Below are 55955 nucleotides of genomic sequence, written 5' to 3'. Positions count from 1 at the left end.
CGGACAAGACCGCGGAGTACCTGCGGGGGCTGCTCACCGAGGGCCGGGCGGGGGTGACCCGATGAGCGTCGCCACGTCCCCCGCCGACGCGACGACGGTGCTTCCCGCCGTCGTCGCCGAGTCCGGGCCGTCACCCGCCCTCGTGCGCAAGATCGCCTCGATGACGGGCGTCCAGAAGGTCGCCCTGGTCCTCATGCAGATGAGCCAGGAGCACGCCGCGACGATCATGTCGCTGTTCTCCGAGGACGAGGCCGGCGAGGTGGCGGCCGAGATCATGCGCACCCAGGTCGTCGACGACGTGCTCGCCGTCGCGGCGCTCGACGAGTTCTACGACATGGCGCTGTCCGGCAGCCCCCGCCCTCGCGGCGGCAAGGACTTCGCCGTCGGGCTGCTCGAGGCGTCCCTGGGTGCCGATCGGGCTGCCGAGATGGTCGACCGCCTGGTGACGAGCATGCAGGGCAAGGCCTTCGAGTACCTGGACGGGACCGACCCCGGTCAGATCGTCTCGCTGCTGGACGGCGAGCACCCGCAGACCGTCGCCCTCGTGCTCGCGCACCTGGGGCCGCACGCGGCGTCGGCCGTGCTCGCGAACCTGGCGGACGACTACCGCACCGACGTCGCCCAGGCGCTCGCCACGATGGGCACGGCGTCCCCCGACGCGGTGAAGCTCGTCTCCGAGCAGTTCCGCACCCGGATGGGCGCCAGCATCGCCCCGCGCCAGCCGGCCGAGACCGTCGGCGGCGTCCAGCCTCTGGTCGACATCATCAACCGCGCCGACGTGGCCACCGAGAAGGCGCTCCTGGACGGGCTGGAGGCCCGTGACCCGATGCTGGCCGAAGAGGTCCGCTCGCGCATGCTCACCTTCGAGGACATCGCGTCGTTCGACGCGCGCGACGTGCAGACGATCCTGCGCGGCGTCGAGATGGCCGTGCTCGCGCTCGCCATGAAGGGCACCAGCCGCCGGGTCGTCGACACGATCACGGCGAACATCTCCGAGCGCAACCGCGCCGTCCTCGAGGACGAGACCGCGGGCCTCGGCGGAGTGCGCATGAGCCAGGTGGAGGAGGCGCGCGCCGACATCGTGCGCATCGTCCGCGACCTGGAGTCCGAGGACAAGATCACCATCCACCGCACGGAGGAGGACGAGCTTGTCTACTGACTTCGTCGCCGCCCACCGGGCGGCGGACCACCAGACCACCGGCACCTTCGTGCCGCAGGTGGCGCCGGTGCTGCCCGGCACGCACCTCGCGCGGCTGGAGGCCTCGGCCTCCGCCCGCGGGTACGCGGCGGGTTACGCCGCGGGCGCCCGCGCCGCGCGGGAGGAGGCTGCCGCGCTCCGCGCCAGGCTCACCGCGCAGGACGAGCGGCGGGCGGCGGAGCACACGGAGCGCACCGCGCGCGCCCGGCAGCTGCTCGACGCGGCGGCCCGCTCCCTCACCGAGCGGACCGTGCCGGTCGTCACCGAGGCGCAGGACGCCGTGCTGGCGGGCGCCCTCGACCTGGCGGAAGCCATCGTCGGGGTCCACCTCGCCGACCCTCCCCACGCCGCGCACGCCGCCCTGGCCCGGGCGACCTCCGACCCGCAGGGCGCCGTCGTGGCGGTGCGCCTGCACCCGGACGACGTGCAGCTCCTGGCCGATACGGGCGTCGCGGACGTGCCGCTCGTGCCCGACCGGACGCTGCGGCCCGGCGACGCGGTGGCCGAGCTCGAGCAAGGATTCCTCGACGCCCGCGTGCGCACCGCCGTCGAGCGGGCCCGCGCGGCCCTGGACGACCGCGGCGACGCCGGAAGTGCCTCGTGACCGCCACGACGACGGCCACCGGGACCACCGCCCGCCCGAGCGCCGGGTGGGTGCCGTCACGGACCCGGCCGCGCGCGTTCGACGCGCTGCTCTCCGCCGCCCGCCCCGAGCGGGTAGGGGTCGTCACGTCGGCGGTCGGGCTGAGCATCGAGGTCGCCGGGCTGCGCTGCGCGATCGGTGACCTGGTGCAGGTGGGCTCCGCCCCGAACGCCGTCGACGCGGAGGTCGTGGCCACCGCCGAGGGGCGCGCGCGCTGCATGCCGCTCGGGCGGCTGTCCGGGATCGGCGCCGGCGACCCCGTGCGCACGAACGGCAGCGGCGTCGTCGTGCCGACCGGCCGCGGGCTGTTCGGACGGGTGATCGACGCCCTCGGGCGTCCGGTCGACGGCCTGGGGCCCCTCGACAGCGGCGCCCGGGTCCCGGTCGACAACGAGGCACCCTCGGCGATGGACCGCGCCCGCATCGACACCCCGCTGACCACGGGGGTGCGCGTCCTCGACACGCTCACCACGCTCGGCCGCGGCCAGCGCATCGGCCTGTTCGCCGGGTCCGGCGTCGGCAAGTCGTCGCTGCTGTCGATGGTCGCGCGCGGTACCGATGCCGAGGTCTCCGTCATCGCCCTCGTGGGCGAGCGCGGTCGCGAGGTGCGCGAGTTCCTCGAGGACGACCTCGGTCCCGAGGGCCTCGCGCGCTCCGTCGTGGTCGTCGCGACCTCCGACGAGCCGGCGATGATGCGCCGCCGGGCCGCGTTCACCGCGACCCGGATCGCGGAGTCGTTCCGGGACGCCGGCAAGCACGTCGTCCTCATGATGGACTCCCTGACCCGCGTGTCCATGGCTCAGCGCGAGATCGGGCTGTCGGTGGGCGAGCCGCCCGCGACGCGCGGCTACCCGCCGTCGACCTTCTCGCTCATGGCGAGCCTGCTCGAGCGTGCCGGCACCGGCCCGACCGGGTCCGTCACCGGGATCTACACGGTCCTGGTCGACGGCGACGACCACAACGAGCCGATCGCCGACCAGGCGCGCTCCGTCCTCGACGGGCACGTCGTGCTGGACCGTGCGATCGCGGTGACCGGTCACTACCCGGCCGTCGACCCGCTCGGGTCGATCTCGCGCGTCGCGTCGCGCGTCACGACGGCGGAGCAGCGCTCGGTCGCCCTGACGCTGCGCAAGGTGCTCGCCGCGCGGCGCAAGGCGCAGGACGTCCTCGACATCGGCGCCTACAAGACCGGCACGGACCGGCTCGTCGACGCCGCGCTGGAGCACGAGGCCGCGATCAACGGCTTCCTGCAGCAGGCGATGACGGACCAGACGCCGGCACCCGAGGCGTGGTCGCGGCTGACGCGGCTCGCCGAAGCATTGGCTGGGGAGGAGGCCTGATGGCGAACACGTTCCGGCTCGCAGGCGTGCTGCGTCTGCGCAAGCTCACCGAGGACCGGGCGAAGCTGCGGCTGGCGGGCGCCGGCGCGGAGCTCGACGGCGCCCTCGAGCGGGCGGGCGGTCTCGCCGCCTACGTCGAGAGCTCTCCGGAAGGGGCAGGCACCAGCGCCTCGCTCGCGGCCCTGGCCGCGTCGCGAGCCGCGGCCGGCGCCATGTACTCCGTGCTCGAGTCCGAGGTGCGCCTCAAGGCGCAGACCGTGGACGAGGCACGCGCCGCGCTGCAGCAGGCCCGCAGCGAGGCCATGGGGCTGGAAAAGCTCCAGGAACGGCACGACCGCGCCGCTGCCCTCGCCGAGGGCCGCACGGAGCAGGCCGCGCTCGACGAGGTCGCCTCGTCGGCGTGGCACCGGACATCGGGAAGGACCGCAGGACCGTGAGCATGACCGAAGCGCTGACCCGGGTCGGCGAGATCCGCACCCAGATCGCCACGCTGCAGGACGTCGCCGCGGGGCGCACCACCGCGACGGCGGGCACCGCCACGGCGACGTCGGCGGCGACCCAGCAGAACGCCACCCAGTTCGCGTCCGCGCTGGCCGCGGCCACCGGCACCGATCTCACGAACCTCACGGCCCAGCTTCCGGGCACCCCGGCGCCGGGCGTCACCACCACCCAGCCCCTGGGCGGGGTGGTGGGCGCCGCGACGACGACGGGCACCGGGACGGCCACGAGCGCCCCGGCGTCCACCGACGCCGGCGCCGCCAAGGGGCAGCAGATCGTGGAGACCGCGAAGGAGTACCTCGGCACCCCGTACGTGTGGGGCGGCGAGTCGCTCGCCGAGGGCGGCCTCGACTGCTCCGGCCTGGTGCACCTCACCTACTCGCGGCACGGCATCGACCTGCCACGCGTCGCCCGCGACCAGATGCGCGAGGGCACCACCATCGGGTCGCTCGCCGAGGCCCGCGCCGGCGACCTCATCATCCAGCGTGGCGGCAAGCACGTCGGCATCTACCTGGGTGACGGGCAGATGATCCACTCGCCGCGGCCGGGCAAGACCGTCGAGATCGCGAGCATCACCGACGATCGCGTCACCACCATCCGACGCATCCTCGACTGAGGCGCCGACCCATGACACTGACGACTCCCACCAGCGCGCCGTTCGCCGGCGTGCCCGCACCGGCCCGCAACCGTCCGGCAGCCGGCGGCGAGCACGCCGCCGCCCGGTCCGACGACTTCGGGCGCGCCCTGGCGAGCGCCGCCGGCCAGGACGACGCTCCGGACCCGGCCCCGGGCCAGGGCTCCGGCGCGGGCGCCCTCGGGGACGCCGACACCGGTGCGCGGGCGGCTGCCCTCGCAGGCCCGACCGAGGCCGGAGCCCTGCCGCTCCCGGTCTCGCCCCCGCCGACGGACGCCGCGTTCCCCGGAGCCGGCCGCCTCCTCGGCGCCGTGAGCGGCGCCGAGGGTGCGTCGCCCGAGGGCGCCGTGTCGGAGGGCACGGTGCCGCACGGTTCCGTGCCCGCGGGCGACGTGCCCGCGGGCGACGTGCCCGCGGGCGACACGCTCGCGGACGCCGTGCCGCCGTCGCTGTCATCGGCCGAGCCCGCCGGGCCGGCCCCCCAGGCCTCCGCGTCGTCCGCGTCGTCCGCGCCGGCCGGGCTCGGCTCGACGGCCGACCAGGCGCCCGGCCAGGCGCCCGGCCAGGCGCCCGGCCAGGCGCCCGGCCAGGCGCCCGGCCAGGCGCCCGGCCAGGCGCCCGGGCAGGCGACCGGCCAGGCGACCGAGACGGCCCCGGCGGCTCAACCGCCGGCCGGTCCGGCCGGTCCGGCCGGTCCGGCCAGGCCGGGCCAGACGGCGGCCGTGTCCCCGGGCGCGCCCGACGGGTCGGCCGCCCGGGCCTCAGTGGCCCAGCAGTCGGTCGAGTCGGTCGCACCGGTCGAGGCGGGCCGGTCCTCGGCGGCGCTCCCGACGGCCGGCTCCGTCGGCCCGGACCCCCAGGCCCCGGCGTCGCCGGCGGTGGGACCTGCCGCGGCGGCCCGCCCGACCGACGCGCCGCCGTCGACCCCAACCTTCACCACCTTGTCCGGCCCGGCCCCCGTCGCGAGCGCGCCGGCGGTCGCGGGTGCCCGCGGCGCGGGGGGGACCGAGGCGCTGCCCGGCACCCCGGGCGCTGCCGCGCCGACCGCCGGGGTGGACCAGGCCGCCGCAGCACCGGTCCAGGCCCCTGCCGTCCCGGCGTCGTCGGCCGCCGCCACACCTGCCGCCCCCGCGCCGGTCCCGACGCCGCCGCAGCCGCCCGTGCCGCTGCGCACCCAGGTGAGCGGACCGACGTTCCAGCTCCTCGCGGCGGGCGACGGCGACCACGTGCTCACGCTGTCGGTCACGCCCGAGAACCTCGGACCGGTGACCGTGCGCGCCCACATCACCGGGGCCGACGTGCGCATCGAGCTGTTCGCGCCGCACGACACCGGCCGGGAGGCCCTGCGCGGGCTCACCGCCGACCTCCGCCGCGACCTCGCGGGCATCGCTCCCACGGCGACGCTGAGCGTCTCGTCGTCGGACACGCCGTCCACGACCGGTCAGGGCGGGTCGCAGGCGGACGGCTCGGGCGCAGGACGCCAGGCGCCGGGCGACGCCCACGGCCGGGGAGCCGACCGGGCCCCCGTCACGGCCGCCCGCGGGGCCGCCCCGGATCCGTCCACCACCGACACCACCGACCAGCCGACAGTGAAGGACGGGACGTTCGGCGCCACCCGGCGCCTCGACGTCCTCGTCTGAGAAGGGAGCGTCGTGCCAGACGCCGTGTCCGCAGCAACGTCCACCCCCGCGTACGGGTCGGTGCCCGCCACCGGGGAAGCGTGGGCGACCTCGTCGACGGCCTCGACGGCCTCGACCGGCCGCACGCCGAAGCAGGAGTACGACTCCGAGCTGTTCCTCGAGCTGCTGGTCACCCAGCTGCGCAACCAGGACCCGGCCAGCTCCATGGACACCGGCGAGATCGTCTCCCAGACGACCTCGCTGGCGATGATGGAGGCGCTCACCTCGATGAGCGAGCTCGTCTCCGAGACGAACCTGCGCCAGCAGGAGTCGTTCGCGCTCCAGATGCGCAGCGCCGCGGCCGACCTGCTCGGCCAGCGGGTGTCCTACCTCGACGCGGACGGCGTGGAGCACACGGGCACCGCCACGGCGGTCTCGTACCGCGCCGGGGTCCCCACCGTGACCGTCGACGGTACGACGGTCGACCTCGACCAGGTCTCCGCGGTCGCCCACCTGGGCGGCCCCACGGACGGCCCCACGGACGGCACGGACGCCGCCGACAGCCCGGCTGCCACGGACGGCGCCACCGACAGCTCCGGCAGCGGCGACGCCGCCTGACCCGAAAGGACCATCGTGCTCCGCTCTCTCAACACCGGGATCTCCGGCCTGCGCGCCCACCAGACCATGCTGGACGTCACGGGCAACAACATCGCCAACGTCAACACGACCGGCTTCAAGTCCTCGCGCACCCAGTTCCAGGACACCCTGTCCCAGCTCGTCGCGGCGGGCACCGCCCCGGCCGACCAGGCCGGCGGCACCAACCCGGCGCAGATCGGCCTGGGCGTGACCACCAGCGCGATCACCACCCAGTTCACGCAGGGCGCGGCCCAGACGACGGGCGTGGCGACCGACCTCATGATCGACGGCGAGGGCTTCTTCGTCGTCGAGCGCGGCGGGCAGGAGTTCTACACCCGCAACGGCGCGTTCAACTTCGACGGGGCGGGCCGCCTGGTCAACGCCGACGGCGACATGGTCCAGGGCTGGACCGCCGTGGACGGGCAGATCAACTCGAGCAGCCCGCTCGGCCCCCTCACCATCCCCGTGGGCGACGTCGTCCAGCCGCAGGCGACGACGAACGTGCGCCTGGGCGGGAACCTGCCCTCGGACGCCGCGGACGGCACCGAGATCGTGCGCGACGTCGAGGTCTTCGACGTCCGTGGCGGCGCGAGCCGACTCTCGCTGGTCTTCACGGCGACGGGGGGCACCTGGTCCGTCAGTGCCAAGGACGGCGAGACGGGGGCCGCTCTCGAGGGTCCGCAGGACCTCACGTTCACGAACGGTGTGCTCTCGGGCGGTGGCACGCTCACCGTGGGCGGCGTCGACGTCGACCTCGCGGGCGTCACCTCCTACGCGGAGCTGTCGAACGTCGCCGTCGAGGACGCCGACGGCCGCGCGGCCGGCTCCCTGACCAGCTACTCCGTGTCCGGCGACGGCTCGATCGTGGGCCGCTACTCGAACGGCACCACCGAGGTGCTCGGCCAGGTGGCCCTCGCGACCTTCACCAACCCGGAGGGCCTGGAGAAGGCGGGCGGCTCGCTGTACGCCGCGAACCAGAGCGCCGGCGACCTCGTCGTGGGCGCCGCGGGCACCCAGGGCCTGGGCGGCATCACCTCGGGCGCGCTCGAGATGTCCAACGTGGACCTCTCCCAGGAGTTCACGAACCTCATCGTGTCGCAGCGTGGGTTCCAGGCGAACTCCCGGGTGATCACCACGGCCGACGAGGTGCTGACCGAGCTCGTCAACCTCAAGCGCTGACCCGTGACCGCCGTCGACCCTGCCGGAAGGAGGCACCCGTGATCGTCCTCACGCGGTTCAGCGCGGAGCGCATCGCGATCAACGCCGACCTGGTGGCGCGCGTCGAGACCAACCCGGACACCCGGGTGACGCTGATCGACGGCTCGCGCTACATCGTCACCGAGCCGATGGAAGAAGTGATCCGCCTGGTCGAGGAGCACAAGGCGCGCGTGCTGGCCATGGCCCGAGCCCTGCCGGAGACGGACGGCCCCCGGCCCGTGGCCGGTACCCGGCCAGGTCTCGCGGCCGTGCCCGCGCTCGACGACACGCCCGACCGCTCCACCGGCCCCGCACCCTTCACCACCGACCCGAGGACGAGATAGCCATGGACCCCGCAACCATCATCGGCATCATCATCGCGTTCGGCTCTCTCGTCGCGATGGTGATGCTCGAGGGCGCGCACCTCCAGTCCATCCTGCTGCCCGCCCCGATCATCCTGGTCCTCGGCGGCAGCATCGCGGCCGCGCTCGCGTCCGGCACCCTGAAGGACGCGCGCGCCGCGGTCAAGATGCTTCCCCAGGCGTTCGTCGCCAAGGCCGCGCAGCCCGGGGCGGCGATCGTCGACGTCGTGCGCGCCGCCGAGGTGGTCCAGAACGACGGCGGGCTGCTCGCCCTCGAGGCGGAGTCCCAGAAGACGGACGACCCGTTCCAGCGCAGCGCCCTGCAGTCGCTGGCGGACGGTGCGGACGCCGACCAGCTGCGCACCCTGCTGGAGGAGCGCATCGAGACCAAGGCCCGCGAGGACGCCGTCGCGTACGGGTTCGTCAACGGCATCGGCGGGTACGCGCCGACCATCGGCATCATCGGCACCGTCGTCTCCCTCACCCACGTGCTGGAGAACCTGTCCGACCCGTCGAAGCTCGGCCCGATGATCGCCGCGGCGTTCATCGCGACCCTGTGGGGCATCATGTCGGCGAACTTCATCTGGCTGCCGCTGGGCGCCAAGCTCAAGCGTCTGTCCGACCTGGAGATCGAGCGGCTCACCGTGCTGCTCGAGGGCTACATGTCGATCCAGGCGGGGACCCGTGCCCGCGTGATCGACGAGCGCCTGCGCACGATGGTCCCCGAGGGCGCCGTGCCGCTCGAGGAGGCGGCGTGACGTCCCGGCGCCGCAGGACCGCCCGCGGCGGCGGGGGCGACGACGGCGGAGGCGGCCACGACAGCAGCGGCAGCGGCCGGTGGATGGTGTCCTACATGGACATGGTCACCGTGCTCATGTGCCTGTTCATCATCCTGTTCGCCATCAGCTCCGTGGACCAGGGCAAGTACCAGGAGCTCAAGTCGTCGCTCGCGGCCGGCTTCGGCACCGTGCCCGACGCCGACGTCGTCGAGGCACAGGTGACGATCCCGGCCGAGGAGGAGCCGGAGACCGACACGGAGCTCGAGCGTGCCGTCGCCGAGGTGGCGGACCTCACCGCCCTGCGAGACGCCATGGCCCGCGACCTCGCCGACCGCGGCATGTCCGACGACGTCCGCTTCGAGATCGACGAGCGTGGCCTGACGGTGCGGCTGGTGTCCGCCGACACGTTCTTCTCCTCCTCCAGCGCCGACCTCACCTCCGACGCCCGCAAGGTGCTCAAGGTCGTCGGACCGACCCTGAAGCCGACGCCGTACGAGATCCGGGTCGAGGGCCACGCCGACGAGATCGCGCTGCACCACTCGTTCTACCCGACGAACTGGGAGCTGTCCGCCGCGCGCGCCACGGCCGTGCTCCGTCATCTCGTGTCCATGCGGGTCACCGACGCCGAGAAGATCGCCGCGGTCGGCTTCGGCTCCGCGCGGCCGCTCGCCGAGGGCCGGGACGCGAAGTCGCTCGCGGCCAACCGCCGGGTCGACGTCGTGGTCCTCTCGGCCGAGCCCGAGGCCGTGCGGGCGCTCATCCCGGACGTGCTCCGGGGCGCCGCGGGGCCCGACTCCGCGAGCTGACGCCGCAGGTCGTCCGCCGGACGGACCCGTGGCGACGCCGCCGCCGGGCGCGCGGGGCCGGCCCGGTCCCGCGCGCGCAGGCTCACGCCGTGCTCCGCGCATAGGACAGCCTCGTGAGCACGCCAACCGTCGGATCCCCAGGATCAGCAGCCCAGCGCAAGGTGGAGGTCTACGACTTCCGCCGACCGACCACGCTCGTGCGCGAGCATCACCGCGTCCTCGAGATGGCGTTCGAGAGCTTCGCGCGCCAGTGGGGCACCCAGCTGACGGCCCGGGTGCGGGTCGTCTCGCAGGCCACCCTCGCGTCGGTGACCATGCGCACCTACGAGGACTACGTCACCGACCTCCCGGTCACCACGACGTTCGTCGTGTGCGAGCTCGACGGCGTCGCGCCGCGCGCCGTCCTGCAGTTCGGGCACACCGACGCCCTGACGTGGATCGCGCACATGCTCGGCGCCGGCTCCAGCATCCCGGAGATCGACCGCAAGTTCACCGACGTCGAGCGCGTGCTGGTGACGACGCTGGTCAACGAGACGCTGCGCGACCTGCGCCACGCGCTCGGGCGCCTGCTCGACGGGCCGCTGCAGATCTCCTCGATCCAGCACAACTCCCAGCTCGCGCAGGCGGCGCCGAGCGCGGAGCTCATGATCGTCGCCGACCTGCAGCTGCGGGTCGGTGAGCGCACGTCCCGCGCGACGCTCGCGCTGCCCTCGGTCGCGCTCATGCCGCACCTCGGCGAGGCGAACCCCACCGAGGACCCCGCCGACGCCGCCCTGCGCGCCCGCAAGCACGTCTCGCGGTCGCTCGTCGACGTCGACGTCCGGCTCACCGGCGCCTCGATGACGCCGGGACAGGTCATCGACCTCGCCGTCGGGGACGTCGTCCACCTGCCGCACCCCCAGTCCCGCCCGCTCGACGTCGTCGTCGACGGCCACGTCCTGGCCCGCGGTGCCGCCGGCTCGTCCGGCTCCCGCCTCGCCTGCCGCATCGTCACCACCGAGGAGAACTGATCCATGAGCACCGCCACCAGCCCCGACCGATCCGCCGTCGACGCCGCCACCCAGGCCGCCGCGGCCCTGGTCGCGCTGATCCCCACCCCCGCCCCGCTGCGCGCCGTGCGCCGCGAGCAGGCCCCCGTCGTCCCCGCCGGCGCCGCGACCGTCCTCGCCTCGTACGTGGGTGGTGCCGGCACCGACCTGGCGCTCGTGCTGGTCGACCAGGCGTCGCTCGCCGACGCGTCCGAGGCCGGCCCCGTGGAGGTCACCGACGTGCTGCGCCCGGCCCTGGAGGCCGCCGGCGCCGCGACCGGGACGGGAGTGCTCACCGAGGTGCGTCCGGGTGACGCCTCCGAGCTGCTCGCCGACGGGGGGTCCGTGGTCTTCGAGCTCACGGGCGGCGACGAGCCGGCCGGCTGGTTCGCCGTGCGCACGCGCCGCACGACGTCGGCGCCGCGCGACACGGTCGTGTCCGACAACCGCCTCGCCCGCATCTCCAACGTCCAGATGCGCGTCGAGGTCGTCGTGGGCCGCACGCGGATGGCCGTGCGCGACGTGCTCGGCCTCGAGCCGGGCGCCGTCGTCGAGCTGGACCGTTCCGCCGGTGCGCCCGCCGACGTCCAGCTCAACGGCCGCACCATCGCCAAGGGCGAGGTCGTCGTCGTCGACGGCGGCGACTACGGCGTGCGGATCACCACCCTCCTCGACGCGGACGACTGACCGGCATGGACCTCGTCACCGTGCTGCGGGTCGCGTTCTCGCTCGTCGTCGTGTTCGGGCTCCTGTGGCTGTCCTACCGGATCGCCGGCCGGGGCGCGCGCAGCACGGCGAAGGCCGCGGGCGCGCAGCTCAGCGTCGTCGCCCGCCAGGGCCTGACCGGCAAGAGCGCCGCCGTGCTGCTCCAGGCGGGCGGCACGCAGTACCTGCTCGGGGTCACCGAGTCCTCCGTGACGCTGATCGACCGGCAGGACGCGCCGCAGCCCGCGGACGTGCCCGCGACCGTGCCCGCGGCGTCCCCGGCCGCGCGCGCCGCGGTCCCGGCTGCCGCGCTGCCGACGACGTCGGCCGTCCCGGCCGAGCCCTTGTTCGACGACGCCGTGATGGCGGCCCAGGACTGGCTCGTCCGCGCCGGCGCCGCGCCGGACGCGGACATCGACGAGGCGCGGCCCGACGCGCGCACCGAGATCCTGGCCGACGTCCCCGCCGAGGCCCCGACGGAGCCTGCGAACGACGTCCCGGTCGGCGCACCGCACGCCACCGGGCGCCCGGCGCTGCCGGACGCCCTGCGGACGTTCCTCGCGCCCGCCACGTGGCGCCGCTCGGCCCTGACCGTGTGGGCGGGCCGGAGATGACCGCTTCCACCACGCCCTCCGCGCCCCTGGCGCGGCGGCGGCTGCGAGGCCCTGCCCTCGTGGTGCTGATCGCCCTCGTCGTCGTGCTCGCGGCGGTCCTGTTCGCCCCCGCGGCGGGTGCCGCGCCCGTCGACCCGACCCCGCCGACCGCGCCCACCGCCCCGGCAGACCCGCAGGACGGCGACAGCAGCGTCTCGGTCGAGATCAACGGACCGAACGGCGAGCCGTCGTCCTCCCTGGTCACCCTCGTCGGGATCACGCTGCTGTCGCTCGCGCCGACGCTGCTGCTGATGATGACGTCGTTCACCAAGATCTTCGTCGTCCTCGCGCTGACCCGGAACGCGCTGGGCACCGCCACGGTGCCCCCGAACATGGTCCTCGCCGGGCTGGCGCTGTTCCTGTCGATGTTCGTGATGTGGCCGGTGATCGGCCAGATCAACGAGATCGCCGTCCAGCCCTACCTCGACGGCGGGATGACGTTCGGTGCCGCCCTCGATGCGGGTGCCGCGCCCCTGCGGGAGTTCATGCTCGCGCACACCCGCGAGGAGGACCTGGCCCTGATGACCCGGGCCGCCGACCTCTCCAACCCCGCGAACCCCGACGTCGTGCCCCTGACGACGCTCGTGCCGGCGTTCCTCATCTCGGAGCTCCGGGCGGCGTTCGTCATCGGCTTCGTCGTGTTCGTGCCGTTCCTCGTCATCGACCTCGTGGTCTCGGCCGCCCTGATGAGCATGGGCATGATGATGCTGCCGCCGACGATGATCTCGCTGCCGTTCAAGCTGCTGCTGTTCGTCCTCGTCGACGGGTGGGGGCTCATCACGACCACGCTGATCAGCACCTACGGGGTGGGCTGAGCCATGGAGACCACCGCAGTCATCGACATCGCCACCCTGGCGCTCGCCATGGCCGCCAAGCTGGCCGCGCCCGTGCTCATCACGTCGCTCGTCGTGGGCTTCGCCATCTCCCTGGTGCAGTCCGTGACCCAGATCCAGGAGATCACGCTCTCGTTCGTGCCCAAGGCCGTGGCGGTCGCCGTCGCGCTCATCGTGTGCGGCAACTGGATGATCAGCGAGATGGTGTCGTTCACCCACGCGATGTTCGAGCAGATCCCCACCCTGCTGGGCGGCGGCTGAGCCCGTGGAGCTGGACATCGACATGGCGTGGCTGCAGGCGACGCTGCTGGCGGGCGTGCGGATGGCGGCGTTCATGATCATCGCGCCGCCCTTCTCGCACCGCGCGATCCCGTCGCAGGTGCGCGCGATCCTCGCCGTCTCCCTGGGCATGGCGGTCTCCACCGGTGCCGCACCGGACTTCGTACCGGTGGGCACCGCCACGCTGCTGGGCTACGTGGTGGCCGAGGCCGTCACCGGCGCCATGCTCGGCGCCCTCGTCATGGTCGTCATGTCCGCGATCACGGCCGCCGGCTCGCACCTCGACCTGTTCGGCGGCTTCTCGCTGGCGATGGCGTACGACCCGCAGACCAACGTCCAGGGCTCCCAGCTCACCCGCCTGTTCGCGCTGACCGCCGTCGTGCTCATGTTCACCTCGGACGCGTACCAGCTGGTCGTGCTGGGCCTGGCCCGGTCGTACGCGGCGGTCCCCGTGGGCGGGCTCGCGGGCGTGCCCGTCGACTCCTTCGTGGCGGCCCTGACCGGCTCGTTCCTCGCCGGGCTGCAGATCGCGGGGCCGATCATCGTCGTGCTGTTCCTCGCCGACGCCGGGCTCGGCCTCGTCAACCGCGTGGCGCCCGCGCTCAACGCCTTCGCGATGGGCTTCCCGCTGAAGATCTTCCTCACCCTGACTCTCGTGGGGACGGTCGTCGTGGCGCTGCCGCACGCCGTCTCCGTCCTGGTGGAGCAGGCGCTGGGCTACATGGGGGAGGTGGGCTGATGGCCGAGAGCACCGAGGAGAAGACCGAGCAGGCCTCCGACCGCAAGATGAAGGAGGTCCGGTCGAAGGGGCAGCTCAGCCGCTCCCAGGACCTGACCGCCTGGATCGGGATGGGCGTGGCGGGCGCCGTCCTGCCGTGGACCCTGAGCCAGGGCGCGCAGGCGGCCACCGACCAGGTGCTGTCCTGGCGCACCGTCATCGAGAAGCCCGAACCCGCCGTCGCGCTCGCGTACCTGCAGCACGCGCTCGGCTCCGTGCTGCCCACCCTGGGCATGCTGTTCGCCGCGACCGCCGTCGCGGTGATCGTCGGCTCGGTCGCCCAGGGCGGCCTGCACCTGAAGAAGCCGCGCATCGAGGTCGAGCACCTCGACCTGCTCAAGGGGATGAAGCGGATCTTCGGGCCGCAGGCCCTGTGGAACGGGGTCAAGGCGCTGCTCAAGACGTCGGTCGTGGGCGTGGTGCTGTACGTCGTCGTGCAGTCCCTCATGCCCGTGCTGCTGGCCGCCGGCGGGCTGCCGATCGCCACGCTGGTGCTGGCGGCGAACGGCGGGGTCGCCTCGCTGCTGATCTGGGCCACCGCGGCCGGCGTCGCCCTCGGCCTGCTCGACGTGCTCGTCGTGGCCAAGCGCAACCGCAAGAAGACGCGCATGTCCAAGAAGGAGCTCAAGGACGAGCACAAGAGCTCCGACGGCGACCCCCTCGTGAAGTCCCAGCGCCGGTCCATGGCGCGGTCCATGTCGCGCAACCGCATGATCGCGTCGGTCGCCGACGCCGACGTCGTGGTGGTCAACCCGACCCACGTCGCCGTGGCGATCAAGTACGAGCCGGGGAAGTCGGCGCCCCGCGTCGTCGCGAAGGGCGCCGACCACGTCGCCGCACGCATCCGCGAGCGGGCCGAGGAGGCCCGGGTGCCGATGGTGCGCGACATACCGCTCGCCCGGGCGCTGCACCAGGCGTGCGACGTGGGCCACGAGGTGCCCGTCGAGCTCTACACCGCGGTCGCCCGCGTCCTGGCCTTCGTCATGGCGCTGTCCCGTCGCGGCGCCGCCGCCTCGGCCGTCCCGCACCGCATGGCGCAGCCGGCGATGGAGCCGGGCACCGTCGTCGCCGAGCGCCCGCTGCGGCGGCGCGCCCGTGCATAGGGAGTCACGGCGGCCGGAGCCGCCGACCCGGAACGTGAAGGAGCAGGTCACAGCGTGAAGAACCCAGGCCTCGGCATGATCGCCGTCCCGCTCGGCGTGGTGGGGATCGTCCTGCTGCTCGTGGTGCCGATCCCGGCCGGGCTGCTCGACGTGCTCATCATCGTGAACATCCTGCTGTCGCTGGTGATCCTGCTGACGTCGATGTTCGTCAAGAAGCCGCTGGACTTCTCGGTGTTCCCGTCGATGCTGCTCATCGCGACCCTGTTCCGGCTCGGGCTCAACGTCGCCTCCACGCGCCTCGTGCTGGGCGACGGCTACGCGGGCGAGGTCATCGGCGCGTTCGGCCACATCGTCGTCGACGGCAACCTCGTCATCGGCATGGTCGTGTTCCTCATCCTCGTGGTCATCCAGTTCCTCGTGATCACCAAGGGTGCCGAGCGCGTGGCCGAGGTGGGTGCCCGGTTCACCCTCGACGCGATGCCCGGCAAGCAGATGGCGATCGACGCCGACCTCAACGCCGGGCTGATCAGCGAGACGGACGCCCGCACGCGCCGCGCGGAGATCTCGGCCGAGGCCGACTTCTACGGCGCGATGGACGGCGCGTCGAAGTTCGTCAAGGGCGACGCGATCGCCGGCATCGTCATCACGCTCATCAACCTGGTGGGCGGCATCGTCGTCGGCGTGGTCATGCACAGCATGCCGGTCATGGAGTCCATCGACACGTACTCGATCCTCACCGTCGGCGACGGGCTCGTCACCCAGGTGCCCGCGCTGCTGATGGCCGTCGCCACCGGCATGATCGTGACCCGGTCGAACGCCGGCGAGGGCGACGTCGGCTCGCAGGCGTCCAAGCAGCTCGTCCAGTCGCAGCAGGCGGTCGCCATCGCCGGCGCGTCCGCCCTGGTCATGGCGCTCATCGAGGGGATGCCCAAGCTCCCGTTCATCCTGCTCGGCATCGGCCTTCTCGTGGCCGCCCAGCAGATCCGCGCCGGCCAGAAGCGGGCCGAGGCGGCCCGCGCGGAGGCCGCCCGCGCCGAGGCGTCGGCGTCGGCGTCCCCCGAGAACACCGACGACCTGCTCGAGCAGATGCGGGTGCACGCGCTCGAGATCCTGCTCGCGCCTGACCTCGTCGACCTCGTCACCGGCGCGCACGACGACCTCCTCGGCCGGGTGCGCGCGCTGCGGCGCAAGATCGCCCTGGACCTCGGGGTCGTCGTGCCGCCGGTGCGCACCCGCGACTCGATCGAGCTGCCCGCCTCCACGTACGCGGTGCGGATCGCGGGCGTCGAGGCAGGCCGCGGGCGTGCCCCCGCGGGCAAGGTGCTGGCCCTGGGCGACGCCCTCGGTTCCCTGCCGGGGCAGGCCACCGTCGACCCGGTGTTCGGCATGGACGGCAAGTGGGTGCCCGTCGAGATGCGGCACAGCGCCGAGATGGCGGGCGCCACCGTCATCGACCGTGTCTCCGTGCTCGTGACCCACCTGTCCGCGATCATCTCGGCGAATGCCGGACGCCTGCTCTCGCGAGAGGATGTTCGTGTGTTGACCGAGGAGATCAAACGCCACAGCCCGTCGGCGGTGGACGAGCTCACGCCGTCGCTGCTGTCGCTCGCCGAGATCCAGCGGGTCCTGCAGGGACTGCTCGACGAGCAGGTCGCCGTCAACGACCTGCCGCGGATCTACGAGGCGCTCGCCCTCGCGGCGAAGCGGTCCACCGACCCGGAGTACCTGGTGGAGGCGGCGCGCGCCGCGCTCGGCCCGGCCGTCCCGGCCCGGCACACGGTCGACGGCACGCTCACGGTGGTGACGATCGCGCCCGCGCTCGAGCAGGCCATGCTCGCGGGGCGCCAGACCGGCGGGGAGCACGGCACGTCCATCCTGCTCGACCCGGCGCGCCTCGACGCGTTCCGCACGTCGGTGGCCGACCAGGCCGCCGCGGCCAGGACCGCGGGCCACGACGTCGTGCTGGTGTGCGCGCCGTCGCTGCGCCCCGCGGTCCAGCGCCTCGTGGCCACCCAGGTGCCCGACCTGCCGGTGCTCTCCTACACGGAGGCCACCGCGGGCCACGCCCTCATCGAGACGGTCGGGGTGGTGAACGATGCCCCGGCGATCGCGGGTCGAGGGTGACTCGCTGCGCGCCGCCCTCGACGTGGCGCGCCGCACCTACGGACCCGACGTGCGGATCGTCTCCGCCGAGCGGGTGATCACCGGTGGGCTCGCCGGCCTCTTCGGGCGTCAGCGCTACGAGATCGTGGTCGAGGCCTTGGAGCCCGGCCAGGGGCCGACCCCGCCGCGGACCGGCGCGTTCCCCGGGTCCCGCCGTCCGGGCATCGCCGCGCTGCTCGACGAGGCGGACGACGGCGACCAGCTCGACCCGGCCACCGGCCGCGACGTCGAGGTCTCGACGGGCGGGGAAGACTTCGCCGCGCTGCTGTCCGGGCTCGTCGCCGAGACGACCGGGCCCGGCCCGGCCACCGAGGTCGACGGGCCGTCGACGCGTCCCGGCGACCTCGTCGCGCTCGTGGGGCTCGCCGACGACGCCGTCGCCGTGGTGCGGGACCTCGCCGAGCGGCTCGGGGTGCTGCCCGCGTGCGCCGGCACGGCGGGCGCCGCCGGGCTGCTCCGGGTCGCGGGCCACCGTGACACCGTCGAGGCGCGGGCCATGGGTGTCCGTGCGAGCACGTCCGTCGCGGTGGGGGTCGGCGTCGGACGCAGCGCCGACGCCGTGCGCGAGGTGCTCGAGAGGCTCGGGCCGGACGAGGTCTGGGTCGTCGTCGACGCGTCCCGCAAGACCGAGGACACCCAGGCGTGGGTCGACGCCGTCCGGCACGTCGCGGCTGTGCGGGCGATGGCGGTCGTCGGACGCGAGCTCACCGCGACGCCCGACAGCGTGGCCGCGCTCGGCCTGCCCGAGGGCTGGACGACGGCTGACATCGAACCCGGTGCATAGGTCTTTCTGAGAGGTCAGGAAGACACGGGTACGTCAGGAGGACGTCGATGCTGGTGCTGGGACGCAAGGCGGGGGACAAGATCCTCATCGGGGACGACGTCGTCGTCACCATCGTGTCCGCGGGGAAGGACGGCGTGCGGATCGGAATCGACGCGCCCGACCACCTGCGGATCCATCGTGCGGAGATCGTCGACCAGGTCGCCGCGGTCAACCGCGCCGCGACGGCCGACGCCGGTGCCGTGAACGGAGCACGCGCGCTGCTCGGGCTGCGGCCGGCCGCACCCGGGGCGTCGCCGCGACCGGCCGACGGCCGCCGCTGACCAGCCGCCGCCGCTGACCAGCCCCACCACGGCGCCGGACGCCGAACGGCCGCCCCGCTCGATGCGGGGCGGCCGTTCGGCACTCCTCGGGTCCGGGTCGGGTCTGGGGGCGGCGACCCCGCGGCGTCAGCGCCGTCCGAACGAGCTGTGGTAACCCCGCTCGTTGCCGTGGGACTTGCCGCGGGCGCGCTGCGAGCTGTCGGAGCCCCGGTCACGGCGGTCCGACGTCGAGGCGGCCTTGGAGCGGACGTGGCCGCCGCGGCTGCGCTCGGCACGGTCGTTCCCACGGTCCTGGGAGGCACGGTGGTCGCGGCTGCGGTCGCTCTTCTGATCCTTCTTGTGTGCGCCGTCGTGGCGCCGGTTCTCGACGGTGGCCTTCTCCCGTGAGGGGTTTCCCCGGCGCTCGCTGTTCTTGGAGGCCTTGCTGTTCTTGGAGGCCTTGCTGTTCTTGGAGGCCTTGCTGCTCGTGAAAGCCTTGTCGGCCCCGCGGGCCGTGGACTTCGAGGCCTTCTCGCCCTTGGTGTCGGCCGTGACCCGCGACGTGTCGTGGCCGCGGTGCGTGTCCCGCGGGCCTGACGGCTTCGTCTCGGTGGCCTTCCGGTCGGAGGCCTTCGCCGACCCCCGATCGGACTTGTCGGCCCGAGCTCCCCCGTCGGACGAGCTCGCGGAGGCCCTCTCGGTCGTCCCGGAGGCCGAGGACTCCTGCGCGTCCACCGCCTCCTGCGCCTCGACCACCACCGGCACGTCGGTCTCGCCCGTGGGCGCGGCCTCGGCGACGGTCGCGGTGAAGGGGTGCACGTAGGAGCCGTGCAGGAACGGGCCGGCGAGCAGGTCGGACGGTGCCGCGGTGGCGGTGGTCTCCACCACGACCGCCTGCTGGCGGCCGGTCTGATCGGTGACGCCCTGCAAGGCGGGGGCGACGCTCGCGCCGACGAGCACCGCGGCTGCCGACATGACGGCCGCGGCACCCCACCGGGCGGGGCGGACGGCGTGCGACGTGCGCCCCGTGAACAGCCCGCGCTGCCGACGGCGGACCGGGGGCACGGGTGCCACCGCGGTGGCAGCCGTCGGCCCGGACGCCAGCGCGCCCCAGCGCGGGGCGGCGGCGAGATCGGCCGTCGGCAGGTCTGTCGCTGCCGGCACGGCGGCCGGGGCAGCCGCAGCCGCACCCACGAGGGTCGTCTCCGTGGCGGCGTCCAGGACGGTCGTCTGGCGCAGCTGCAGCAGGACCGCCCGGTCCGCCGCGAGGCGCTGGCGGTAGGGCGTGGTGGTGATCAGGCCGCGGGCCGCGGCCTCGCGGGCGGCACGCGCAGACTCGAACCGCATCGTCGCCGACCAGGCGCGGTCGTCGACGTGCCGGAGTCCGGTCCCGACGTCGTGCAGGAGGGCGCGCTGTGCGGAGCCGACGACCTCGAGGGCCGAGCACCGGGTGTCGGTGGTGGCGCCCACCGTGCGGGCCGTCCGCCGGGCGGAGCGTGCGAGCTGCGCACGGTGCGCGACGGCGACCGCCGCGATCGCCCCCTCGCGCTCGGCGTCGGGCAGCGCCCGCACCTCGCCGAGCGCGTGCACCAGCCCCTGGCGCTCGCGCCGGCCCCCCGGTTCGTTCATCGATGGATCCCCGTCCCCTGTGTCGTCCGCCCCCGCGGCCGTGTCCCTGTCCGTGGAAGCGCCCACGGTGCGTTCGATCATCCGCCTGGCCGGCGTGTGCCGGACGGACCGCGGTGGTGCCTGCCTACGAGCCCCGCCCTCAGGCGTGAGCCATGCCGGCGGCCCAGGCCGCTCGGCCCGGCGGAGCATCGACGTGGGCCGCCGTGGCCCGGTCGTCCTCCGCCTCGATGCCCATGTCGCGCAGGCGCTCCGCAGCGATCTCACGGACCCGGTCCACGTGGGACAGGGCGGCGCGGCGCGTGAGCCCCAGCGTCCGGGCGATCCACACGACGGTGTCCTGGCCCGGGATCGGTCCGTTGCCGTACGCCTCCGACATCCACAGCGAGGCGACACGCCCCCGCACCGGGTGCTCCGCACGGGCGGCCTCGACCACCTGGCGCAGGAGCACCGGCACGTCGAGGGGGTGCAGCGCGCCGTCGGGCGCGGTGACGACCAGCTGGTCGGAGTCCAGCGCCTCGTCGAAGGACAGCGTCCCCCGCAGCACCAGCTCGTCGGCCTCGCTCACGACCATGCCCTGCCGGGCGCTGTCCGCGCGGGCGGCCCCGAGCCGTTCGTTCGTGGCTCGCACGGCCTCCGTGACGCTCGGGGTGCTCCCGCGGACGGCGGCGAGCTCGGCCCGGGTCCGGGCGAGCTCACGACGGCGCCGCTGCGCCGACACCATGCCGGAGGCGGGGGCGGTCGCGTGGTCCAGGAACGAGCGCACCTTGGGGCGCGCCGTGTACACGACGATCGCCATGAAGGAGCGCATCGTGGCCAGGAACGTCGCCTCGCGCCGGGAGCGCTCGATCATCTCCCACACGGTCTCGGCGACGATCGCCTCGACGTCGTCCAGGTGCTGGCTCGCCGGCACGGAGCTCGTGCGGCACAGGCGGGCGGCGATCCGTCGCCAGTGCGGGCGGTGCGCGGCGAGGAACTCGGTGAGCGCGGCCGGGTAGGCGGCGTCGTCGAGGGCCACGATGCGCTCGACCTGGGCCAGGACCGGGTCGGCGTGGCGCTGGTCGTCGGCCCCCACCCAGGGGGCGCACCGACGCCGCTCCTGGGCCGCGCCTGTGCGCGTGCTGGGGACGGACGGAATGTTCACGCTCACAGTCTGTGGTCGGGATGTGCTCTCGTCGCCCTTCTGCCGCCACTTTCACACTGCGGTTCACCCTGGCGGGGTACCCCGGGGGCTCGTACCGTGTCTGCCCTGGTGGATACACTCGCTTGCCGGGGCCCACCGATGGGTGGCGTGAGACGAGAGCAGGAGGTGGAGCCGTGACCGAGACGCCGTGCGTGTCGTCGCGGTCTCCGCGATGAGTCAGCCCGGGGACGGCGCCACGAGCGTGTGGGACGACGCCACGTGGGCCGCCTGGGGGGTCGGTCTCGTCGAACCCCTGCTGGACCCTTACGACCGCGTCGCCGACCTGGAAGCCATGCGCCTCCAGGCCAGGAGCGAGCGGCTGCGCGCCGTCACCCTGCTCGCCGGGACGCTGACCGACCTGCTCGACTCCCTCCCCGACCAGGACCCGTGGCGCCACCTCGACCCCGAGACCTTCGGGTCGTACCGGGACGGGCTCGACCTCGTCCCGACCGAGGCCACCGAGATCCGTGAGGACATCGGGCTCGCGGCGCTGGCGCGGCCGCTCGGGCGGGACGCCGCCCGCCTCATGCGCGCCTGCGTGCACGGGTGGGAGAGCGCGGCGCACGACGCGAGCGGGTTCGAGGACCCGGTCCCGCTGCTGGTCCGTGCCGTCACCTGGGCCACCTGGCGGCGCCGCGCCTACCTCGGGGAGGACAACTACCCCGTCCTCGTCGTGTTCTCGTGGCTGCGCCGCGCGGCGCTGATCGCGGGCGGAGGAGAGCTGGACGACGACCAGGCGCACCAGCAGATGCGGGCGTCGGCCAAGATCGTCGACGACGTCGTCTGAGCCGCCGCGGCTCGCAGGTCAGGTGTCAGCGGGCGGCCCCGGAGGTGTCCAGGTGCTCGGGCATGATGATGCCCAGGTCCAGCCCCTTGGCGAGCGCGTCCTCGCGCCGCCGGACGCCGAGCTTGCGGTAGATCGACCGCAGCTGGCTCTTGACCGTGTTCACCGACACCGTGAGATCCTGCGAGATCTCGGCCGCCGTGGCGTGGCGCATCAGCGTGTCGAGCACCACGACCTCGCGGTCCGTCAGGGGCTGCTTCAGGTCCACCATCGCGGCGAAGAGCTCCGGGACGGGCTCGGCCGCGGCGATGACCCGCTGTGCCGTCTGGTCGTGGCTGCGGTCGGCGAGCTCGGCGAGCTCGAGAAGCTCGCGCCTGGCGGGGAGCGCGAAGACGAAGGTCAGCTCACGGTCCGCCGTGATCGCGGCGAGCTTGCCGAGCGTGTCGCGTGCCCGCGTCTCCTGCCCGGAGCGGGTGAGCGCCGCGGCGAACAGCATCGTATGCGCGGCGCGATACCGCGGGGAGGCGCCGGGGGGCGGAAGGTGCTCGACGAGCACCTCGGCGGCCGACTGCCAGTGCTCGGTGAGGAGCGCGACGTGCGCGCGCTGCAGCCATGTCAGCGGGGAGCGGGACGACGCCGCGCGCAGGCTGGCGTGCACGGCCCCCACGCGGCCGCGCGCGAGGTTGAGCAGTCCTGCCGAGTACGCGAGCTGCTCGCTGTTGGCCGTCGAGATGCGCTGCCGCCCCCGGTCCGCGGCGACGTAGCGACGCAGCCGTTCGGAGCCGAGCGCCGCCTCGAAGGAGACGAGGTCGATGAGCGACTGCACGTAGGCGAACATCGGCCTGGTCTCGAGCGTCGCGAGGTGCGGCCGCATGATGTCGACGTGCGCCTGCGCCGCGCGGGCGTCGAACCGCTCGACGCACACGAACGCGCGGGCGAGGCGGTAGAGGTCGTGGTCCCGCCCGGCGTGCACCTCCTCGAGCGGTGACGCGTCGATGATCTCGAGGTCGCGCTGCGCGTCGGGCATGTCCCCGCGCATCACGCGGAGGAGCGCCCGCAGCGAGAGCCCGTACAGCGTGCGGGGGTTCTCGGTGGGGGAGTCGCCCAGGTCCTCGAGGACGGCGAGCGCCTCGTCGGCCTCGCCGCCCCGGGCGAGGGACAGCGCGACCTCCGCGCGCAGCCGCGGGATCTCCGGTATCAGCCGGCGGTGCTCGTGCACGTCCAGCTCGTCGATCGTCCTGCGCGCGAGGCGCGCCGGGGCCAGCGCCCGCTTGTTCGCGCCCGTGCTGCGCAGCGCGACGCTCTCCAGCACCTCGAGCACCAGGCGTTCACCGATCCCGGTGGCACGGACCCGCGGCCTGAGCGTCGCCAGGGTGAGGCGGTACAGGTCGATCGCCTCGTCGCGCCCCCCGGGCACGCTGTCGAGGTGGATCGCGAGGGCGCCGGACAGCAGCGGCCAGCGCCGCAGGTCGGCACGCGAGACCCGCTTGAGCGCGGTGAGCTGGTCGAGGGGCCGCGGCTCGATCAGCTCCACCCAGTAGCGCCCCACCACCGCGGACGCCACGTCGAGCGCACCCGCGTTGATCGCGTGCCGCAGCGCCTGGACCGGGTAGCCGTTGGCCATGTACCAGCGCGCCGTCGCCTCCTCGATCCGGGCGATCTCGTCGGCGAGCTCGAGCCGCGCCGTGTCGAGCACCAGCGACCGCACCACGGGGAAGAGGACGAAGACCCGGCCCACCGGACGGCGTTCCCACGTCCCGAGCCCGCGCTCCTCCAGCATGGACAGCAGCTCGATGGCCGCCGGGGTGCGGGTGAGGGACACCGCGAGCTCGCCGGTGAGGACCTCCGGGACGGCGCACCGCAGGAGGAGCTGCTCGAGCTGTGCGCGTGACGGGCCCTCGAGCTGCTTGTCGACGGCGGTGCGCAGCAGCTCGTCGGCCACCTGCACGTGCCCCGGCGTGCCGTGCGAGCCGGCCATCTCGGCGGCCAGCATGGCCACCCGTAGGTACAGCGGCTGGCCACCCGTGCGCACGTAGGCGTCGGCGGGGTCGAGGTCCAGCCCCGCGTTGCGCAGCACGGCGGCCGTCTCGTCGGGGGTGAGGGGAAGCTGCTCGGCGGTGATGACGGTGCGCTCCAGCTCGAGCCCGATGGCCGGGGCCTCCAGCGGGGACGCCACCCGCGTCGCGACGGCGATCGACAGGTTCGGGCACGACCTCAGGAGGTTGAGCACGTCGGCGTGCACCTCGGCCTCCGTGACCTGGTGGTAGTCGTCGATGACGACGAGCACCTCGCGCCGCGTCGACAGGGCGGCCTCCGCCAGCCACTCGAACAGGTCGTCGGTGTCGGCGTGGTCAGGAAGCGGCTTCGTCGTCACATGGTCCAGCGTCGCCCGGGCGGCGCGCTGCGCGATCGCGCGCCACAGCTCGGCCCGGCTGGTGCTGGGCGGGGCCGTGAACCACACGCCCGTGGCGTCCCGCCGTCGAGCCCACTCCGCCAGGAGGGCCGTCTTCCCGCTGCCCGAAGGGCCGCGCACCACGCGCAGCGCGGCGTCGGCGTCGAGCCGGTCCAGCAGGCGTTCGCGCCCGAGCTTTCGTTGCTGCGCCCGCGGGGCGCCGTACAGGCGAAAGCTCCTCTCCTCAGGTTCTGGCATACCCCCTCCGAGCTCTCCCCCTGCAGCGCCGGTCCCGTCGGGCGACTGTGCCCTCCCGGTGACCGACACCGAGCCACTTCGGTCTCACCTTAGGCGAGCAAGCCTGAGGATTCTCGGGGAAGCGCCTGACCGACCGGCTGTTCGCGACTGCCGCGCATAGGGGTGGCGACCCCCGGGACGCGGCGTCAGACGCCGGAGAGGAGACGGGCAGCAGCCCGCACCACCATGAAGCGAACCTTGCCGACCCTCACGGCCGCGCTGGCGGTCGCCCTCCTCGGGGTGCTCGCGCCGGCGCACCCCGCGCACGCCGCCGGCTCCTCAGAGGGCGTCTGCACCGTGACCGGGCACGACGTGACCGGGACCGCCACGGCCGTCTTCGTGCCCGGGGCGGACGGCGCCTGCCAGACCGATCCGGTGCCGGAGCCGACCGCCCCCGCGGACCCCGACGGCACCGGTGACCCGGACGGTTCCGGTGATCCGGACGATTCTGGTGACCCCGGAGGTCCCGCAGACCCCGCAGACCCCGCAGACCCCGCAGACCCCGCAGACCCCTCGGTGCCGGACGGCGCCGAGGGGCCCGGGGCGCCCGGCGGCTCCGAGAGCGCGCCGGGGACGACCGACCCGTCGGAGCCCGTGCCGGGAGCCCCCGGGACCGAGATGCCGGCCGCTCCCGATCAGGACACCGAGCCGGGGGAGGGGGACGCCGACCCGGCCCCCGGCGCTCCCGACGGGACGGTGCCCGACGGGACGGTGCCCGACGGGACGGTGCCCGACGGGACGGTGCCTGACGAGACGGTGCCCGACGGGACGGTGCCCGACGAGACCGACAAGACCGACGAGACCGACGAGACCGACGAGAAGACCGAGACGCGGCAACCGCCGGCGTCGCGCGAGGACGAGCGCCGGACCACGAAGGACACCGAGCGCGACACCGAGCGCGACACCGAGCGCGACACCGAGCGCGACACCGAGCGGGCGGGCGGCGGCGACGACCGCCGTCGGACGACCGGACCGGCGGCGGTGGCGCGGCAGGATGGCGACACGACGGACGCCGGGGCCGACGAGACGGACCCGGCGTCCGAGGGCGCCCAGGCCGCGGCGTCGCAGGAGGATGCTCCATCAGCCGCGGACCCGGGCACGCTGCTCGTCGCGGGCGGGGTGCTGGCCGCCGTGCTGGTGCTGCGCGGGCGCAGGGACCAGCTGCTCTGAGGACAGGCGGGCGGGCGGCTCAGGCCTGCGCGTCGAGCCGGTCCTTGAGCTGGCCGAGCTGCCCCCAGAGCTGGTCGGGCACGCGGCCGTCGAAGGTGGCGAAGAACTCGGCGGTGAGGTCGGCCTCCGCGCGGACCTGCTCGGTCGGGACGGCGAACAGTGCGGCGAGGACGTCGTCGGACAGGTCGAGGCCGGCCGTGTTCAGCGCGCCCGGCGCGGGGAGCAGGCCGACGGGCGAGTGGACGGCGCCGGCGTCCGTGCGCAGGCCCCGCGCGCGGTCGATCTGCGTGACGATCCACTCGATGACGCGGGAGTTCTCGCCGAACCCCGGCCACAGGAAGGAGCCGTCGGCGTCCTTGCGGAACCAGTTCACCTGGAACACCTTGGGGCGCTTGTCCGCGTCGAGGCCCTGCCCCACGCTCAGCCAGTGCGACCAGTGGTCGGCCATGTTGTAGCCGCAGAACGGCATCATCGCGAACGGGTCCCGGCGCAGCTCGCCGACGGTGCCCTCCGCGGCGGCGGTGCGCTCGGAGCTGATGGTCGCGCCCATGAAGACGCCGTGCTCCCAGCTCGTGGCCTGGGCGACCAGGGGCACGTTGGTGGCGCGTCGGCCGCCGAAGACGATCGCGTCGACGGGCACCCCGGCGGGGTCCTCCCAGGTGTCCGCGATGGACGGGCACTGGGCCGCGGCGACGGTGAACCGTGAGTTCGGGTGGGCGGCGGGCGTCTCGGACGCGGGCGTCCAGTCGTCGCCCCGCCAGTCGACGAGGTGCGCCGGCGCCTCGGGCGTGAGGCCCTCCCACCAGACGTCGCCGTCGTCGGTGAGGGCCACGTTGGTGAAGATGACGTCGTGGGAGAGGGTGTCGATGGCCGTCGGGTTGGTCTCGACGCCCGTGCCCGGCGCGACGCCGAAGAACCCGGCCTCCGGGTTGATGGCGCGCAGGCGGCCGTCGGGTCCGGGACGCATCCAGACGATGTCGTCGCCCAGGGTCTCGACCTTCCAGCCGGGGATGGTGGGCCGGAGCATGGCGAGGTTCGTCTTGCCGCAGGCGCTGGGGAACGCCGCCGCGACGTGGTAGGGGCGTCCCTCGGGGGAGGTGACGCGGATGAGCAGCATGTGCTCGGCCAGCCAGCCCTCGTCGCGCGCCATCGCGGACGCGATGCGCAGCGCGAAGCACTTCTTGCCCAGCAGGGCGTTGCCGCCGTACCCGGAGCCGTACGACCAGATCTCGCGGGTCTCGGGGTAGTGGACGATGTACTTCGTGTCGTTGCACGGCCACGGCACGTCCGGCTCGCCCTCGGCGAGCGGGGCACCGACGGAGTGCACGGCCGGGACCCACTGCTGACCCGCGTCGATGAGGTCCAGGACCCGCGCCGACACCCGGGTCATGACGTGCATGGAGACGACGACGTACGGCGAGTCGGTGATCTCGATGCCCACCTGGGAGATCGGGCCGCCGACCGGGCCCATGGAGAACGGCACCACGTACATGGTGCGGCCCCGCATCGAGCCTGCGAAGACGTCGTCCAGCTCGGCGCGCATCTCGGCCGGGTCACGCCAGTTGTTGGTCGGGCCGGCGTCCTGCTCGCGCTCGGAGCAGATGAACGTGCGGGCCTCGACACGGGCGACGTCGGACGGGTTCGAGCGCGCCAGGTAGGAGTTCGGGCGCTTGGCCTCGTCGAGCCTGACGAGCGTGCCCGCGGTGACCATCTGGTCCAGGAGCCGCTGCTTCTCGGCCGCGGAACCGTCGCACCACACGACCTCGTCGGGCTGCGTGAGCGCCGCGACCTCCGCCACCCACGCGTGCGCGTCCGTGTGCGTCGCGGCGGTGCTCCTGGCGGCGCCGGCTGCGGCGTCGGGAGCGAGCTCGGCGATCGCCAGGCGTGTGCGGCGCGGGTTAGCGGTGATGGTCATGTCGTGCTCCGTCCGTCGGCGTGGCCCGGCGTCGCCTGCCGGTGCTCACCCTCCAGCCTGAGCCCGAGCCCATCGACCTTTCGACCGAAACGGCCGTGAAGATTCGCCGATCTTCACGTACCGTGAATCCGTGGCCACGAACGACCCGGCCGGGGAGCCGGACCTCATCACGCTGGGCCGCCGGATCCGGCACGCCCGGACGGCACGCGGCCTGACGCTCGACGCCCTGGGGGAGCGGGTCGGCTGCGCGCCGAGCCTGCTGTCGCTGGTCGAGAACGGCCGCCGCGAGCCCCGGCTGTCGCTGCTGCGGTCCATCGCGGCGGCCCTGGACGTCGGGGTCCCGGACCTCCTGGCGGACGAGCCGCCGTCGCGCCGGGCGCAGCTCGAGATCGCGCTCGAGCGGGCGCAGCGCGGTCCGCTGTTCGGCGCGCTCGGCCTCCCCGCGATCAAGCCCAGCCAGCGGCTGCCGATGCCGGTGCTGGAGCAGGTCGTGGGCCTGCACGACGAGCTCGCCCGCCGCTCGGAGGAGGCGATCGCCACCCCCGAGGAGGCGCGGCGCGCCAACACCGAGCTGCGGCAGGAGCGCGAGCACCGCGACAACTACCTGCCACAGCTCGAGGCCGTCGCCGAGGACCTGACCCGCAAGGCGGGGTACGACGGCGCAGGCGCACTGACGCACCGCACGGTGGCGCGCATGGCCGAGCAGATGGGCTTCACCCTCCTGCACGTGGACGACCTGCCGCGGTCGGCACGGTCCGTCACCGACCTGAGGAACGGCCGCATCTACCTGCCGCCGGCGTCGATCCCCGGCGGGCACGGCCTGCGGTCGCTCGCGCTGCAGGCGATCGCCCACCGGGTGCTGGGGCACGAGCGCCCGCGCAGCTACGCCGAGTTCCTGCGCCAGCGGGTCGAGATCACGTACTTCGCGGCGTCGTGCCTCATCCCGCAGACGACCGCCGTCGAGTTCCTGCAGCAGCGCAAGCGGGACAAGGACCTCGCCGTCGAGGACTTCCGCGACGCGTTCGGGGTGACGCACGAGGCCGCGGCCATGCGGCTGACGAACCTCGCGACGGTGCACCTGGGGATCCCGCTGCACTTCCTGCGCGTCGGGGACGACGGCGCCCTGTTCCGTGGGTACGCGAACGACGGCCTGCCGCTGCCGCGCGACGTCACGGGCGCCATCGAGGGCCAGCTCGTGTGCCGCTGGTGGGCGGGCCGGGAGGCGTTCACGCGCCGCGACCGCGCCACGGAGTCCTACCAGTACACCGACACCCCCGCCGGCACGTTCTGGGACTCGGTGCAGACGGGGACCGCGGCGGACGGCCGCCAGTTCTCCGTCACCGTGGGCGTGCCGTACGCGCACGCCAAGTGGTTCCGGGGGCGCGACACCCACGTGCGGCGCACGTCGACCTGCCCCGATCCCGGCTGCTGCCAGCGGCCGCCGGCGGAGCTCGCCGGACGTTGGGAGGCCGCGGCCTGGCCCAGCGCGCGCATGCACCAGCAGGTCCTCGCGGCGCTGCCGCGCGGCGCGTTCCCCGGCGTCGACGACACGGACGTCTTCGCCTTCCTGCAGCGCCACGCCCCGACCGAAGGGTTGTGAGCGGGCGTTTGGCCCTCCTTCGCGACCGAAGGAGGGCCAAACGCCCGGGGCGTGGCGGGGCGGCTCAGCGGAAGCGCTGGGCGGCCAGCGGCGCGTTCTCGGCCAGGTCCGCCACCGCGGGATGAGCGGCCTCGGCGAACACGTCGCGCAGCGCCCCCGACGCGACGAACATGCCCTCCGCCATGACGTGGACGGTGGGGCACAGGCGGTCCACCAGCTCGACGTCGTGCGACACCAGCAGCACGGCGGTGCCGATCTCGTCGGCCACCTCGGTGAGCCGCCGCACGACCTCCCCCCGCATCGCCGGGTCGACGGCGGTGAGCGGCTCGTCGAGCAGCAGGGCCTCCGGACGGGTCGCGAGCGCCAGCGCCAGCGCCAGGCGCTGCTTCTCGCCCCCCGACAGGGTGTGCACGGTGCGCGGCGCGAACCCGTGGGGGAGGGCGACGTCGTCGAGCAGGTCCGCGACGGTCTGCCCCGAGGTGCGTCCCGCCTTGCGGGCGTCCTTGAGGGCCTCGGCCACCGCCCGCTCGACCGTCCAGCGCGGGTCGACGTCGAGGCCGTTCTGCGCCACCGTCCGCACGGCGGCGCGGAACCGCTTCTTGTCGCGCCGGGAAAGGCGGGACACGGTGCGGCCCTCGAAGGTCACGTGACCCTCGCGGATGCGGATCTGCCCGCCGAGCGCCTGGACCAGCGTCGACTTGCCCGCACCGGACTCGCCGACCACGCCGACGGGCGCACCGCCCGCCACCAGCTCCAGGTCGACGCCCTCCAGCACGGCGGGACCCCCGTATCCGACCACCAGGTCGGTGGCGCGCAGGATCGGGGCGGGGGAGGTCGTGCTCATGCGGTGTCACCTTCGTGAGTGCTCCGGTCGGCGGGGGCCGGCCGATAGTCCGACGAACGACGGTACCCCGCGGTTCCCCGTTCCCCGGCCGACGGGGTGCGCGACGCGGCGAGGCCCGTCCCGGTCAGCCCCCGCCGGTCTACCAGAAGCCCGTCCTGACCCGCAGCGTCTCGGGGAGGACGTTCGCCAGGGCGCCGCGCAGGGACTCGCCCTCCGCGCGGTGCGCCGCGGCCACCTGCGGGTCGTCCCACCGTCGTTCGTGGTCGACGTGCTCGTGGAAGGCGCAGAGGCGTGCGGCGAGGTCGCCGTCGACGGCCGCGCACATTGCCTCGTCCACGAGACGTCGGCCACGGCTAGCGCGCCGGGAGCGCGCCGCCGCGGGCGTCGAGGCGCTCCAGCAGGGTGGGGAACACGTCGCCGAGGCGCAGGCCGTCGTGCTCGAACTCGTTGGTCACCCAGGCGCGGGCGTTCCCGACGTGCGCGGCCGTCTCCAGGGACAGGCCCGCGTCGACGAACATGTCGTCGTAGTAGACGGCGGCCTCCAGGGGCACCTCGTTGCGGGCCAGCACGTCGAGGTCGTACAGGTCCTCCCACCCGGTGCGGGCGGCGAGCGCCTCGGCCGCGGCACGGAAGGGGCGCAGCTCGCGGATCTGCTCGAACATCCAGGGGTAGATCATCTCGCCGGTGAGCAGCAGGGGCCGGGCCGACGGCGCGAACTTGGCATCGGCATCGCGCACCCGCTGCGCCGCCCACGCGGTGGCGCCCGTGCCGGACTGCGCGTAGATCGACTCGTGCAGGACGGCGTACATCGGGTTCGTCGCGAAGCCGGTGGCCGCCTCGACCTCGGCGAGGAACGTGTCCGTCAGCTCGTCGGGCGCACCGTCGTCGAAGGCCTCGTCGAGGATCCAGTGCACCCGCTCGTAGCCGGGGCCCATGCCGAAGGCCATGCCGAGGGTCGCGAAGCGCTCGACCGTCAGCACGTCCCCGGCAGGCAGCCGCACGTCGCCGACGGCGAGGCGGTCCGCGACCCTCGCGATGCGGGCCGCGTCGTCGGGGTAGCGCTCGTGGTACCGGGCGTTCTTGGCCACGACGCGCGGCTGGGTGCGTCGGTACACGTCCTCCGCGCTCGCTGTCAGGCCCGCGAGGCCCCCGGTCACGTACGACGCCGCCACGCCGTGCGGCGCGCGCGACAGGTAGGTGAGGGTGAGGAAGCCGCCGTACGACTGGCCGAGCGTCGACCAGCGCCGACCGCCGTACACGGTGTTCCGCACGTGCTCGGCGTCGGCGACGATCGAGTCGGCGCGGAAGTGGGTGAGGTGCTCCGCCTGGACGGCGGCGTCGCCGAGCGCGGTGAGCGCGCCGGCACGGACCGCCGTCGAGCGGCCGGTGCCGCGCTGGTCGAGGAGCACCACCCGGAACCGCTCGAGCGCCTTGCCGACCCAGCCGTCCGGCCCCGTGGGCCGCGGGCCCTTGCCGCCAGGGCCGCCCTGGAGGAAGACGAGCAGCGGCAGGTCGTCGCGACGCTTCGTGGGGTCCACGAGCTCGCGGACGAACACGGACAGGGTGCGGCCGTCGTCGGGCCGCGACCAGTCCAGCGGGACCCGGACGGTGCGGTCGGTGACGTGCATGCCGGGGATCGTGTACTGCGTGGTGGAGGTGATGGTCACCCGGCCAGGGTAGGGCTGCCTGCCGTCCGGGCGGTGATGAAGGACACGCTTCTTGAGGCGCTCATAAGTTTGATGACTTCAAAACTAGCCGTAGGCTCGCCCCCATGGACGAGGCGCAGGGAGCGCACACCGCGACGGACCGGGCGCAGGCCCTCCGTGAGCACGGGCTGCGCGCGACGGCAGGTCGCGTCGCGGCGCTCGCGTACATCGACGCCCACCCGCACGCCAGCGCCGCGGACGTCTACCAGGGGCTGGTCACCGACCTGCCGTCGACGTCGCCCCAGGCCGTCCACAACATCGTGCAGGACCTGCACCAGCGGGGACTGCTGCGCCGGACGGACCTGCCCGACGCGGGCGGGGCACGGTACGAGACCCGCACCGGCGACAACCACCACCACGTGCAGTGCGTCGTGTGCGGCCGCGTGGAGGACGTCGACTGCGTCGTCGGTCACGCGCCGTGCCTGATGCCGTCCGACACGCACGACATGCGCATCTTCGTGACCGACGTGACCTTCCGCGGGATCTGCCGATCCTGCGAGCAGACGGAGCCGGAGCCCGCCGCGTACTGACGCGAGCGGCCGGCCCACCCACCGAGAGGAACCACCATGGCGACCATCGCCCAGACCCCTGACACCACCACCGTGCTCGACGAGCCCGTGGTCTCCGAGGAGACGCTCCTCGTCGGGACCGTGACCATGGCCGACCTGCGCCAGCAGCACCAGGCCCCGCGCGCCCTGCGCGACGGCGAGTTCGTGGCCACCCTCGCCTGCTCGGCCCCCGGCGCCCCGAGCCACGTCCTCGGTCGCCGTGCCGGCGGACGGGCCTACGACCGCGTCGCCCTCGCGTACACGTCGGGCGGCCGGACCCAGCAGCGGGTCTGGGCCCTCGAGGCCGACCGCGGCGCCCAAGCGCACTACCGGCTCCTGGAGGACACGGGCACGCGCGGCGGGTTCGCCGTCGCGGGCTGAGTCGACATCCACGCCGCAGGCCGTCGTCCGTCAGGACGGCGGCCTGCGGCGTCCGGTCGCGGCTTGCATTATTGGAGCGTGCACTCCAATAATCGACGCGTGCAGACCCCCACCGAGGTGCGACAGCCCGTCGCCGTCCCCCTCCTCGTGCTCGCGGTGACCGCGGCGGTCGCCGTCGGGCTCGGCTCCGTGCTCCCGCCGCTGGCCGGTCGGCTCAGCGACCTGCTCGACCGCACCCCGCTGCCCAGCCTCGGCCCGGTCGAGCTCTTCGCGGGCCTCCCGCTGTCGTGGTCCGTGCCGATCGTCGGCGGGCTCGGCCTGGTGGGCGGGGTGTTCCTCGCGCTCGTGACCGCGGGCGAGGCGCTGCGTCTGACCGTCGCGGACGACCACCTGGAGCACCGCACGGACGACCAGGAGGGCTGGGTCGAGCGGGCCGAGGTCACCGGCGTCTTCCGCGACGGCCACGACCTGGTGCTCCTCGGGGCCGGCGGCGCGCCGCGGGCGCGCCTCGACGCCGACACCCTGCGCGCGGCCGAGGTCCGGGGAGCGTTCGAGACGCACGGCTGGCGATGGCTCGACGGCGACCCCCACGAGGCCGCCTACCTGCGCTGGATGGACGGCCGGCCGGGATTCACCCCGGCCGAGCACGCCCTGCTGCGACGCCGGCTCGCCGAGCGCAAGGATGCCGCCGCCGTCGCGGAGGTCGACGCCGAGCTCGCCTCGCGGGGCGTGGCGGCCCGGCGGCGCGGTGACCGGCTGGAGGTGCGGCGGTGCGATCCGACGGGAGAGGCTCGTGGCACGCACGGTTGACCCCCGGCGGCACGCCCGACGACGCCTGCAGATTATCGACGCCGGACTGAGCGTGCTCGCCGAGCGCGGCTACGAGGGCGCGACCACCGCCGCGATCTGCCGGCGGGCGGGCATCGGCTCGGGCACGTTCTTCCACTACTTCGCGACCAAGAGGGAGCTGGTCCTCGCGATCCTGGAGCTCGGGACGGCCGAGACGCACGAGCAGGCGGCGGCCCTCGACGGGCGGGACGACCCGGTCGGGGTGCTGCTCGACCTCGTGGGCGGGTGGGCCGCCGACGCCGCGGACCCGCGCATCCCCGGCTTCGTCCGCGCCGTGGCGGGCGTCATGCACCTGCCCGCCGTCGCGACGGCGCTCCAGGCCGACGACCGCGCGCAGCGTGAGGTGCTCCTGCCCTGGATCGAGCGGGGCCAGGCGGCGGGCGAGGTGCGCCGCGACGTGCCGGCTGCCCGCATCGCCTCGTGGCTCGTCCTGCTCACCGGCGGCTTCCTCGAACGGGTCGCCACGGACGACGCCTTCACGGCCGTGGGGGAGCGCGACCTCCTGGTGCGCACCGCGGAGTCGTTCCTGCGCGGCTGACGCTCGCGGCTGCGTGATCCTGCGACAGCGACTAGGCATGGGGAATGCCCGCGCGTCCCCTGTCTCCACGGCACCGTTGACGTGGGTGCCCTGCTCGCGCTCGTCTCGGCGGCGATCTACGGCGTGACCGACGTCGTCGGCGGGCTGGCGGCACGCCGGATGGCAGCGGTGCGCGTCGCCTTCCTCGCCCAGCTCGGTGGCCTCGCGACGGCGCTGTGCGTGGCGCCGGTGTTCCGGCCGGGCCTGCTGACCTGGGCGGGAGTGATCGCCGCCGTGCCGGCGCTGTGGCTCGTGTCAGGGCCCGGGCCGGGCGGCACGCCGGGTGACGCCGGCGCCGTGCGGGACGGTCTGGCGTCGAGCGTCGAGCGTCGGGGTCGCGGTGCAGTACTTCGCGCTCGCGCAGGCCGGCGCGGGCTCGGGCATCTGGCCGGTCACGGCCGGGCGGGTCACGGCCGTCGCCCTCGTCGGGCTCGCGGTCCTGGCCACCCGCGGCTCCGCGCCGCCCGCGACCCGGCCGGGGTGGCGGGTGCACCTGGCGGCGGTCCTGTCGGGCGTCGGAGCCGCGGCGGGCCTCGTCGCCTATCTGCCCGCCACCAGGCTGACGCTCGTCACCGTCGCCGTGGCCCTGGCCGCCCTGTACCCGGTGGTGCCGGTCCTGGTCGGCGTGACGGCGCTCGGCGAGCGCCCACGCCGGGTCCAGGTCGCAGGCCTGGCGCTCGCGGGCGTCGCGAGCGCCCTCCTCGTCCTGCCGTAGTCCCAGCATCCCCCCACCAAGGGCAGGAGGAGACGCAGAGCGGCGGGGAGGAACGTCGTGCGGGCGGTCGTCGAAGTTCCCGAAGTGGAGGGCGCCCTGGCGCCCGTGAACGCGACCGCCCGCATGACGTTCCTCCCCGCCGCGGACCGAGAGAACGACCTACTGCACGTCAGCATCCACCCAGTCGAACGTCTTCGTCACGGCCTTCTTCCAGGACCGGTAGAGGCGCTCGCGCTCGTCCTCGGCCGCGGCCGGGGTCCAGCGCTTGTCCTCGGCCCAGTTGGCGATGACGTCCTCCTCGCCGTTCCAGAACCCGACGGCGATGCCCGCGGCGTAGGCAGCGCCGAGCGCCGTCGTCTCGGCCACCTTGGGACGGACGACGTCCACGCCGAGCTGGTCCGCCTGGAACTGCATGAGCAGCTCGTTGGCCACCATGCCGCCGTCGACCTTGAGCTCGGTGAGCTCGACGCCGGAGTCGAGCTTCATGGCGTCGACGACCTCGCGGGTCTGGTACGCCACCGCCTCGAGCGCGGCCCGGGCGATGTGGTTGCGGTTGACGAACCGCGTGAGGCCGACCAGCGCGCCCCGCGCATCGGGCCGCCAGTAGGGGGCGAACAGGCCGGAGAACGCGGGCACGAAGTACGCGCCGCCGTTGTCCTCGACCTTGCGGGCCAGCCACTCGACGTCCGGGGCGTCCTCGAACATGCCGAGGTTGTCCCGCAGCCACTGGATGAGCGACCCCGTCACGGCGATCGAGCCCTCGAGCGCGTACCGGGTCGGCTGGTCGCCGATCTTGTAGCACACGGTCGTCAGGAGCCCGTTCTTGCTCGGCACCTTCTCCGTGCCGGTGTTGAGCAGCATGAAGTTGCCGGTGCCGTAGGTGTTCTTCGCGTGGCCCACCTCGAAGCACGCCTGGCCGAACGTCGCGGCCTGCTGGTCGCCGAGGATGCCGGCGATCGGCACGCCCGGCACGAGGCCGCGGGGACGGCCCTGGCCGTAGACCTCGGAGGAGGACCTGATCTCGGGCAGCATCGACATCGGGATGCCCATGTCCGCGGCGATGTCCTCGCGCCAGCTCAGGGTGTCGAGGTCCATGAGCATGGTGCGCGAGGCGTTGGTGACGTCGGTGACGTGCACACCGCCGTCCGACCCGCCGGTCATGTTCCACAGCACCCACGTGTCGGTGTTGCCGAAGAGCAGGTCGCCGCGCTCGGCGGCCTCGCGCGCACCCTCGACGTTGTCGAGGATCCACTTGACCTTGGGGCCGGAGAAGTACGTCGCGAGCGGCAGGCCGACGATCGCCTTGTACTTGTCGGCGCCCTCGGAGCCGCCGAGCTCGTCGACGATCGCCTGCGTGCGGGTGTCCTGCCAGACGATCGCGTTGTAGACGGGCTTGCCCGTGTTCTTGTCCCAGACGACGGCCGTCTCGCGCTGGTTGGTGATGCCGATGGCGGCGAGGTCGGTGTGCGCGAGGTTGCCGCGCGTCAGCGCGAGGCCCACGACCTCCCGCACGTTGCTCCAGATCTGCTCGGCGTTGTGCTCGACCCACCCGGCCTTGGGGAAGATCTGGTCGTGCTCGAGCTGGCCGGTGGAGACGATCCGGCCGGAGTGGTCGAAGACGATGGCACGCGAGCTCGTCGTGCCCTGGTCGATGGCGAGGACGTAGTCAGCCATGGTGGAGGGTGCCCTTCACGTCGGTGTGTGGATGAGTTCTCAAGGAGGAACGGGTCAGCCGTTGTACGCGGCGCCGAGCAGGCCGGCGATCACGCCACCGACGAGAGGGCCGGCGACCGGCACCCAGGAGTAGCCCCAGTCGCTGGAGCCCTTGCCCTTGATCGGCAGGAGGGCGTGCGCGATACGCGGGCCGAGGTCACGGGCCGGGTTGATGGCGTACCCCGTCGGGCCACCGAGGCTCGCGCCGATGCCGACCACGATGAGGGCGACCGCGAGCGGCCCCAGGCCGGAGGGCGACTCGCCCGAGACGACGACGAAGAACACCAGGACGAACGTCGCGAGGACCTCGGTGACGAAGTTCCAGGCGTAGGAGCGGATCTCGGGGCCGGTGGAGAACACCGCGAGCTTGGTCGCCGCGGGGGCGTCCTCGTCGAAGTGCTTCTTGTACGCGAGGAAGGCGAGGACGGCACCGATGATCGCGCCGATCATCTCCGCCGCGAAGTACATGAACATGTTGCCCACGGTCGGCTCGATCGTGGCGGTGACCATGCCCTCCGGGCCGGTCACCGAGTAGAACGGCATGTCGGCCGAGAACAGCCCGATCGTCACGGCGGGGTTGAGGTGGGCGCCGGACTTGTACGCCGCGAACACACCGGCGAAGACCGCGAGGCCCCAGCCGAAGTTGATCAGCAGCCAGCCGCCGTTGAAGCCCTTGTTCTTGGGCAGCACCACGTTGGCGACCACGCCGGCACCCAACAGGATCAGCGTCGCGGTTCCGATGACCTCGGACCAGAACGCATTCATGAGCAGTGTGTCCATCGTCGGTTTCACTTTCTGCGTAGGGGACTTCGTCGTCCTCTCCTGCACGGAGAGCCCGCGCCGGGCGGGGGCCCGGCTGCGGGTGGCCGCCCCGGTGGACCCGGGGCGGCAGGAGTGTCAGCCCCGCAAGGGCTGCATGGCTGCGACGTCGGCGGCGCGGAGTCGGACCGCCTCGGCCGACGCGTCGTCGGGCTCGCGCCCCGCGGCGTCCTCGGCCTCGGTGCGGGCGAGGTACGCCTCCTTCTCGGACTGGACGGTCGCCTCGTCCCAGCCGAGGAGCGGGGCGACGATGTCCGCGATCTCGTCGACCGCACCGCGCCCGCGGTCCGCCGTCTCGTAGACGAGACGGGTGCGGTGCAGCAGCAGGTCCTCGAGGTGGAGCGCCCCCTCGTGGCTCACCCCGAAGTGGATCTCGGCACGCAGGTAGGCGCCGGCGTGCTCGAGCGGCCGGGCCAGCGACGGGTCCTTCTCGCACAGGTCGACGATGTCGCGCAGCGCGGACCCGTACCGGTGCAGCAGGTGGTCCACGAGCTGCGGGCTCCAGCGGTACCGCTGCGCCCAGGCGCGGGCCTGGCGGCGCACGGCCTGCAGGCCGACGGCACCCAGCAGCGGGATGTCGTGCGTGATGGACGGCAGCGCGGCGGCGCGCTGGCCGATCGCGAAGTCCACGGCGTCCTTGGCCATCACGCGATACGTGGTGAGCTTGCCGCCCGCGATGACGGTGAGCCCCGGGGCCGGCGAGGCGACCGTGTGCTCGCGCGAGACCTTGGCCGAGCCGGTGCCCTCCTTGGTGCCCGGCTGGAGCAGCGGGCGCAGGCCCGCATAGGTGCCGACGATGTCGTCCCGGGTCAGCGGGTGGGCGAGCACCGCGTTGGCGTGCTCGAGCACGTAGTCGATGTCGGCCGCGGTGGCCACGGGGTGCACCGGGTCCTGCTCCCAGGGGGTGTCCGTGGTGCCCACCACCCAGTAGCGCGACCACGGGATGACGAACAGGACCGACTTCTCGGTCTGCAGGATCAGGCCGACCGAGCCCCGGATCCGCTCGCGCGGCACGACGATGTGGATGCCCTTGGAGGCGAGCACCTTGAGCCCGCCCTGGTCGCCGGCGAGCGCCTCGGTGTCCTCGGTCCACACGCCCGTGGCGTTGATGACGTGCCGGGCGCGCACGGTGATCTCACGGCCCGTCTCGAGGTCGACGACGACGGCACCGTTGACGGCCCCGGTGGCGCTCTTCGTCAGCCCCACCACCTGGGTGCGCGCTGCCGCGTTCGCCCCGTAGCTCGCCGCGGTGCGCACCAGGGTCGTGACCAGCCGGGCGTCGTCGACCGACGCGTCCCAGTACTGGACGGCGCCGATGGCGGCGTCGTGCGCGAGGTCGGGGAACTTGCGCTCCATCTGGCGACGCGACAGGTGCCGGTGGATCGGCATGGCGCGCCGTCCGGGGGCGAGCGCCGCGAGCGTGTCGTACAGGGCGATGCCGGTGCCCACGTAGGCCCGCTCCCACACGCGGTGCTCGAGCGGGTAGAGGAACGGGACGGGCTTGACCAGGTGCGGCGCGAGCTTCTTCAGCAGCAGGTCGCGCTCCGTGAGCGCCTCGTGCACCAGGTGGAAGTCGAGCATCTGCAGGTAGCGCAGCCCGCCGTGGACCAGCTTGCTGCTGCGGCTGGAGGTGCCGGACGCCCAGTCCTGGGCCTCGACGATGGCCGTCGAGAGTCCGCGGGTGGCGGCGTCGAGCGCGATGCCCGCGCCGGTGACACCACCGCCGACGACGAGCACGTCCAGCTCGGCACTGGAGTCCTGGGACCCCTCGAGCGCTGCGAGCGCCTGAGCGCGGGACTCGGCGGTGAGCCGGGTGGAGGCCATCGGTCTTCCTTTCGTCGGCGACGACGTCCCCCACACCAACACTTCCGGCACGTCCTCGCAAGCCGGGTGCACGAATGTGCAGAACGTGCGACCGTGGGTCGATGACGTCAGAGCGGGAACGCGAGGTGGTCATGGCCGCGACCATGTACTACCTGCAGGACATGAAGATGGAGACCATCGCCCGGCACCTGCGCACCTCGCGGTCGACGGTGTCGCGGTTGCTCAAGCGCGCGCGCGACACCGGCGTGGTGGAGATCACGTTGCGCCCCGGGCACTCCCGCGCCCCCGGTCTCGGGCAGGAGATCACCGATCGTCACGGCATCGACGCCTACGTCGTCCCCGTCCCGGACTCCGCCGGGGACCCGGAGCGGCTCGAGCAGGTGGCGATCACCACCGCGCGGCTCCTGGCCCGGTGGTTCGACTCCGACATGGTGCTCGGCATCGCCTGGGGAACCACCCTGGCCGCCATCTCCCGGCACCTGCCGCACAAGCCCACGCGGGGGTGTGCCGTCGTGCAGCTCAACGGCGCCGCGAACACCCGCACGTCGGGCGTCAGCTATGCAGGTGACCTGATCACGGGCTTCGGGACGGCCTTTGACGCGCACGTCCACCACTTCCCCGTGCCGGCGTTCTTCGACTACGCGGAGACGCGCGAGGCCATGTGGCGCGAGCGGTCCGTGCGGCGCGTCCTGGACTTCCAGGCGCGTACCGACATCGCGCTGTTCTCCGTCGGCGCGCTGACCGGCGGGGTGCCGTCGCACGTGTACTCCGCGGGGTACCTCGAGCGCGAGGACGTCGAGCTGCTCGACGCCGAGGGCGTCGTCGGCGACGTGTGCACCGTGTTCCTGCGCCCGGACGGGACCTACCGCGACATCCCGCTCAACGCCCGGGCGACGGGCCCGTCGCCGGCCGAGCTGCGCCGCATCCCCCGCCGGCTCTGCGCCGTCGCCGGCGACAACAAGGTCGGACCGCTGCGGGCTGCGCTGGCGGCGGGCGTGGTCACGGACCTCGTCGTCGACGAGGTGACCGCGGCACGCCTCGTCGAGGGCTGAACGTCCGTGCACACGAGACGCCCGGGCCGGGCGCGGGCGCCGAAAGTACAGTGTCGACGTGCCTGAGACCGCCGCGTCGTCGTTCGCCCTGCGCCCCGCCAGGCCCGCCGACATGCGTGCGGTCCGCGGGCTCGTCGAGCCGTACGCGCAGCGCCGCATCCTCCTGGCCAAGGAGATGGTGGGCTACTACGAGGCAGTCCAGGAGTTCGTCGTCGCCGAGTCGGGCGACGGTGCCGGGAACGCCGAGGGCGCCGCGGACGACTCGGGCGGCACCGTGATCGGCTGCGGGGCGCTGCACGTCATGTGGGACGACCTCGCCGAGGTGCGCACCCTCGCCGTCGACGCCGCCTGGCGCGGTCGACGTGTCGGGCACGCCCTGCTGGACGCCCTGGTCGAGCGGGCGGCGTCGCTCGGGCTGAGCCGGGTGTTCTGCCTGACGTTCGAGGTGGCGTTCTTCGAGGCGCACGGCTTCCGCGAGATCGATGGCACGCCCGTCACCGGCGAGGTGTACGCCGAGCTGCTGAGGTCGCACGACGACGGCGTCGCGGAGTTCCTCGACCTGGCGCGCGTCAAGCCGAACACCCTGGGCAACACGCGGATGCTCCTGGAGCTCTGACTTCCGGGGTGTTGTGAGCGGGATTTTGGCCCGGTGGCGCGCCCGAAACCGGGCCAAGATCCCGCTCACAACACCCTGCCGGCGTCCGGCGTCAGGGGGTGGGGAAGCGGTAGCAGCCGGCGTCGTCCTGCTCGACGAGCCCGTCCTCGATGAGCCCCGCGAGGCACCGGTCGACCTGGGCGGGGTCCGGGCCCGAGTCGGCGAGCAGCGCGCGCGCCACGGGTTCGTCCGCGACGCGCAGGGCCGCCATGACGCGGCCACGCACCTGCCGGTCCGTGCCGTGCCAGGCCTGCGTGCGCCGCCGGTGGGCGAGCTCGTCCGGGGGGTGACCGGTCGCCCGCCAGGCGCAGAGGTCCGCCACCGGGCAGGCGTGGCAGCGCGGCGCACGCGCGGTGCACACCAGCGCGCCGAGCTCCATCGACGCGGCGGCCCAGCGGGCGGCGGCCCCGTCGTCGTCGGGCACGACGGCGGTGGCCAGGTCGCGCTCGGCCGCGGTGGGCGACGGTGCGGCGAGCGCCGTGCCTGCCAGGGTGCGGGCGAGCACGCGGCGCACGTTGGTGTCGACCACCACCGATCGGCGGCCGAACGCGAACGCGCGCACGGCGGCGGCCGTGTACTCCCCGATGCCCGGCAGGGCACGCAGCGCGGCCTCGTCGTCGGGGACGGCGCCGTCATGCCGCTCGACGATGGCGCCCGCACACTGGTGCAGGCGCAACGCGCGCCGGGGGTAGCCGAGGCGGCCCCAGGCGCGCAGCACCTCCGCCGCAGGGGCCGCGGCCAGGTCCGACGGCGTCGGCCAGCGCCGCAGCCACTCCCGCCAGACCGGCTCCACACGCACCACCGGCGTCTGCTGCAGCATGACCTCGCTGACGAGCACGCCCCACGGCGTGCAGTCGGTGCGGCGCCAGGGCAGGTCGCGCGCGGCGTCGTCGAACCAGGCGGTGACGCGGCCGACCATCTCGTCCCGGACCGCGGCGTCGCGCGCGGCGAGGGCGGGGGAGGCATGGGGGGCGGCTCGGGTCACGGTCGTCCATTGTGGCCCACCCGTACGTCCCGAGTTGTCAGGCCCACGTGCACGTTCCTGTGGTCCTGGTCCTGACAGGTCGGAGCGCCGGCGAGCTGTCAGGTTCACGTCCACAGGAACGTGCACCTGAACCTGACAAGTGGTGGGCGGGTGGTTCTGGGGACGACGGCGGCGCGGCTCCGTGGTGCGTCGGACCGCGCGTCGTACGGTGGCGCCGGCACGGTTCGAAGACGGAGGGGTGGCCCTGTGGCACCTGCGGACGACAGGCGTCGAGGCTCAGGCACCTCGCGCGGGGCTGCGGCGCGCTCGGGGTCCGGCGCCGCACGCGGTGCGGGCGCCCCGCGGCGGTCCGGTTCCGCCGGTGGCCGCGCCGGTGGCCGCGCCGGCGGCTCCGCGTCGTCGAGCACCCGGGGTGGCGCGAAGTCCTCGACATCGTCGGGCGCCGGGAAGTCGGCGTCGTCGAAGTCGGCGTCGTCCAAGGCCTCCCCGACGTCTGGGCGCACCGCGTCGGCCGGTGCGCGGTCCGGGGCCGGTCGGGGCGGCGCGTCGAAGGGCGCGTCGAAGGGCACGGCGAAGTCCGGGGCCACGAAGTCCGGGGCCACGAAGTCCGGGGCCACGAAGTCCGGGGCCACGAAGTCCGGGGCCACGAGGTCCGGAGCGGCGAGGTCTGGTGCCGGCCGCTCCGGGTCGGGCCGGACGACGGCGCAGCGGTCCGGGTCGTCGCGGCAGAACGCCTCGGGCGGGCAGCGGTCCGGGTCGGCCCGGTCGTCGGGGAGCACCCGGGGCCGGGGCCGCACGTCGGTCTCGACGAACGGCCTGGTGGCGCCCACCACGGCCCGTCGGGCTCCGTCGCGCACCGCCACGCCGCGAGGCCGCCGCCCGGCCGGGCGCCCCCAGACCGACCGCTACAGCCGGAACCGGGTGGTCGGATCGCTCGCGGTCGTCGCCCTGCTGTGCGGCGTGGGGGTCGTCGGCGGCTACGGGATCGGGCGCGGTCTCGACGCGGTACAGGCGATGCTGCCGGGCGCGAACCCCGGGCTGCCGGCCGACAAGGAGGCACCGCCCGAGCCGATCGACCTCACCGGCCCCGCTACGACGTGCCGGTCCGACGCCCTCGACCTCGCGGTGTCGCCGAGCAGCACGACGATCACGGTGGGTGACCCCCTGGTGTTCTCGGTGCGGGTCACGAACGCGGGCCGGGTGCCCTGCCTGTTCGACGGCTCCGACACGAGCCGCACCGTCACCGTGACCGGCCCTTCGAGCAAGGACCGGGTGTGGTCCTCCGGCGACTGCGCCGACGACGGCGAGAAGCTGCTCCTGCTCGGCGCGGAGCATGTCGCGTCGCGCGACCTGCGGTGGAGCTCGGCCCGCTCGGCGCCCGGATGCGCGAAGGACTCGGCGGCGCTGGAGCCTGGCACGTACCAGGTGCGGGCGACGCTCGGCGACGTCGACGGTGCGACGAGCGCGGCGGTCAGCTTCACCGTCCTCGCGCCGGAGCCGACCGGCGAGCCGTCCGCCGAGGCCGGCGACAAGAAGTCCGAGGACGCGGCCACGGACGAGGAGTCGGCGGACAAGGAGTCGGCAGGCAAGGACGACGGCGACGAGCAGGCGGCCGACGTGACGAAGAAGACCGACGAGAAGGCAGAGAAGGACGGCGACGACGAGGGCTGATCCCCCCGCGGTGCCGCGGCCGGTTGCCACCGTCAGGGACGAGCCGCATGGCTCGGGCTGTCGTGCCCGCAGGGCGCCTGACCTCGCCGGCCCGCATCTGATCGGGCGCCATGAGCGATCAGACGTGCCGGCCGATCAGATGTGCCGGCCGATCAGACGTAGCGCTCGAGAATGCTGGACTCCGCCAGCCGGGACAGCCCTTCGCGCACGGCGCGCGCCCGCTGCTCGCCCACGCCGTCGACGGCCATGAGGTCGTCCACGCTGGCGGCGAGCAGCTTCTGCAGCCCTCCGAAGTGCCCGACGAGCCGGTCGATGATGGCGCCGGGCAGGCGGGGGACCTTGGACAGCAGCCGGTAGCCGTGCGGGGCGACCGCGGCGTCGAGCGCCACGCCCCCGCCGGGGAGCTCGAGCACGCGGCCGATCTGGCCGAGGTCGAGGAGCTGGCCGGAGTCGAGCGCCGCGAGGTCGTCCTGGACACCGAGCAGGGAACGTCCGGCCCGCTCGAGCTCGACGTAGTCGCGGACCACGAAGTCGCGGTCCGCGCCGATGCCGCCGATGAGCTCGTCGAGCTGCAGGGCGAGGAGGCGACCGTCGGCGCCGAGCTCGACGACGTAGCCGTCGATCTCCTCGGAGATGCGGCGGACCATCTCGAGGCGCTGCACGACGGAGCACACGTCGCGGACGGTGACCAGGTCCTCGATCTCGAGCGCGGAGAGGGTGCCGGACACCTCGTCGAGGCGCGACCGGTAGCGCTCGAGGGTGGCGAGCGCCTGGTTGGCGCGGCCGAGGATCGTGTCCGGGTCCTCCAGCACGTGCCGGGCGCTGCCGACATAGATCGCGACGATCCGCATCGACTGGCTCACCGACACCACGGGCAGGCCCGTCTGCTTGGCGACGCGCTCGGCGGTGCGGTGCCGGGTTCCGGACTCGCTCGTCTCGATCGACGGGTCGGGCAGGAGCTGGACGGCGGCGCGGCGGATGCGCGTCGCGTCGCGGTCGAGCACGACCGCGCCGTCCATCTTGGACAGCTCGCGCAGGCGGGTGGCGGAGAACTCGACGTCGAGCTCGAAGCCGCCCGAGCACAGCTCTTCGACGGTGCGGTCGAGACCGAGGACGATGAGCGCGCCGGTGCGGCCTCGCAGGATTCGCTCGAGGCCGTCGCGCAGCTCCGTTCCGGGCGCGACAGCGGCGAGCGTCTCCCGCAGGAGGGCGTCGGGATGCGCGGAGGAGGGACCCACGATGCGAATCCTACGACGTGGGGCCGCGCTCGCCGTGGACTTGTCCACGGCCGTGTCGGCCCTCCTCGGCGACCCCGGCGAGCTGGACGGCCTCGGCGAGGTGCCGAGCCTCCAGGAGCTGCATGCCGGGAGGGGCGGTCAGGGCGGCGCCGGCGGGGACGACGGCGCGCAGGAAACCGAGCCGGGCGGCCTCCCCGACCCGGCGTTCGAGCCCTGTCACGGGCCTGATGTCCCCGGCGAGGCCCACCTCCCCGAGCGCGACGGTGCCGGTGGGCAGCGGCTCGCCGGTGCGCGCGGACACGATCGCGAGCGCGGTGGCGAGGTCGGCAGCGGGCTCGGTCACGCGGGCGCCGCCGATGGTGGACACGTAGACGTCCTGGTCGGCGAGCCGCAGCCCGCCGTGCCGGTGCAGGACGGCGAGGATCATCGCGAGCCGGGAGGACTCCAGCCCGCTGGTGGTGCGTCGCGGGTTCGCCAGCGGCGACGGCGCGACGAGCGACTGGATCTCGAGGGCCAGCGGCCGCCGGCCCTCGAGGGTGACGGTGACGCAGGTGCCCGGCACGCCCGCCCCGAGGTGGGACAGGAACAGCCCGCTGGGGTCGCTCAGCCCGACGATCCCCGCCTCGGAGAGGTCGAAGCAGCCGACCTCGTCCGTCGGGCCGTACCGGTTCTTCACGGCGCGGACCATGCGCAGGCGCGAGTGGCGGTCGCCCTCGAACTGGCACACGACGTCGACCAGGTGCTCGAGCGTGCGCGGCCCGGCGACGGTGCCGTCCTTGGTCACGTGGCCGACGAGGAGCACGGGGACCTGCCGGCTCTTCGCCACGGCGATGAGCGCCGCGGCGACCTCGCGGACCTGGCTCACGCCGCCGGGGGCGCCGTCCACCTCGCCCGAGGCGATCGTCTGCACGGAGTCCACGACGAGCAGGTCGGGCTCCGTCACGTCGATATGGCCGAGCACCGTGCCGAGGTCCGTCTCCGCGGCGAGCATCAGGGTCGGTGCCAGGGCGCCGACGCGCTCGGCCCGCAGGCGCACCTGGCCCGCGGACTCCTCGCCTGTCACATACAGCACGGTCCGGTCGTCCCGGCCGTCGACGCCGCGCGCGTACGCCGACGCGACCTCCAGCAGCAGGGTGGACTTGCCGACGCCCGGCTCCCCGGCGAGGAGCACGACCGCACCCGGCACCAGGCCGCCGCCGAGGACCCGGTCGAGCTCGTCCACCCCGGTGGGTGCCGCCTGCGCCGCCGCGACGTCGATGTCGCCGATGGGTCGGGCGGGTTCCCGGGACGGGTTCACGGCCACCGTGCGCGGGCCGGTCTGCGCCGGTCCTTCGTCGGTGACGGTGCCCCACGCCTGGCACTCCCCGCAGCGGCCCACCCACTTGGCGGTGGTCCACCCGCACTCGGTGCAGCGGTAGGCGGGGCGGGCCCGGGAGGCGCGGGCTGCGGTGGAGGTGCTCACGTCGACACACGCTAGGCGGCGCCACCGACAGCGCCGCCCGACGCCCTAGGCTGCCTTGCAGGCACGGTGCTCCCGCGCCCGTCCGGACCTGTCCGACCACGAGGAGAGACCCATGAGCGACGCCCGCACGAGCGGCCGGAGCGGCACGGGGAGAGGGTCGCCCCGCCCGTCGCCCGAGGTCATCCGCCGTCGCCGCCTCGCGGTCGGTGCGCTCGCCGGCGGACTCGTGGTGGTCGTCGCCCTGCTCACGGCGTTCGTCTGGCCAGGGTTCGCGCAGACCCCGGAGCCGGAACCCGCCGTGACGGTCACTGCGGCGGCCCCCACACCGACGACGTCCCCGAGCGCGCTCCCGAAGGACGCCACGACGTTCCTGCAGGCGATGCCGGGCACCGTCCTCCAGCTCGCCCTGGCGGGCGCGACCCCCCACGACGAGTGGGTCGACGGCGCCGACGCGGTCGAGGCCTGGTCCGTGACGTACGCCGAGGGCGACGCCGCGGACGCTGCGAAGGTGGACGTCCTCGCCGGGCAGTGGGAGGACGGCGACGCCGCGACGCGGGCGTACGGCGCGCTCGTCAAGGCCGCGGGCACGCCGTCGGACGAGGGCGAGGTGCTGGTCGGGACCGAGACCGCCGGGGCGTACGTGGTGACGCCCGGTTCCACGACGGGCACCGCCGTCGTGACATGGCGCAACGGCACCGCCGTCCTCCAGGCCACCGGCCCGGCGGACCTCGTCGAGCGCTTCTACTCCGCCTTCCCGCTGTAGCGGGGCGGGGTCGCGGCGACGGTCCGCGGTCGGCGTCGTCCGTGCGCGGGGACGTACGGTGGTCCCCGTGAACGAGCAGACGGACGGGCAGGCCGACGCCCAGGTGAGCGGCGTGACGGTGGCGTTCCTGGGCACCGGGAACATGAACGAGGCCGTGCTGGCCGGGGCGCTCGCCTCCGGGGTCGCGCCGCGGGACGTCGTGGCCACGACGCGCCGGCCCGAGCGGGCCGCGGCGCTGGCCGAGCGCTACGGTGTGCGCACGACGGCGGACAACACGGCCGCCGTCCACGGCGCGCACGTGGTCGTCGTCGGGGTCAAGCCCAAGGACGTCGGCGCGATGCTCGCCGAGGTCGGCGGTGCGCTCGACGACGGCGCGGTCGTCGTGAGCGTCGCCGCAGGCCTGCCGCTGGCGTTCCTCGAGGCCCGGCTCCCGGCCGGCACGCGCGTGGTGCGCGCCATGCCGAACACTCCCGCGCTGGTGGGCGCCGGCGTGACCGCCGTCGTCGGCGGCGCGGCCACGGACGACGCCGACGTCGCGCTCGTCGAGCGGATCCTGGCCGGCTCGGGGCACGTGTTCCGGGTCGCGGAGAAGGACATGGACGCGTTCGGGGCGCTCGCCGGGTCGGGGCCGGCGTACGTGTTCTACGTGGTCGACGCGATGGCGGAGGCCGGCGTCCTGCTGGGGCTGACCCGCGACGTCGCGCGCCACCTCGCCGTGGAGACGGTGCTGGGCTCGGCGAAGCTGCTCGACGAGACGGGCGAGCACCCCGTGGTGCTGCGCGAGAAGGTCTCCTCGCCCGGGGGCACGACGGTCGCCGCCCTGCGCAGGCTCGACGACGGCGGCGTGCGGGCGGCGTTCCTCGACGCTCTCGAGGCGGCGCGGGACCGGTCGCGAGAGCTGGCCGCCGAGCTCGGCTGATCGGCTCGGCTGATCGGCTCGGCTGATCCAGGTGCGGCCTGCGGGCTGCTGGCACGATGGGGCCGTGCCCCGAACGACAGCCCCGTCGCCTCGCCGTGGTCGCCGCCCCGCGGGGCAGGACACGCGCGAGCAGGTGCTGGCCGCCGCCCGCGCCGAGTTCTCGGACCGCGGGTACGAGGCGGTGTCGGTCCGCGGGGTCGCGCGGCGTGCCGGGGTGGACCCGGGCACGGTCCGGCACTGGTTCGGCGACAAGACGCAGCTGTTCACCGCGTCGCTCGGCCTGGCCGACGTCAACCCGTCCGCCCTCGTCCGGACGGTCGTCGAGGGCCCTGTCGAGGGCCTGGGGGAGCGGCTGGTGCGCGCGGTCCTCGAGATGTGGGACCAGGACGGGGGCGACACCGTGCGGCTGGTCGTGCCGGCCGTGATGGCAGACCCGGCCCTGCGCGGGCTGCTGCCGCAGTTCCTCGGGGCGGAGGTGCTCGGCCCGATGGTCCGGCTGCTCGAGGTCTCGGACGCGCGGCTGCGCTCGTCGCTCGTGGCCTCGCAGGTCGCGGGCGTGCTGATGACGCGGTTCCTCGTGCCGATCGACCCGCTGGCGTCGCTGGAGCCCGCGCGGGTGGCGGTGCTCGTCGGCCCCACGCTGCAGCGCTACCTCACCGGGGAGCTGCCGGGCTGATCGGCCGCGGGGTCTTGTGCACGGGCGCTCGCGAGGAGCAGAATTCACCGCATGGTGAATAACGACGTCGCGGTCCGGGTCCGCGGGCTCCGGGTCGAGCGCGGCGGCCGACCGGTCATCGACGGGCTGGACGTCGTGGTGCCCGCCGGGCAGGTGGTGGGCCTGCTCGGCCCCTCAGGGTCCGGCAAGACGACGCTGCTGCGGGCCGTCGTCGGCGTCCAGGCCGCGGTGACCGGAGACGTGACCGTGCTGGGCGAGCCGGCCGGCGCCGCCGGGCTGCGCCACCGCGTCGGGTACGTGACCCAGGCGGCGTCGGTGTACACGGACCTCACGGTGGTCCAGAACCTGCGCTACTTCGCACGCCTCGCCGGGCTCCCCGGTGCCGGGGCGGAGGCGGCGGTGCGCCGTGCCGTCGAGGCCGTCGACCTGGGCGGGCACGAGAAGCAGCGGGTCGGCACGCTCTCCGGCGGGGAGCTGTCCCGGGTGTCCCTGGCGGCGGCGCTGGTCGGCGACCCGGAGCTGCTGGTCCTCGACGAGCCCACCGTCGGGCTGGACCCCGTGCTGCGGCGAGACCTGTGGAACATGTTCCGGCGCCTCGCCGCCGACGGGCGCACGCTGCTGGTCTCCAGCCACGTCATGGACGAAGCCACGCGGTGCGACCGGCTGCTGCTGCTCCGCGAGGGCACGCTCCTGGCGGACACCACGCCCTCCGAGCTCCTCGAGTCCACCGGGGCCCCGGACGCCGAGCGCGCGTTCCTGACGCTCATCGAGCAGCGCGAGGCACCGACGACCAGCGAGGAGGGGACCCGATGACGCTCACCCTGACCACCGCGAGCCGCGTCCTGGCCCAGCTCCGGTTCGACCGCCGCACCGTCGTCCTCATCATCGGGCTGCCCTGCCTGCTGCTCGGGCTGCTCGCATGGATGTTCGACGGCACGGGAGTGCTCGACCAGTTCGGCCCCATGCTCGTGGGCCTCTTCCCGCTCATCGTCATGTTCCTCGTCACGAGCGTCGCCACGCTGCGCGAGCGGCAGTCCGGGACGCTCGAGCGGCTCATGACGACCCCGCTGCGCAAGGCCGACTTCGTGGCCGGCTACGCCCTGGCGTTCGCCGGGCTGGCGCTCGTGCAGTCCCTGGTCGTCGTGGGCTTCGCGCTCGCCGTCGGCATGAACGTGCTCGGGCCGCTGTGGCTCGTCGTGGTGGTGGCCATGCTCGACGCCGTCCTCGGCTGCTGCCTGGGCCTGGCAGCGTCCGCGCTGGCCCGCAGCGAGTTCCAGGCCGTGCAGATGATGCCGGCCATCATCTTCCCGCAGCTCATCACCTGCGGCCTGCTCATGCCGCGCGACCAGATGCCGCAGGTCCTCGAGTGGCTCTCGCGGGTGTTCCCGCTGACCTACGCCATCGAGGCGATGCAGGACCTGTCCGCCGGGGCCGAGTGGGCCGACGTCTCCGGCGCCGTCGGCGTCATCGTCCTGTTCATCGTCGGCGCCGTCGTGCTGGGGGTCGCCACCCTGCGGCGTCGTACCGCGTGAGCCGGCCGCCGGACGGGCGGGCGATCACGGCCGCGCGGAGAACCGCTCGAGCAGGTCGGCGTGGCCCGAGCACACCAGGAGGTCGTTGGCGCTCACACGGGTCTCCGGCGTCGCGTAGAGGAACTCGACGCCGGGCGACTTCACGCCGATGACGGTCACGCCGTACTTCTTGCGGACGTCCGACTGCGCGAGCGTGAAACCCTGCATCTCCTTCGGCGGGCGCATCTTGACGATGGTGAACCCGTCCTCGACCTCGATGTAGTCGAGCATCTTGCCGCTGACGAGATGCGCGACCCGCGAGCCGGCGTCGGACTCCGGGAACACCACGTGGTGCGCGCCGATGCGCGTGAGGATGCGCCCGTGCTCCGCCGAGACCGCCTTCGCCCAGATCTGCGGGGTGCCCATGTCCACGAGGTTGCCCGTGATGAGCACGGACGCCTCGAGCTGGGTACCGACGCCCACGACGGCGACGCCGAAGTCCCGAGCCCCGAGCTGCTCCAGGGCCTCCGGGTTCGACGCGTCCGCCTCGACCAGCGGCAGCCGGCCAGACCACTGCGCCACCAGGCGCTGGTCCCGCTCGACGGCGAGGACGTCCTGACCGAGCCGGTCCAGCGTCGCGGCGATCGCCGACCCGAACCGTCCCAGCCCGATGACGAGGACACCGGCGTCCCGCTCGCGCTCGCGGGGCTTCTTCTCGGGCACGTGGTCTCCTCGTCGGTCCGGTGAGGGCAGGGGTGAGGCTGCGGTTCTGCTCCGGGCGAGTGCCTCGTTCCTCGGCCCTCACCCTTCGCGGCACCTCCGCCTCACCCGATGATCGGGCGTTCCTCCGGGAAGCGTACGATGCGCCGCCGGTCGCGCAGCGCGAGCGCGCCCAGCACGGAGATGACGCCGACGCGGCCGACGAACATCAGCCCGCAGAGCCAGAGCTTCGCGGCGTCGGGCAGGCTCGCCGTGATGCCGGTGGACAGACCCACGGTCGCGTAGGCGGAGATCGCCTCGAACAGCACCTCGGACAGGGAGTACGGCGTCAGGCGCAGCAGCGCGAGACACGTGACGAGCACCGCCGTCGCACCCATGAAGACGACCGCGATGGACAGCCGCAGCGTGTCGCGGGGGATGCGGCGGCCGAACGCGTCGGTGTCCTTGTCGCCGCGGGCCTCCGAGAGGATGGCGAGCAGCATGACGGCGAGGGTCGTGACCTTGATGCCGCCCGCGGTGGACGCCGAGCCGCCGCCCACGAACATCAGCGCGTCGGTCGCGAGCCACGTCTCCTGGTGCAGCCGGCTGGTGTCGACGCTGGAGAAGCCACCGGACCGGGGCATCACGGAGGCGACGATCGACGACAGGACGCGGGTCGCGCCGTCCTGCGAGCCGAACGTGGCCGGGTTGTTCCACTCCAGCGCGCCGATGAGCACCGCGCCGCCGACCAGCAGCGCGAGGCTGGTGGTCACCGTGAGCTTGGTGTGCAGCGACAGGGAGCGGATCCAGTGGTGGCGTCGCCGCCGGTGGGTGATGACGTTGAGGATCACCGGGAAGCCGAGCGAGCCGATGAACACGCCGAGGCAGATCGGCAGCAGCACCAGCCAGTCGGACGCGAACGGGAGCAGTCCGTCGGCGGTCGGCACGAACCCGGCGTTGTTGAACGACGACACCGCGTAGAACAGGGCGTGCCAGGCGGCCATCCCCGCGGAGTCGCCCAGCGCGAGCAGTCGGGGGAACAGCAGCAGCGCGATCACGAGCTCGATCGACGTCGCCGTGATGATGATGGTGCGCAGCAGGGCACCGACCTCGCCGAGCCGCTCCGTCTTCGTCTCCGAGGCGGTGAGCAGCTTCTGCGTGAGGCCGAGCCGCCGTGACACCGCCAGTCCGAGCAGCGACGCCAGCGTCATCACGCCGAGCCCGCCGACCTTGATCCCGACGAGGATGACGACGTGCCCGTACTCGGACCAGTACGTCGCCGTGTCGTGCACGACCAGGCCGGTGACGCACACGGCGGACGTCGCGGTGAAGAGGGCGTCGACGGCGGGCGCGCCCTGGCCCGACGTCGTCGCCCACGGGGGCAGCAGCAGGAGCCAGACCAGGGTGATGACGGCGGCGAACACCGTCATCGCCAGCCGCGCGGGGTACTCGCGGGCGGCCTGGTCGACCCAGCCGCGTAGCGCCAGCATGCGACGGCCCCACGTCCTCTTCACACCGTCCCCTCTCCGCCCGGTCCCGTGCTGCGCAGTCCGTCGCGCGGCGCGTCTCGCCGACGATCCGCGCGGCCCAAGCCTGCCACGCCGTGGGCTACGGTGACGGGATGCGCGTCGCCCGGCTGCTGTGGAGCCCTGAGCTGCTGCGCTACGACTTCGGCCCCGGGCACCCGATGGCGCCCACCCGGCTCGACCTGACGATGCGCCTGGTCCGCGAGCTGGGTCTGCTCGAAGAGCCCACCCTCGAGGTCGCCGACGTCGCCCCCGCACCCGACGCCGTCGTGCAGACGGTGCACGACGCCGAGTACGTCGCCGCCGTGCGGCGCGCGGCGGCCACGGGGCAGCCCGACCCGCTGCGCGGCCTCGGCACGGAGGACGACCCGGTCTTCGCCGGGATGCACGAGGCGGGGGCGCGCATCGTGGCCGCGTCCGTGGATGCCGCCGAGGCCGTGTGGTCAGGGCGCGTCGTCCACGGGGTGAACGTCGCCGGCGGCATGCATCACGCGCGGCGAGGGTCGGCGTCGGGCTTCTGCATCTACAACGACGCCGCGGCGGCCGTGCAGCGGCTCCTGGACCTGGGGGCGGAACGGGTCGCGTACGTCGACCTCGACGCGCACCACGGGGACGGCGTCGAGTCGATCTTCTGGGACGACCCGCGCGTGCTCACCTTCTCGGTGCACCAGGACGGGCACACCCTCTTCCCGGGCACGGGCAACCCCGCGGACACGGGCGGCACGGCGGCCCACGGGACGGCGGTGAACGTCGCCCTGCCGCCGCGCACGGACGGTGCCCGCTGGCTGCGGGCCGTGAACGCCGTGCTCCCGGCGGTCCTCCGGGAGTTCGACCCCCAGGTGATCGTGTCGCAGCACGGTTGTGACGCGCACGGCAACGACCCGCTGACCGACCTGAACGTCGGCGTCGACGCGCAGCGCACCGCGGCCCGCTGGGTGCACGACCTCGCCCACGAGGTCGCCGACGGGCGCTGGGTGGCGCTCGGCGGGGGCGGGTACGCCGTGGTCGACGTCGTCCCGCTGGTGTGGGCGAGCCTCGTGGCGGAGGCCGCGCACGTGCCGCTACCCGCCGGGATCGTCCTGCCCGAGCACTGGCGCCGGGACGTCGAGGAGATGTCGGGACTCGACCCGGCCGAGCGGCTGGGGGGACGGGACGTCGCCTGGCGGCCCTGGTCCGAGGGCTACGACCCCGCCGACGACGTGGACCGCGCCGTCCTCGCCACCCGCAAGCACGTGTTCCCCACCTGGGGGCTCGACCCCTACCGCGACTAGCGGCAGACGCCCCGGGGCCCACCTGGGCGGCGCCCCCGGCACCGGAGTTCGGGGTACGAGCGTGGATCGGGTACCCTGGAGGACGGACTTTCCGTGTTGGTCGGCTGCACCTGCTCACAGGCTCGTGGGACCAACCGTTCCACCATCCGACCAGCATTGTGAGGACCTCATGGGCTCCGTCATCAAGAAGCGCCGTAAGCGCATGGCGAAGAAGAAGCACCGCAAGCTGCTTCGCAAGACGCGTCACCAGCGTCGTAACAAGAAGTGATCTCGCGCCCGCCTCGCGGCGGGCCGCGCGTCCCGAGCCCGGACCCTCACTGCGGGGGTGCCGGGCTCGTTGCGTTCTGCCAGGCGCGGCCGGGTCAGCCGCGCAGGCGCTTCTGGACGGCGCGCAGCACCAGGCCGGCGACCCAGGCGGCGCCGGCCCACGAGGCCGTGCGGACGCCGCGGCGGGCGGCGCGCTGCCGCCGTCCGCGGAACTCGCGGATGGGCCAGCCGACGTCCTTCGCGTGCCGGCGCAGGCGCACGTCCGGGTTGATGGGGCACGGGTTGCCGACGGACCGCATCATGGGCAGGTCGTTGAGCGAGTCGCCGTAGGCGTACGACGCCTCCAGGTCCAGACCCTCGCGCTCGGCGAGCTCGCGCACGGCGGCACCCTTGGACTCGCCGTGCATGAGGTCCCCGATGAGCCGGCCGGTGTAGTAGCCGCCCGAGTGCTCGGCGATGGTGCCGAGGCAGCCCGTGGCCCCCAGCCGGCGCGCGATGAGCCCGCCGATCTCGACCGGGGTCGCGGTGACGAGCCACACCTGGTCGCCCGCCGCCACGTGGGCGTCGAGGAGACGCTTGGTGCCGGGGAAGATCCGCAGCTCCAGGACGGTGTCGTAGACCTCCTCGCCGACGGCGGTGATCTCGGCGACCGACCGCCCTGCGATGAGTGACAGGGCGCGGTTGCGCACCGACTCGATCTGGGTGCGGGACTCGCCGAAGATCAGGTACTTCGCCTGGATCAGCGCGAACCGGACCAGGTCCGCCGTGCCGAAGAACCGGCGCTGGTACAGGGCGCGGGCCAGGTGGAACGAGCTCGCTCCCCGGATGATCGTGTTGTCGACGTCGAAGAAGGCTGCGGCCCCGGCCGTCGGAGGTGAGGGCTCGGCGGGGGACGGCATACGGTCCACTGTATCGGCGCGGATACGCTGTGCAGGTGAGCAGGCCGCATGGATCCGTCGAACGACCACGGGTCGTCCTGTACACCCGGCCGGGATGCCACCTGTGCGACGATGCGCGGGCGGTCGTGGAGCAGGTGTGCACGGCGGCGGGAGAGCGCTGGCGCGAGGTCGACATCGAGGTCGGTCCGGACGGTGGTGCGCACGGTGCCGGGGGCGGCGGCGATCTGGTGGAGAAGTACGGGGACTACGTGCCCGTCGTCGAGGTGGACGGCGTGCAGCAAGGATTCTGGCGTGTCGACGCGGCGCGCCTGGCGCGGCGGCTTGCCCGGTAGCGGCAAGGAGGGATGGACGTGATCGAGCTCGGTGAGGCGACGGTGCCGGCCGCGACGGTGGCGCGGTTGCCCTATTACCTGCGCGCGCTGCGCGACCTGGTGGACGCGGGGGTGACGACGACGTCGTCCTCGGAGCTGGCGGAACGCTCGGGGGTGGGGTCGGCGCAGCTGCGCAAGGACCTGTCCTATCTGGGGTCCTTCGGCACGCGCGGGGTCGGGTACGACGTGCAGTCCCTGGCGTCGTACGTCGCGGCGGCGCTGGGCCTGGAGTCGGAGCACCGGCTCGCGATCGTCGGCATCGGCAACCTGGGGCACGCGCTGGCGAACTACTCGGGGTACGCGGCCCGCGGCTTCCAGGTGGTCGCCCTGCTGGACGCCGACCCGGGGATCGTCGGCACGACGGCGGCGGGCCTGGCGATCGAGCACGTCGACACCCTCGAGGACGTCCTCGCGCGGACGGGCGTCTCGATGGTGGTGCTGGCCACCCCCGGCCCGGTGGCACAGGGGCTGGCGGAGCGCATCGTCGCCTGCGGGGTGCGCGAGATCCTGTCCTTCGCGCCCGTGGCCCTGCAGCTGCCCGACGACGTCGTCGTCCGGTCCGTGGACGTGGCCGGCGAGCTGCAGATCCTCGCGTTCCACGCGGCCGCCCGCGCCGCGACCAACGGCACGCCGAGATAGAGAAGCCGGACCCGCGAGATCCGGAGGGGACGGTCCGTACCGGCGACGGACCGTCCCCTCCGGATCTCGCG

General features: G+C 74.0%; 59 protein-coding genes (1 of these 59 running past the window's edge). 42 read left to right on the top strand and 17 right to left on the bottom strand.

All coding sequences use genetic code 11. The annotated features are described in order from the left end of the window. The 22 genes from fliF to LEP48_RS17415 all read left to right on the top strand — a co-directional run. Window positions 1–65, top strand: the 3' portion of a protein-coding gene (fliF, locus tag LEP48_RS17520) for a flagellar basal-body MS-ring/collar protein FliF (protein ID WP_225566863.1). The gene continues 1555 nt to the left of window position 1, outside the view; the window shows 65 of its 1620 coding nt (coding positions 1556–1620); the start codon falls outside the window, past its left edge; its stop codon occupies window positions 63–65. Further along, entirely contained in the window at window positions 62–1159 is a 1098-nt protein-coding gene (fliG, locus tag LEP48_RS17515) for a flagellar motor switch protein FliG (protein WP_225566862.1), read from the top strand. Before fliF ends, fliG begins: the two co-directional genes overlap by 4 nt. Beyond that, on the top strand, window positions 1149–1802 hold the full coding sequence (locus LEP48_RS17510; protein WP_225566861.1) for a FliH/SctL family protein: 654 nt from the start codon (window positions 1149–1151) through the stop codon (window positions 1800–1802). Before fliG ends, LEP48_RS17510 begins: the two co-directional genes overlap by 11 nt. A gap of 50 nt (window positions 1803–1852) precedes the next feature. Next, complete coding sequence (locus tag LEP48_RS17505) at window positions 1853–3181, top strand: FliI/YscN family ATPase (RefSeq protein WP_225566889.1); 1329 nt, start codon at window positions 1853–1855, stop codon at window positions 3179–3181. Next, complete coding sequence (gene fliJ / locus LEP48_RS17500) at window positions 3181–3618, top strand: flagellar export protein FliJ (protein ID WP_225566860.1); 438 nt, start codon at window positions 3181–3183, stop codon at window positions 3616–3618. The genes LEP48_RS17505 and fliJ overlap by 1 nt, the downstream gene beginning before the upstream one ends. Before the next feature lie 2 nt (window positions 3619–3620). Further along, on the top strand, window positions 3621–4295 hold the full coding sequence (locus tag LEP48_RS17495; RefSeq protein WP_225566888.1) for a C40 family peptidase: 675 nt from the start codon (window positions 3621–3623) through the stop codon (window positions 4293–4295). Window positions 4296–4306: 11 nt separating this feature from the next. Further along, window positions 4307–5953 carry a flagellar hook-length control protein FliK gene (locus LEP48_RS17490; protein ID WP_225566859.1) on the top strand — a complete coding sequence of 549 codons (1647 nt, stop codon included), beginning with the start codon at window positions 4307–4309 and terminating at the stop codon, window positions 5951–5953. 24 nt (window positions 5954–5977) lie between these two features. Beyond that, on the top strand, window positions 5978–6550 hold the full coding sequence (locus LEP48_RS17485; protein ID WP_225566858.1) for a flagellar hook capping FlgD N-terminal domain-containing protein: 573 nt from the start codon (window positions 5978–5980) through the stop codon (window positions 6548–6550). Between the two features lie 15 nt (window positions 6551–6565). Further along, window positions 6566–7747, top strand: coding sequence for a flagellar hook protein FlgE (locus LEP48_RS17480; protein ID WP_225566857.1), 1182 nt, complete (start codon window positions 6566–6568; stop codon window positions 7745–7747). Window positions 7748–7785: 38 nt separating this feature from the next. Continuing rightward, complete coding sequence (locus tag LEP48_RS17475; RefSeq protein ID WP_225566856.1) at window positions 7786–8109, top strand: flagellar FlbD family protein; 324 nt, start codon at window positions 7786–7788, stop codon at window positions 8107–8109. Window positions 8110–8111: 2 nt separating this feature from the next. After that, the gene (locus LEP48_RS17470; RefSeq protein ID WP_225566855.1) at window positions 8112–8885 is read left to right on the top strand and encodes a motility protein A; all 774 of its coding nucleotides are present in this window, start codon (window positions 8112–8114) and stop codon (window positions 8883–8885) included. Then, the gene (locus LEP48_RS18890; RefSeq protein ID WP_225566854.1) at window positions 8882–9712 is read left to right on the top strand and encodes an OmpA/MotB family protein; all 831 of its coding nucleotides are present in this window, start codon (window positions 8882–8884) and stop codon (window positions 9710–9712) included. Before LEP48_RS17470 ends, LEP48_RS18890 begins: the two co-directional genes overlap by 4 nt. Window positions 9713–9825: 113 nt before the next feature. Continuing rightward, the gene (locus LEP48_RS18885; protein WP_225566853.1) at window positions 9826–10722 is read left to right on the top strand and encodes a flagellar motor switch protein FliM; all 897 of its coding nucleotides are present in this window, start codon (window positions 9826–9828) and stop codon (window positions 10720–10722) included. A gap of 3 nt (window positions 10723–10725) precedes the next feature. Next, the gene (locus LEP48_RS17455) at window positions 10726–11427 is read left to right on the top strand and encodes a FliM/FliN family flagellar motor switch protein (RefSeq protein WP_225566852.1); all 702 of its coding nucleotides are present in this window, start codon (window positions 10726–10728) and stop codon (window positions 11425–11427) included. Window positions 11428–11432: 5 nt separating this feature from the next. Beyond that, window positions 11433–12059, top strand: coding sequence for a FliO/MopB family protein (locus tag LEP48_RS17450; protein ID WP_225566851.1), 627 nt, complete (start codon window positions 11433–11435; stop codon window positions 12057–12059). Further along, the gene (gene fliP, locus LEP48_RS17445) at window positions 12056–12913 is read left to right on the top strand and encodes a flagellar type III secretion system pore protein FliP (RefSeq protein ID WP_225566850.1); all 858 of its coding nucleotides are present in this window, start codon (window positions 12056–12058) and stop codon (window positions 12911–12913) included. The genes LEP48_RS17450 and fliP overlap by 4 nt, the downstream gene beginning before the upstream one ends. A gap of 3 nt (window positions 12914–12916) precedes the next feature. Further along, window positions 12917–13192, top strand: a complete 276-nt coding sequence (fliQ, locus tag LEP48_RS17440) for a flagellar biosynthesis protein FliQ (RefSeq protein WP_225566849.1) — start codon at window positions 12917–12919, stop codon at window positions 13190–13192. Window positions 13193–13196: 4 nt separating this feature from the next. Then, complete coding sequence (locus tag LEP48_RS17435; RefSeq protein WP_225566848.1) at window positions 13197–13949, top strand: flagellar biosynthetic protein FliR; 753 nt, start codon at window positions 13197–13199, stop codon at window positions 13947–13949. Further along, the gene (locus LEP48_RS17430) at window positions 13949–15091 is read left to right on the top strand and encodes an EscU/YscU/HrcU family type III secretion system export apparatus switch protein (RefSeq protein ID WP_225566847.1); all 1143 of its coding nucleotides are present in this window, start codon (window positions 13949–13951) and stop codon (window positions 15089–15091) included. The genes LEP48_RS17435 and LEP48_RS17430 overlap by 1 nt, the downstream gene beginning before the upstream one ends. 75 nt (window positions 15092–15166) lie before the next feature. Continuing rightward, window positions 15167–17215 (top strand): flagellar biosynthesis protein FlhA, encoded by a 2049-nt coding sequence (locus tag LEP48_RS17425; RefSeq protein ID WP_225566887.1) that lies wholly within the window; start codon window positions 15167–15169, stop codon window positions 17213–17215. After that, entirely contained in the window at window positions 17187–18038 is an 852-nt protein-coding gene (locus LEP48_RS17420; protein WP_225566846.1) for a hypothetical protein, read from the top strand. The genes LEP48_RS17425 and LEP48_RS17420 overlap by 29 nt, the downstream gene beginning before the upstream one ends. 47 nt (window positions 18039–18085) lie before the next feature. After that, on the top strand, window positions 18086–18358 hold the full coding sequence (locus LEP48_RS17415) for a carbon storage regulator (protein ID WP_225566845.1): 273 nt from the start codon (window positions 18086–18088) through the stop codon (window positions 18356–18358). A gap of 126 nt (window positions 18359–18484) precedes the next feature. Here LEP48_RS17415 and LEP48_RS17410 read toward each other — a convergent pair whose 3' ends face one another. Together LEP48_RS17410 and LEP48_RS17405 are read right to left on the bottom strand one after the other, a co-directional pair. After that, complete coding sequence (locus tag LEP48_RS17410) at window positions 18485–19966, bottom strand: hypothetical protein (protein ID WP_225566844.1); 1482 nt, start codon at window positions 19964–19966, stop codon at window positions 18485–18487. Window positions 19967–20105: 139 nt separating this feature from the next. Next, window positions 20106–21107, bottom strand: coding sequence for a hypothetical protein (locus LEP48_RS17405; protein ID WP_225566843.1), 1002 nt, complete (start codon window positions 21105–21107; stop codon window positions 20106–20108). A gap of 211 nt (window positions 21108–21318) precedes the next feature. Here LEP48_RS17405 and LEP48_RS17400 point away from each other — a divergent pair, with 211 nt between their 5' ends. Further along, a complete protein-coding gene (locus LEP48_RS17400; RefSeq protein ID WP_225566842.1) occupies window positions 21319–21933 on the top strand; it encodes a hypothetical protein in 615 nt (204 codons plus the stop codon). A gap of 25 nt (window positions 21934–21958) precedes the next feature. Here the strand turns inward: LEP48_RS17400 and LEP48_RS17395 are convergent, their stop codons facing one another. Then, entirely contained in the window at window positions 21959–24580 is a 2622-nt protein-coding gene (locus tag LEP48_RS17395; protein ID WP_225566841.1) for a helix-turn-helix transcriptional regulator, read from the bottom strand. 237 nt (window positions 24581–24817) lie between these two features. Here LEP48_RS17395 and LEP48_RS17390 point away from each other — a divergent pair, with 237 nt between their 5' ends. Further along, on the top strand, window positions 24818–25789 hold the full coding sequence (locus tag LEP48_RS17390; RefSeq protein WP_225566840.1) for a hypothetical protein: 972 nt from the start codon (window positions 24818–24820) through the stop codon (window positions 25787–25789). A 19-nt stretch (window positions 25790–25808) separates the two neighbouring features. Here the strand turns inward: LEP48_RS17390 and LEP48_RS17385 are convergent, their stop codons facing one another. After that, window positions 25809–27704 (bottom strand): phosphoenolpyruvate carboxykinase (GTP), encoded by a 1896-nt coding sequence (locus LEP48_RS17385; RefSeq protein ID WP_225566839.1) that lies wholly within the window; start codon window positions 27702–27704, stop codon window positions 25809–25811. Window positions 27705–27834: 130 nt separating this feature from the next. On the opposite strand from LEP48_RS17385, the gene LEP48_RS17380 reads away from it, so the two are divergent. Beyond that, a complete protein-coding gene (locus tag LEP48_RS17380) occupies window positions 27835–29304 on the top strand; it encodes a helix-turn-helix domain-containing protein (RefSeq protein ID WP_225566838.1) in 1470 nt (489 codons plus the stop codon). A 64-nt stretch (window positions 29305–29368) separates the two neighbouring features. On the opposite strand, the gene LEP48_RS17375 is transcribed toward LEP48_RS17380, so the two are convergent. From LEP48_RS17375 to LEP48_RS17365, 3 genes are all read right to left on the bottom strand, one after another. Next, a complete protein-coding gene (locus tag LEP48_RS17375; protein ID WP_225566837.1) occupies window positions 29369–30148 on the bottom strand; it encodes an ABC transporter ATP-binding protein in 780 nt (259 codons plus the stop codon). Window positions 30149–30287: 139 nt separating this feature from the next. Further along, window positions 30288–30485 carry a hypothetical protein gene (locus LEP48_RS17370; protein ID WP_225566836.1) on the bottom strand — a complete coding sequence of 66 codons (198 nt, stop codon included), beginning with the start codon at window positions 30483–30485 and terminating at the stop codon, window positions 30288–30290. A gap of 16 nt (window positions 30486–30501) precedes the next feature. Beyond that, window positions 30502–31815, bottom strand: a complete 1314-nt coding sequence (locus LEP48_RS17365) for an alpha/beta fold hydrolase (RefSeq protein ID WP_225566835.1) — start codon at window positions 31813–31815, stop codon at window positions 30502–30504. Window positions 31816–31919: 104 nt separating this feature from the next. Between LEP48_RS17365 and LEP48_RS17360 the strand changes: the two genes are divergently transcribed. The 5 genes from LEP48_RS17360 (at window position 31920) to LEP48_RS17340 (ending at window position 34924) form a co-directional block, all read left to right on the top strand. After that, window positions 31920–32384, top strand: a complete 465-nt coding sequence (locus LEP48_RS17360; RefSeq protein ID WP_225566834.1) for a Fur family transcriptional regulator — start codon at window positions 31920–31922, stop codon at window positions 32382–32384. A 36-nt stretch (window positions 32385–32420) separates the two neighbouring features. Further along, window positions 32421–32783, top strand: coding sequence for a hypothetical protein (locus LEP48_RS17355; RefSeq protein WP_225566833.1), 363 nt, complete (start codon window positions 32421–32423; stop codon window positions 32781–32783). Between the two features lie 99 nt (window positions 32784–32882). Next, the gene (locus LEP48_RS17350) at window positions 32883–33593 is read left to right on the top strand and encodes a YqeB family protein (RefSeq protein WP_225566832.1); all 711 of its coding nucleotides are present in this window, start codon (window positions 32883–32885) and stop codon (window positions 33591–33593) included. Next, window positions 33577–34170 carry a TetR/AcrR family transcriptional regulator gene (locus LEP48_RS17345; RefSeq protein ID WP_225566831.1) on the top strand — a complete coding sequence of 198 codons (594 nt, stop codon included), beginning with the start codon at window positions 33577–33579 and terminating at the stop codon, window positions 34168–34170. Before LEP48_RS17350 ends, LEP48_RS17345 begins: the two co-directional genes overlap by 17 nt. 322 nt (window positions 34171–34492) lie before the next feature. Then, a complete protein-coding gene (locus LEP48_RS17340) occupies window positions 34493–34924 on the top strand; it encodes an EamA family transporter (protein ID WP_225566830.1) in 432 nt (143 codons plus the stop codon). A 159-nt stretch (window positions 34925–35083) separates the two neighbouring features. Here LEP48_RS17340 and glpK read toward each other — a convergent pair whose 3' ends face one another. The 3 genes from glpK to LEP48_RS17325 form a co-directional block, all read right to left on the bottom strand. Continuing rightward, window positions 35084–36598, bottom strand: a complete 1515-nt coding sequence (gene glpK / locus LEP48_RS17335) for a glycerol kinase GlpK (protein ID WP_225566829.1) — start codon at window positions 36596–36598, stop codon at window positions 35084–35086. Window positions 36599–36652: 54 nt separating this feature from the next. After that, complete coding sequence (locus LEP48_RS17330; RefSeq protein WP_225566828.1) at window positions 36653–37417, bottom strand: MIP/aquaporin family protein; 765 nt, start codon at window positions 37415–37417, stop codon at window positions 36653–36655. Between the two features lie 117 nt (window positions 37418–37534). Then, entirely contained in the window at window positions 37535–39280 is a 1746-nt protein-coding gene (locus LEP48_RS17325) for a glycerol-3-phosphate dehydrogenase/oxidase (RefSeq protein WP_225566827.1), read from the bottom strand. Between the two features lie 101 nt (window positions 39281–39381). On the opposite strand from LEP48_RS17325, the gene LEP48_RS17320 reads away from it, so the two are divergent. After that, window positions 39382–40332, top strand: a complete 951-nt coding sequence (locus tag LEP48_RS17320; RefSeq protein WP_225566826.1) for a sugar-binding transcriptional regulator — start codon at window positions 39382–39384, stop codon at window positions 40330–40332. Window positions 40333–40390: 58 nt separating this feature from the next. After that, window positions 40391–40948 carry an amino-acid N-acetyltransferase gene (locus LEP48_RS17315; protein ID WP_225566825.1) on the top strand — a complete coding sequence of 186 codons (558 nt, stop codon included), beginning with the start codon at window positions 40391–40393 and terminating at the stop codon, window positions 40946–40948. Between the two features lie 91 nt (window positions 40949–41039). On the opposite strand, the gene LEP48_RS17310 is transcribed toward LEP48_RS17315, so the two are convergent. Beyond that, on the bottom strand, window positions 41040–41906 hold the full coding sequence (locus LEP48_RS17310; protein WP_225566886.1) for an HhH-GPD family protein: 867 nt from the start codon (window positions 41904–41906) through the stop codon (window positions 41040–41042). Between the two features lie 170 nt (window positions 41907–42076). Then, window positions 42077–42835: a hypothetical protein gene (locus tag LEP48_RS17305; protein ID WP_225566824.1), complete on the bottom strand. Its 759-nt coding sequence runs from the start codon at window positions 42833–42835 to the stop codon at window positions 42077–42079. A 58-nt stretch (window positions 42836–42893) separates the two neighbouring features. Between LEP48_RS17305 and LEP48_RS17300 the strand changes: the two genes are divergently transcribed. Next, entirely contained in the window at window positions 42894–43643 is a 750-nt protein-coding gene (locus LEP48_RS17300) for a hypothetical protein (protein ID WP_225566823.1), read from the top strand. 152 nt (window positions 43644–43795) lie between these two features. On the opposite strand, the gene disA is transcribed toward LEP48_RS17300, so the two are convergent. Beyond that, window positions 43796–44881, bottom strand: coding sequence for a DNA integrity scanning diadenylate cyclase DisA (disA, locus tag LEP48_RS17295; RefSeq protein WP_225566822.1), 1086 nt, complete (start codon window positions 44879–44881; stop codon window positions 43796–43798). 10 nt (window positions 44882–44891) lie between these two features. Continuing rightward, on the bottom strand, window positions 44892–46343 hold the full coding sequence (gene radA, locus LEP48_RS17290; protein WP_225566821.1) for a DNA repair protein RadA: 1452 nt from the start codon (window positions 46341–46343) through the stop codon (window positions 44892–44894). Window positions 46344–46455: 112 nt separating this feature from the next. Between radA and LEP48_RS17285 the strand changes: the two genes are divergently transcribed. The 5 genes from LEP48_RS17285 to LEP48_RS17265 all read left to right on the top strand — a co-directional run bounded on the left by LEP48_RS17285 (window position 46456) and on the right by LEP48_RS17265 (window position 50233). Next, complete coding sequence (locus LEP48_RS17285) at window positions 46456–47106, top strand: hypothetical protein (protein WP_225566820.1); 651 nt, start codon at window positions 46456–46458, stop codon at window positions 47104–47106. A 67-nt stretch (window positions 47107–47173) separates the two neighbouring features. Next, the gene (proC, locus tag LEP48_RS17280) at window positions 47174–48025 is read left to right on the top strand and encodes a pyrroline-5-carboxylate reductase (RefSeq protein ID WP_225566819.1); all 852 of its coding nucleotides are present in this window, start codon (window positions 47174–47176) and stop codon (window positions 48023–48025) included. A 64-nt stretch (window positions 48026–48089) separates the two neighbouring features. Then, window positions 48090–48701, top strand: coding sequence for a TetR/AcrR family transcriptional regulator (locus LEP48_RS17275; protein ID WP_225566818.1), 612 nt, complete (start codon window positions 48090–48092; stop codon window positions 48699–48701). Window positions 48702–48752: 51 nt separating this feature from the next. Further along, window positions 48753–49514 carry an ABC transporter ATP-binding protein gene (locus LEP48_RS17270; RefSeq protein WP_225566817.1) on the top strand — a complete coding sequence of 254 codons (762 nt, stop codon included), beginning with the start codon at window positions 48753–48755 and terminating at the stop codon, window positions 49512–49514. Continuing rightward, window positions 49511–50233, top strand: a complete 723-nt coding sequence (locus tag LEP48_RS17265) for an ABC transporter permease (protein ID WP_225566816.1) — start codon at window positions 49511–49513, stop codon at window positions 50231–50233. The genes LEP48_RS17270 and LEP48_RS17265 overlap by 4 nt, the downstream gene beginning before the upstream one ends. A 24-nt stretch (window positions 50234–50257) precedes the next feature. On the opposite strand, the gene LEP48_RS17260 is transcribed toward LEP48_RS17265, so the two are convergent. Both LEP48_RS17260 and LEP48_RS17255 read right to left on the bottom strand, forming a co-directional pair. Next, window positions 50258–50935, bottom strand: coding sequence for a potassium channel family protein (locus LEP48_RS17260; protein WP_225566815.1), 678 nt, complete (start codon window positions 50933–50935; stop codon window positions 50258–50260). 101 nt (window positions 50936–51036) lie between these two features. Continuing rightward, window positions 51037–52401 carry a TrkH family potassium uptake protein gene (locus LEP48_RS17255; RefSeq protein WP_225566885.1) on the bottom strand — a complete coding sequence of 455 codons (1365 nt, stop codon included), beginning with the start codon at window positions 52399–52401 and terminating at the stop codon, window positions 51037–51039. A gap of 131 nt (window positions 52402–52532) precedes the next feature. Between LEP48_RS17255 and LEP48_RS17250 the strand changes: the two genes are divergently transcribed. Beyond that, entirely contained in the window at window positions 52533–53708 is a 1176-nt protein-coding gene (locus LEP48_RS17250; protein ID WP_225566814.1) for an acetoin utilization protein AcuC, read from the top strand. Window positions 53709–53877: 169 nt separating this feature from the next. Beyond that, window positions 53878–53976: a 30S ribosomal protein bS22 gene (locus tag LEP48_RS17245; RefSeq protein ID WP_003792170.1), complete on the top strand. Its 99-nt coding sequence runs from the start codon at window positions 53878–53880 to the stop codon at window positions 53974–53976. A 94-nt stretch (window positions 53977–54070) separates the two neighbouring features. Here the strand turns inward: LEP48_RS17245 and LEP48_RS17240 are convergent, their stop codons facing one another. Next, window positions 54071–54874: an HAD family hydrolase gene (locus LEP48_RS17240; RefSeq protein ID WP_225566813.1), complete on the bottom strand. Its 804-nt coding sequence runs from the start codon at window positions 54872–54874 to the stop codon at window positions 54071–54073. Between the two features lie 35 nt (window positions 54875–54909). On the opposite strand from LEP48_RS17240, the gene LEP48_RS17235 reads away from it, so the two are divergent. Continuing rightward, window positions 54910–55206, top strand: coding sequence for a glutaredoxin family protein (locus LEP48_RS17235; RefSeq protein ID WP_225566812.1), 297 nt, complete (start codon window positions 54910–54912; stop codon window positions 55204–55206). Window positions 55207–55218: 12 nt separating this feature from the next. Further along, window positions 55219–55884: a redox-sensing transcriptional repressor Rex gene (locus LEP48_RS17230; protein ID WP_255641722.1), complete on the top strand. Its 666-nt coding sequence runs from the start codon at window positions 55219–55221 to the stop codon at window positions 55882–55884. The last annotated feature ends 71 nt before the right edge of the window (window positions 55885–55955 follow it).

The organism is Isoptericola luteus (assembly GCF_020297055.1).
Classification (GTDB): domain Bacteria; phylum Actinomycetota; class Actinomycetes; order Actinomycetales; family Cellulomonadaceae; genus Isoptericola; species Isoptericola luteus.
This window is presented reverse-complemented; position numbering and strand designations above follow the sequence as displayed.

Bases quoted from the DNA above. Each gene is read 5' to 3' on its own strand.
- fliJ (WP_225566860.1), top strand. From the start codon at position 3,181: ATGGCGAACACGTTCCGGCTCGCAGGCGTGCTGCGTCTGCGCAAGCTC.
- LEP48_RS17400 (WP_225566842.1), top strand. From the start codon at position 21,319: ATGAGTCAGCCCGGGGACGGCGCCACGAGCGTGTGGGACGACGCCACG.
- LEP48_RS17325 (WP_225566827.1), bottom strand. From the start codon at position 39,280: ATGGCCTCCACCCGGCTCACCGCCGAGTCCCGCGCTCAGGCGCTCGCA.
- LEP48_RS17270 (WP_225566817.1), top strand. From the start codon at position 48,753: ATGGTGAATAACGACGTCGCGGTCCGGGTCCGCGGGCTCCGGGTCGAG.
- LEP48_RS17285 (WP_225566820.1), top strand. From the start codon at position 46,456: ATGAGCGACGCCCGCACGAGCGGCCGGAGCGGCACGGGGAGAGGGTCG.
- LEP48_RS17360 (WP_225566834.1), top strand. From the start codon at position 31,920: ATGGACGAGGCGCAGGGAGCGCACACCGCGACGGACCGGGCGCAGGCC.
- LEP48_RS17430 (WP_225566847.1), top strand. From the start codon at position 13,949: ATGGCCGAGAGCACCGAGGAGAAGACCGAGCAGGCCTCCGACCGCAAG.
- LEP48_RS17410 (WP_225566844.1), bottom strand. From the start codon at position 19,966: ATGAACGAACCGGGGGGCCGGCGCGAGCGCCAGGGGCTGGTGCACGCG.
- LEP48_RS17310 (WP_225566886.1), bottom strand. From the start codon at position 41,906: ATGGTCGGCCGCGTCACCGCCTGGTTCGACGACGCCGCGCGCGACCTG.
- LEP48_RS17240 (WP_225566813.1), bottom strand. From the start codon at position 54,874: ATGCCGTCCCCCGCCGAGCCCTCACCTCCGACGGCCGGGGCCGCAGCC.
- LEP48_RS17250 (WP_225566814.1), top strand. From the start codon at position 52,533: ATGCGCGTCGCCCGGCTGCTGTGGAGCCCTGAGCTGCTGCGCTACGAC.
- LEP48_RS17415 (WP_225566845.1), top strand. From the start codon at position 18,086: ATGCTGGTGCTGGGACGCAAGGCGGGGGACAAGATCCTCATCGGGGAC.
- LEP48_RS17245 (WP_003792170.1), top strand. From the start codon at position 53,878: ATGGGCTCCGTCATCAAGAAGCGCCGTAAGCGCATGGCGAAGAAGAAG.
- LEP48_RS17230 (WP_255641722.1), top strand. From the start codon at position 55,219: ATGGACGTGATCGAGCTCGGTGAGGCGACGGTGCCGGCCGCGACGGTG.
- LEP48_RS17255 (WP_225566885.1), bottom strand. From the start codon at position 52,401: ATGCTGGCGCTACGCGGCTGGGTCGACCAGGCCGCCCGCGAGTACCCC.
- LEP48_RS17355 (WP_225566833.1), top strand. From the start codon at position 32,421: ATGGCGACCATCGCCCAGACCCCTGACACCACCACCGTGCTCGACGAG.
- LEP48_RS17330 (WP_225566828.1), bottom strand. From the start codon at position 37,417: ATGGACACACTGCTCATGAATGCGTTCTGGTCCGAGGTCATCGGAACC.
- LEP48_RS17425 (WP_225566887.1), top strand. From the start codon at position 15,167: ATGATCGCCGTCCCGCTCGGCGTGGTGGGGATCGTCCTGCTGCTCGTG.
- LEP48_RS17470 (WP_225566855.1), top strand. From the start codon at position 8,112: ATGGACCCCGCAACCATCATCGGCATCATCATCGCGTTCGGCTCTCTC.
- LEP48_RS17320 (WP_225566826.1), top strand. From the start codon at position 39,382: ATGACGTCAGAGCGGGAACGCGAGGTGGTCATGGCCGCGACCATGTAC.
- glpK (WP_225566829.1), bottom strand. From the start codon at position 36,598: ATGGCTGACTACGTCCTCGCCATCGACCAGGGCACGACGAGCTCGCGT.
- LEP48_RS17265 (WP_225566816.1), top strand. From the start codon at position 49,511: ATGACGCTCACCCTGACCACCGCGAGCCGCGTCCTGGCCCAGCTCCGG.
- LEP48_RS17375 (WP_225566837.1), bottom strand. From the start codon at position 30,148: ATGAGCACGACCTCCCCCGCCCCGATCCTGCGCGCCACCGACCTGGTG.
- LEP48_RS17455 (WP_225566852.1), top strand. From the start codon at position 10,726: ATGAGCACCGCCACCAGCCCCGACCGATCCGCCGTCGACGCCGCCACC.
- fliP (WP_225566850.1), top strand. From the start codon at position 12,056: ATGACCGCTTCCACCACGCCCTCCGCGCCCCTGGCGCGGCGGCGGCTG.
- fliQ (WP_225566849.1), top strand. From the start codon at position 12,917: ATGGAGACCACCGCAGTCATCGACATCGCCACCCTGGCGCTCGCCATG.
- LEP48_RS17395 (WP_225566841.1), bottom strand. From the start codon at position 24,580: ATGCCAGAACCTGAGGAGAGGAGCTTTCGCCTGTACGGCGCCCCGCGG.
- LEP48_RS17450 (WP_225566851.1), top strand. From the start codon at position 11,433: ATGGACCTCGTCACCGTGCTGCGGGTCGCGTTCTCGCTCGTCGTCGTG.
- LEP48_RS17420 (WP_225566846.1), top strand. From the start codon at position 17,187: ATGCCCCGGCGATCGCGGGTCGAGGGTGACTCGCTGCGCGCCGCCCTC.
- fliG (WP_225566862.1), top strand. From the start codon at position 62: ATGAGCGTCGCCACGTCCCCCGCCGACGCGACGACGGTGCTTCCCGCC.
- LEP48_RS17490 (WP_225566859.1), top strand. From the start codon at position 4,307: ATGACACTGACGACTCCCACCAGCGCGCCGTTCGCCGGCGTGCCCGCA.
- LEP48_RS17385 (WP_225566839.1), bottom strand. From the start codon at position 27,704: ATGACCATCACCGCTAACCCGCGCCGCACACGCCTGGCGATCGCCGAG.
- LEP48_RS17495 (WP_225566888.1), top strand. From the start codon at position 3,621: ATGACCGAAGCGCTGACCCGGGTCGGCGAGATCCGCACCCAGATCGCC.